General features: G+C 67.7%; 43 protein-coding genes, 1 other RNA gene and 2 pseudogenes. 25 read left to right on the forward strand and 21 right to left on the reverse strand.

The annotated features are described in order from the left end of the window. Window positions 1-103: 103 nt before the first annotated feature. Window positions 104-385, forward strand: a complete 282-nt coding sequence (locus ABD104_RS27170; RefSeq protein WP_343928564.1) for a MarR family winged helix-turn-helix transcriptional regulator — start codon at window positions 104-106, stop codon at window positions 383-385. A 13-nt stretch (window positions 386-398) separates the two neighbouring features. Here the strand turns inward: ABD104_RS27170 and ABD104_RS27175 are convergent, their stop codons facing one another. The 5 genes from ABD104_RS27175 to ABD104_RS27195 form a co-directional block, all read right to left on the reverse strand. Then, window positions 399-1,616, reverse strand: a complete 1,218-nt coding sequence (locus tag ABD104_RS27175; RefSeq protein ID WP_279817784.1) for a BaiN/RdsA family NAD(P)/FAD-dependent oxidoreductase — start codon at window positions 1,614-1,616, stop codon at window positions 399-401. After that, window positions 1,616-3,877, reverse strand: coding sequence for an arginine/lysine/ornithine decarboxylase (locus tag ABD104_RS27180; RefSeq protein WP_124688077.1), 2,262 nt, complete (start codon window positions 3,875-3,877; stop codon window positions 1,616-1,618). The genes ABD104_RS27175 and ABD104_RS27180 overlap by 1 nt, the downstream gene beginning before the upstream one ends. A 323-nt stretch (window positions 3,878-4,200) precedes the next feature. Continuing rightward, window positions 4,201-4,764 (reverse strand): dCTP deaminase, encoded by a 564-nt coding sequence (gene dcd, locus ABD104_RS27185; RefSeq protein WP_124688076.1) that lies wholly within the window; start codon window positions 4,762-4,764, stop codon window positions 4,201-4,203. Window positions 4,765-4,861: 97 nt separating this feature from the next. After that, a complete protein-coding gene (locus ABD104_RS27190; RefSeq protein ID WP_279817781.1) occupies window positions 4,862-5,869 on the reverse strand; it encodes a Bug family tripartite tricarboxylate transporter substrate binding protein in 1,008 nt (335 codons plus the stop codon). A gap of 39 nt (window positions 5,870-5,908) precedes the next feature. After that, window positions 5,909-7,399 carry a chlorohydrolase family protein gene (locus ABD104_RS27195; protein ID WP_279817779.1) on the reverse strand — a complete coding sequence of 497 codons (1,491 nt, stop codon included), beginning with the start codon at window positions 7,397-7,399 and terminating at the stop codon, window positions 5,909-5,911. A 348-nt stretch (window positions 7,400-7,747) separates the two neighbouring features. On the opposite strand from ABD104_RS27195, the gene ABD104_RS27200 reads away from it, so the two are divergent. Next, on the forward strand, window positions 7,748-8,656 hold the full coding sequence (locus tag ABD104_RS27200) for a LysR family transcriptional regulator (protein ID WP_279817777.1): 909 nt from the start codon (window positions 7,748-7,750) through the stop codon (window positions 8,654-8,656). Between the two features lie 9 nt (window positions 8,657-8,665). On the opposite strand, the gene ABD104_RS27205 is transcribed toward ABD104_RS27200, so the two are convergent. After that, window positions 8,666-9,334: a TetR/AcrR family transcriptional regulator gene (locus tag ABD104_RS27205; protein ID WP_087837221.1), complete on the reverse strand. Its 669-nt coding sequence runs from the start codon at window positions 9,332-9,334 to the stop codon at window positions 8,666-8,668. Window positions 9,335-9,486: 152 nt separating this feature from the next. On the opposite strand from ABD104_RS27205, the gene ABD104_RS27210 reads away from it, so the two are divergent. Genes ABD104_RS27210 through fahA form a run of 3 tightly spaced genes read left to right on the forward strand, consistent with a single transcriptional unit; the run spans window position 9,487 to window position 12,315 of the window. Further along, on the forward strand, window positions 9,487-10,059 hold the full coding sequence (locus ABD104_RS27210) for a cupin domain-containing protein (protein WP_087837222.1): 573 nt from the start codon (window positions 9,487-9,489) through the stop codon (window positions 10,057-10,059). Between the two features lie 25 nt (window positions 10,060-10,084). Then, complete coding sequence (locus tag ABD104_RS27215; RefSeq protein WP_087837223.1) at window positions 10,085-11,038, forward strand: Bug family tripartite tricarboxylate transporter substrate binding protein; 954 nt, start codon at window positions 10,085-10,087, stop codon at window positions 11,036-11,038. Between the two features lie 8 nt (window positions 11,039-11,046). After that, complete coding sequence (fahA, locus tag ABD104_RS27220; RefSeq protein ID WP_343928565.1) at window positions 11,047-12,315, forward strand: fumarylacetoacetase; 1,269 nt, start codon at window positions 11,047-11,049, stop codon at window positions 12,313-12,315. Between the two features lie 36 nt (window positions 12,316-12,351). On the opposite strand, the gene ABD104_RS27225 is transcribed toward fahA, so the two are convergent. Both ABD104_RS27225 and ABD104_RS27230 read right to left on the reverse strand, forming a co-directional pair. Then, entirely contained in the window at window positions 12,352-16,455 is a 4,104-nt protein-coding gene (locus tag ABD104_RS27225; protein ID WP_343928566.1) for a translocation/assembly module TamB domain-containing protein, read from the reverse strand. After that, complete coding sequence (locus ABD104_RS27230; protein WP_338617774.1) at window positions 16,452-18,293, reverse strand: autotransporter assembly complex protein TamA; 1,842 nt, start codon at window positions 18,291-18,293, stop codon at window positions 16,452-16,454. Before ABD104_RS27230 ends, ABD104_RS27225 begins: the two co-directional genes overlap by 4 nt. 395 nt (window positions 18,294-18,688) lie before the next feature. On the opposite strand from ABD104_RS27230, the gene ABD104_RS27235 reads away from it, so the two are divergent. Both ABD104_RS27235 and ABD104_RS27240 read left to right on the forward strand, forming a co-directional pair. Further along, window positions 18,689-20,002 carry a hemolysin family protein gene (locus ABD104_RS27235; protein ID WP_087837227.1) on the forward strand — a complete coding sequence of 438 codons (1,314 nt, stop codon included), beginning with the start codon at window positions 18,689-18,691 and terminating at the stop codon, window positions 20,000-20,002. Between the two features lie 121 nt (window positions 20,003-20,123). After that, a complete protein-coding gene (locus tag ABD104_RS27240; protein WP_087837228.1) occupies window positions 20,124-20,438 on the forward strand; it encodes a hypothetical protein in 315 nt (104 codons plus the stop codon). Window positions 20,439-20,484: 46 nt separating this feature from the next. On the opposite strand, the gene ABD104_RS27245 is transcribed toward ABD104_RS27240, so the two are convergent. The 3 genes from ABD104_RS27245 to ABD104_RS27255 form a co-directional block, all read right to left on the reverse strand. Continuing rightward, entirely contained in the window at window positions 20,485-21,519 is a 1,035-nt protein-coding gene (locus ABD104_RS27245; RefSeq protein ID WP_279817766.1) for an alpha/beta hydrolase, read from the reverse strand. Window positions 21,520-21,741: 222 nt separating this feature from the next. Continuing rightward, on the reverse strand, window positions 21,742-22,722 hold the full coding sequence (locus ABD104_RS27250; RefSeq protein WP_087837230.1) for a Bug family tripartite tricarboxylate transporter substrate binding protein: 981 nt from the start codon (window positions 22,720-22,722) through the stop codon (window positions 21,742-21,744). 94 nt (window positions 22,723-22,816) lie between these two features. Next, the gene (locus ABD104_RS27255; protein WP_087837293.1) at window positions 22,817-23,896 is read right to left on the reverse strand and encodes a 4-oxalomesaconate tautomerase; all 1,080 of its coding nucleotides are present in this window, start codon (window positions 23,894-23,896) and stop codon (window positions 22,817-22,819) included. Between the two features lie 60 nt (window positions 23,897-23,956). Here ABD104_RS27255 and ABD104_RS27260 point away from each other — a divergent pair, with 60 nt between their 5' ends. Beyond that, window positions 23,957-24,865 (forward strand): LysR family transcriptional regulator, encoded by a 909-nt coding sequence (locus ABD104_RS27260; protein ID WP_087837231.1) that lies wholly within the window; start codon window positions 23,957-23,959, stop codon window positions 24,863-24,865. Between the two features lie 11 nt (window positions 24,866-24,876). Here the strand turns inward: ABD104_RS27260 and ABD104_RS27265 are convergent, their stop codons facing one another. Next, entirely contained in the window at window positions 24,877-25,209 is a 333-nt protein-coding gene (locus ABD104_RS27265; protein ID WP_279817764.1) for a thioredoxin family protein, read from the reverse strand. Window positions 25,210-25,343: 134 nt separating this feature from the next. Between ABD104_RS27265 and metG the strand changes: the two genes are divergently transcribed. Then, a complete protein-coding gene (metG, locus tag ABD104_RS27270; protein WP_279817763.1) occupies window positions 25,344-27,407 on the forward strand; it encodes a methionine--tRNA ligase in 2,064 nt (687 codons plus the stop codon). 48 nt (window positions 27,408-27,455) lie between these two features. Here the strand turns inward: metG and ABD104_RS27275 are convergent, their stop codons facing one another. Further along, on the reverse strand, window positions 27,456-27,710 hold the full coding sequence (locus ABD104_RS27275; RefSeq protein WP_343928567.1) for a DUF6356 family protein: 255 nt from the start codon (window positions 27,708-27,710) through the stop codon (window positions 27,456-27,458). 277 nt (window positions 27,711-27,987) lie between these two features. Here ABD104_RS27275 and ABD104_RS27280 point away from each other — a divergent pair, with 277 nt between their 5' ends. The 8 genes from ABD104_RS27280 (at window position 27,988) to ABD104_RS27315 (ending at window position 32,849) form a co-directional block, all read left to right on the forward strand. Then, window positions 27,988-28,179, forward strand: a complete 192-nt coding sequence (locus ABD104_RS27280) for a DUF3460 family protein (RefSeq protein WP_087837235.1) — start codon at window positions 27,988-27,990, stop codon at window positions 28,177-28,179. Between the two features lie 11 nt (window positions 28,180-28,190). After that, the gene (locus ABD104_RS27285) at window positions 28,191-29,072 is read left to right on the forward strand and encodes a segregation and condensation protein A (RefSeq protein ID WP_087837236.1); all 882 of its coding nucleotides are present in this window, start codon (window positions 28,191-28,193) and stop codon (window positions 29,070-29,072) included. Between the two features lie 67 nt (window positions 29,073-29,139). Beyond that, window positions 29,140-29,982 (forward strand): pantoate--beta-alanine ligase, encoded by an 843-nt coding sequence (gene panC, locus ABD104_RS27290; protein WP_338617765.1) that lies wholly within the window; start codon window positions 29,140-29,142, stop codon window positions 29,980-29,982. Window positions 29,983-30,106: 124 nt separating this feature from the next. Further along, complete coding sequence (locus ABD104_RS27295; RefSeq protein WP_087837238.1) at window positions 30,107-30,409, forward strand: hypothetical protein; 303 nt, start codon at window positions 30,107-30,109, stop codon at window positions 30,407-30,409. Then, the gene (locus ABD104_RS27300; RefSeq protein WP_087837239.1) at window positions 30,396-30,698 is read left to right on the forward strand and encodes a cell division protein ZapA; all 303 of its coding nucleotides are present in this window, start codon (window positions 30,396-30,398) and stop codon (window positions 30,696-30,698) included. The genes ABD104_RS27295 and ABD104_RS27300 overlap by 14 nt, the downstream gene beginning before the upstream one ends. 52 nt (window positions 30,699-30,750) lie before the next feature. Continuing rightward, window positions 30,751-30,931: non-coding RNA, 6S RNA (gene ssrS, locus ABD104_RS27305), on the forward strand. A 286-nt stretch (window positions 30,932-31,217) separates the two neighbouring features. Continuing rightward, complete coding sequence (locus ABD104_RS27310) at window positions 31,218-32,039, forward strand: sulfite exporter TauE/SafE family protein (RefSeq protein ID WP_087837240.1); 822 nt, start codon at window positions 31,218-31,220, stop codon at window positions 32,037-32,039. A gap of 69 nt (window positions 32,040-32,108) precedes the next feature. After that, complete coding sequence (locus tag ABD104_RS27315; RefSeq protein ID WP_243724367.1) at window positions 32,109-32,849, forward strand: SIMPL domain-containing protein; 741 nt, start codon at window positions 32,109-32,111, stop codon at window positions 32,847-32,849. Window positions 32,850-32,871: 22 nt separating this feature from the next. On the opposite strand, the gene lgt is transcribed toward ABD104_RS27315, so the two are convergent. Further along, window positions 32,872-33,657 (reverse strand): prolipoprotein diacylglyceryl transferase, encoded by a 786-nt coding sequence (gene lgt / locus ABD104_RS27320; RefSeq protein WP_087837241.1) that lies wholly within the window; start codon window positions 33,655-33,657, stop codon window positions 32,872-32,874. A gap of 206 nt (window positions 33,658-33,863) precedes the next feature. On the opposite strand from lgt, the gene ABD104_RS27325 reads away from it, so the two are divergent. Beyond that, window positions 33,864-34,190, forward strand: a complete 327-nt coding sequence (locus ABD104_RS27325; protein ID WP_087837242.1) for a c-type cytochrome — start codon at window positions 33,864-33,866, stop codon at window positions 34,188-34,190. A gap of 22 nt (window positions 34,191-34,212) precedes the next feature. On the opposite strand, the gene ABD104_RS27330 is transcribed toward ABD104_RS27325, so the two are convergent. Genes ABD104_RS27330 through ABD104_RS27340 form a run of 3 tightly spaced genes read right to left on the reverse strand, consistent with a single transcriptional unit; the run spans window position 34,213 to window position 36,674 of the window. Continuing rightward, entirely contained in the window at window positions 34,213-35,193 is a 981-nt protein-coding gene (locus tag ABD104_RS27330) for a Bug family tripartite tricarboxylate transporter substrate binding protein (RefSeq protein ID WP_279817755.1), read from the reverse strand. Window positions 35,194-35,220: 27 nt separating this feature from the next. Beyond that, window positions 35,221-35,808, reverse strand: coding sequence for a VOC family protein (locus ABD104_RS27335; protein ID WP_132978951.1), 588 nt, complete (start codon window positions 35,806-35,808; stop codon window positions 35,221-35,223). Continuing rightward, entirely contained in the window at window positions 35,805-36,674 is an 870-nt protein-coding gene (locus tag ABD104_RS27340) for an alpha/beta fold hydrolase (protein ID WP_279817753.1), read from the reverse strand. Before ABD104_RS27340 ends, ABD104_RS27335 begins: the two co-directional genes overlap by 4 nt. Window positions 36,675-36,756: 82 nt before the next feature. Here ABD104_RS27340 and ABD104_RS27345 point away from each other — a divergent pair, with 82 nt between their 5' ends. The 3 genes from ABD104_RS27345 to ABD104_RS27355 all read left to right on the forward strand — a co-directional run bounded on the left by ABD104_RS27345 (window position 36,757) and on the right by ABD104_RS27355 (window position 39,336). Next, window positions 36,757-37,683, forward strand: coding sequence for a LysR family transcriptional regulator (locus ABD104_RS27345; RefSeq protein WP_132978953.1), 927 nt, complete (start codon window positions 36,757-36,759; stop codon window positions 37,681-37,683). A gap of 100 nt (window positions 37,684-37,783) precedes the next feature. Then, window positions 37,784-38,329: a peptide-methionine (S)-S-oxide reductase MsrA gene (gene msrA, locus ABD104_RS27350; RefSeq protein ID WP_087837244.1), complete on the forward strand. Its 546-nt coding sequence runs from the start codon at window positions 37,784-37,786 to the stop codon at window positions 38,327-38,329. Window positions 38,330-38,340: 11 nt separating this feature from the next. Further along, on the forward strand, window positions 38,341-39,336 hold the full coding sequence (locus tag ABD104_RS27355) for a Bug family tripartite tricarboxylate transporter substrate binding protein (protein WP_087837245.1): 996 nt from the start codon (window positions 38,341-38,343) through the stop codon (window positions 39,334-39,336). Window positions 39,337-39,471: 135 nt separating this feature from the next. Here the strand turns inward: ABD104_RS27355 and ABD104_RS27360 are convergent. After that, a pseudogene (locus ABD104_RS27360) lies at window positions 39,472-39,624 on the reverse strand (response regulator transcription factor); the annotation flags it as partial. Window positions 39,625-39,938: 314 nt separating this feature from the next. Here ABD104_RS27360 and ABD104_RS27365 point away from each other — a divergent pair. The 3 genes from ABD104_RS27365 to ABD104_RS27375 all read left to right on the forward strand — a co-directional run bounded on the left by ABD104_RS27365 (window position 39,939) and on the right by ABD104_RS27375 (window position 43,077). Beyond that, window positions 39,939-40,403 (forward strand): tripartite tricarboxylate transporter TctB family protein, encoded by a 465-nt coding sequence (locus tag ABD104_RS27365; protein ID WP_132978955.1) that lies wholly within the window; start codon window positions 39,939-39,941, stop codon window positions 40,401-40,403. A gap of 12 nt (window positions 40,404-40,415) precedes the next feature. Beyond that, complete coding sequence (locus ABD104_RS27370; RefSeq protein WP_087837248.1) at window positions 40,416-41,918, forward strand: tripartite tricarboxylate transporter permease; 1,503 nt, start codon at window positions 40,416-40,418, stop codon at window positions 41,916-41,918. Window positions 41,919-42,174: 256 nt separating this feature from the next. Then, complete coding sequence (locus ABD104_RS27375; RefSeq protein WP_343928568.1) at window positions 42,175-43,077, forward strand: NAD(P)-dependent oxidoreductase; 903 nt, start codon at window positions 42,175-42,177, stop codon at window positions 43,075-43,077. A 47-nt stretch (window positions 43,078-43,124) separates the two neighbouring features. Here ABD104_RS27375 and mobB read toward each other — a convergent pair whose 3' ends face one another. Genes mobB through mobA form a run of 3 tightly spaced genes read right to left on the reverse strand, consistent with a single transcriptional unit; the run spans window position 43,125 to window position 45,539 of the window. Further along, window positions 43,125-43,655, reverse strand: coding sequence for a molybdopterin-guanine dinucleotide biosynthesis protein B (gene mobB / locus ABD104_RS27380; protein ID WP_087837250.1), 531 nt, complete (start codon window positions 43,653-43,655; stop codon window positions 43,125-43,127). Further along, window positions 43,655-44,947 carry a molybdopterin molybdotransferase MoeA gene (gene moeA, locus ABD104_RS27385; protein ID WP_087837251.1) on the reverse strand — a complete coding sequence of 431 codons (1,293 nt, stop codon included), beginning with the start codon at window positions 44,945-44,947 and terminating at the stop codon, window positions 43,655-43,657. The genes mobB and moeA overlap by 1 nt, the downstream gene beginning before the upstream one ends. 4 nt (window positions 44,948-44,951) lie before the next feature. Further along, on the reverse strand, window positions 44,952-45,539 hold the full coding sequence (gene mobA, locus ABD104_RS27390; protein ID WP_279817744.1) for a molybdenum cofactor guanylyltransferase MobA: 588 nt from the start codon (window positions 45,537-45,539) through the stop codon (window positions 44,952-44,954). Window positions 45,540-45,653: 114 nt separating this feature from the next. Between mobA and ABD104_RS27395 the strand changes: the two are divergent. Further along, window positions 45,654-46,073: pseudogene (locus ABD104_RS27395) on the forward strand (iron-sulfur cluster assembly protein); the annotation flags it as partial. Between the last annotated feature and the right edge of the window lie 97 nt (window positions 46,074-46,170).

Genomic DNA, 46,170 nt, shown 5'->3' on the forward strand with positions numbered 1-46,170 from the left:
GGCTTGCTCATGTTCCTCAATCAGGGCTTGCAAAACGGCACGAGCCATGAACAGGGGGTAGCGGCGGGAGTCTATATAATCGTCAGGGATGCGACACATAGGCATGGACAGGGCCACGGTTGGCCAAGTGATCCGCCGATTGGAAAATCGAGGCCTGGTAGAGCGGTCGACCGCGCCGGGCGATGCACGGCGCAAGGTCGTAGTCCTGACGGCCGACGGACGCAAACTGGTCAAGGACGCGAACAAGGCTGCGCTCCATGTGTCGGATCGCATGCTGGAGCCGCTCGCTCCCCTCGAGCGTCAACAGTTGACAGCGCTGCTGTCGAAAATGGTCGCGGCTCTAAACGCGCAGGCGCCCACGCCGATCGAGCCGCCGGAGGCGTAGCGCCCGCTGGCAATCAGACCGACTGGCCGCAGGCCGCGCCGGACGCCCAGGCCCACTGGAAGTTGTAGCCTCCCAGCCATCCCGTCACGTCCACCACTTCGCCGATGAAATGCAGGCCGGGGACGGCCTTGGCTTCCATGGTTTGCTGGTCCAGGCCACGGGTATCGACGCCGCCGCGCATGACCTCGGCCTTCCTGTACCCCTCGGTACCCGACGGCGTCAGGGTCCAGCGCTTCATGCCCTCGGCCACCTGGCGCAGCGCCTTGTCGGGCAGGTCTGCGATACGCTGCTCGCCCAGGCCGGGATGGGCCGCGGCCAGCCACTGTTCGGCCAGCCGGCGCGGCACCATGCCGGCCAGCACGTTGGCCAGGTGCTGGCGGCCGCCGGCCTTGGCGGCCAACAGGTCCGCCATCAGGTCCACGCCCGGTGCGAGATCGATCACGATGGGCTCGCCCGGCTGCCAATAGCTCGATATCTGCAGCACCGCCGGACCGGACAGGCCCCGGTGGGTGAACAGCAGGTCCTCGCGGAACGAGGCCGCGCCCCGGCCCGAACCGGTGCGGATGTCGACCTCCAGCGCGACGCCGGCCAGGGGCACGAAGGGCTGCCATGACGCGGCGTCGAAGGTCAGCGGCACCAGCGCCGGCCGGGGCTCGGCGATCTTCAGGCCAAACTGCCGCGCGATGCGCAGGCCGAAGTCCGAGGCGCCGATCTGCGCGACGGGCAGCCCGCCGGTCGCGACGACCACGCGTGCGGCGCGGATGGCGCCGGACGAGGTACGAAGCATGAAACCCGCCTCGCCCTGCTCCACCGATTCGACCGTGCAGGGCATGCGCCACGCCACGCCGCCCGCGTCGCACTCGGCGCGCAGCATGCGGATGATGTCCTCGCTGGATTCGTCGCAGAATAGCTGGCCCCGGTGCTTCTCGTGCCAGGCGATGCGGTGGCGCGCCATCAGCGCCAGGAAATCGCCCGGCGTGTAGCGCGACAGCGCCGAGCGGCAGAAGTGGGGATTGCCAGAAATGAAATTGGCGGGTCCGGCATCGCGGTTGGTGAAATTGCACCGCCCGCCGCCGGAGATGCGGATCTTCTCGGCCAGCCGCCGGGCGTGGTCGATCAGCACCACGCGCCGGCCGCGCTGCCCGGCCACCGCCGCGCACATCATGCCGGCTGCGCCCGCGCCGATCACCGCCACGTCGAAGGCCGCGCCGCGCGGCCCGTCCGCCGCCATCAGGCGTCCTTGACGCAATCCACGTAGAAGCGCATGTCGCCGTTGGGCAGCACTTCCTCCACCAGCCCATGGATGTCGGTGTCGAAGCCCGGGAACTGGGCGTTGAACTTGCGGGCGAACTGCAGGTACTTGACGATGGTGCTGTTGAAGCGTTCACCCGGGATCAGCAGCGGAATGCCCGGCGGGTACGGCGTCAGCAGCACGCTGGTCACGCGCCCTTCCAGCGCATCGATGTCGACCCGCTCGATCTCGCGGTGCGCCATCTTGGCGAAGGCCTCGGACGGCTTCATGGCCGGGACCATGTCGCTCAGGTACATCTCGGTGGTCAGGCGCGCCACGTCGTGGGCCCGGTACATCTCGTGGATGCGGGTGCACAGGTCGCGCAGCCCCACCTGCTCGTACTGCGGGTAGTCGTGGCAGAACTCGGGCAGGATGCGCCACATGGGCTGGTTCCTGTCGTAGTCGTCCTTGAACTGCTGCAACGCAGTCAGCAGCGTGTTCCAGCGGCCCTTGGTAATGCCGATGGTGAACATGATGAAGAACGAGTACAGGCCGGCCTTCTCGACGATCACGCCGTGTTCGGCCAGGAACTTGGTGACGATGGACGCGGGAATGCCGGTCTGGCCGAAGGTGCCCGACACGTCCAGGCCCGGCGTGACGATGGTCGCCTTGATCGGATCCAGCATGTTGAAGCCGGGCGCCAGGGCGCCGAACCCGTGCCAGTTGGCATCGGTTTCCAGCAGCCAGTCATCGCGCTCGCCGATGCCGTCGGCCACCAGGTTGTCCGGACCCCAGACCTTGAACCACCAGTCGCTGGCGCCGAACTCGGCTTCCACCTTGCGCATGGCGCGGCGGAAGTCCAGCGCCTCGAGGATGCTTTCCTCGACCAGCGCCGTGCCGCCCGGCGGCTCCATCATCGCCGCCGCCACGTCGCAGGACGCGATGATCGCGTACTGCGGCGAGGTCGACGTGTGCATCAGGTAGGCCTCGTTGAATACGTAGCGGTCCAGCTTGCGGGTCTCGGACTCCTGCACGATGATCTGCGAGGCCTGCGAGATGCCGGCCAGCAGCTTGTGCGTGGAGTGGGTCGCGTACACCACCGCCTCGGTGCTGCGCGGACGGTCCTTGCCGATGGCGTGCATGTTCCGGTAGAAGTCGTGGAACGCCGCGTGCGGCAGCCAGGCCTCGTCGAAATGCAGGGTGTCGATGCTGCTGCCCAGCAGCTCCTTGATCATCTCGACGTTGTAGACCACGCCATCGTAGGTGCTCTGCGTGATGGTCAGGATGCGGGGCTTGCGGCCGGCGTTGTCCTTGGCGAAGGGATTGGCGTCGATCTTCTTCTGGATGTTCTCGGGACGGAACTCCTCCAGCGGAATCGGCCCGATGATGCCCAGGTGGTTGCGCGTGGGCCGCAGGAACACCGGCACGGCGCCCGTCATGATGATGGCGTGCAGGATGGACTTGTGGCAATTGCGGTCCACCACCACCACGTCGCCGGGCGCCACGTTGGCATGCCAGACGATCTTGTTGGACGTGGACGTGCCGTTGGTCACGAAGAAACAGTGATCGGCGTTGAAGATGCGCGCCGCGTTGCGCTCGGAGGCCGCGACGGGGCCGGTGTGGTCCAGCAGTTGCCCCAGTTCGTCCACCGCGTTGCAGACGTCGGCGCGCAGCATGTTCTCGCCGAAGAACTGGTGGAACATCTGCCCCACCGGGCTCTTCAGGAACGCCACGCCGCCCGAGTGGCCGGGACAGTGCCAGGAATACGAACCATCCTGCGCGTACTTGACCAGCTCACGGAAGAACGGCGGCGGCAGCGATTCCAGGTAGCTCTTGGCTTCACGGATGATGTGGCGGGCCACGAACTCCGGCGTGTCCTCGAACATGTGGATGAAGCCGTGCAGCTCGCGCAGGATGTCGTTCGGGATGTGCCGCGAGGTGCGGGTCTCGCCGTACAGGTAGATGGGGATCTCGGCATTGCGGAAGCGCAGTTCACCGATGAAGGCTCGCAGCTTGCTGACGGCATTGGCCACGTCCTCGGGCATGCCCTCGCCGAATTCCTCATCGTCGATCGACAGGATGAACGCGCTGGCGCGGCTCTGCTGCTGAGCGAAGGACGACAGGTCGCCGTAGCTGGTCACGCCCAGCACCTCCATGCCCTCGGCCTCGATGGCCGCGGCCAGCGCGCGCACGCCCAGACCGGATGCATTCTCGGAACGAAAATCTTCGTCGATGATGACGATGGGGAAACGGAATTTCATTGAGGTTGAAGCCCCCCCCCTACGCGCTGACGCGCGCCCCCCAGGGGGCGGCACTGGCGGACTGGCGGACCAGATCCGCTGTGCCCTGGCAGGGCACGTGGCGGCAGGGAAATCGGTTGAAAAACGGCCGGCCGCGAGCAAGTTACCTCGCACAGCGCCTCCGGGCGTAAAAAAACAAACAACTAGCGTAAAACAATTCAGTGTCGGTTTGAGGACCACCCCACGCAATCCACTGCCCCCAGACCACGACACGGGGGATCCGGCTCCGCCGGTCCCCCGCCGTCGGCCCCCTGGGGGGCGCGCGTCAGCGCGTAGGGGGGGGCCTATGTCCTAGGCAGCGTCACGCCCTGCTGGCCCTGGTACTTGCCGCCGCGGTCCCGGTACGAGGTCTCGCAGATTTCGTCGCTTTCCAGGAACAGCATCTGGGCGCAGCCCTCGCCGGCGTAGATCTTCGCGGGCAGCGGCGTGGTGTTCGAGAACTCCAGCGTCACGTGGCCCTCCCATTCGGGTTCCAGGGGCGTGACGTTGACGATGATCCCGCAGCGCGCGTAGGTGCTCTTGCCCAGGCAAATGGTCAAGACGCTGCGCGGAATGCGGAAGTATTCGACCGTGCGCGCCAGCGCGAAGGAGTTGGGCGGGATGATGCAGACCTCGCCCTTGAAGTCCACGAAGGACTTCTCGTCGAAGGCCTTGGGATCGACGATGGTCGAATTGATGTTGGTGAAGATCTTGAATTCGTCGGCGCAGCGCACGTCGTAGCCGTAGCTGCTCGTGCCGTAGCTGACGATGCGCTGGCCGTCGTGCGCCCGGACCTGGCCGGGCTCGAATGGCTCGATCATGCCTTCGGCCGCCACACGGCGGATCCAGCGGTCGCTTTTGATGCTCATGGACGGGGTCTCGTCAGGGGACGTCTACGTAAAGGGGGAATTGTAGCTGGACTGGGGATACCCCCAATACCCCCCACCGTCCCCTCCCCCTTTCGGCTCAGTCCAGCCGGATGTCGAGCGCCTTGATCACCTTGCCGTACCTGCGGGAATCCTCAGCGATGGCCCTGGAAAGATCGTCCGGCGTGCCCCCCAGCCCCACCGTGCCCTGGCGCGCCAACAGTTCCTGGGCCTGGGGCGACCGCATCGCCCGGGTAACCGCCAGGGCGATTTTCTCCCGTAGCGCCAGGGGCGTGGCAGCCGGCGCCATCAGCCCCGACCACGAAATCGCGTCGCCGAAAGAAAGGCCGGTGGTTTCCTTCAGCGTCGGCATCTCGGGCACCAGCGGCGAGCGTTGCTCGGCGACCACACCCAGCGCCTTGACCCGCCCGCCGCGGATGAACGGCAGCGCCGCCGGCAATTGCGCGATCATCATGTCGATCTGGCCGCCCGCCACGTCCGCCAGCGCCGCCGACACGCTGTTGTAGGGCACATGCAGCAGGCTGACGCCCGCGCGCCCGGCGAAGATCTCGGCGGCCAGGTGCGCCTGGCTGCCTATGCCCGGCGACGAATAGCTCAGGCGCCCGGCCTTGGCCTTGGCGATCAGCGCCCTGGCATCCGCCACGCCCAGCGTGTTCGACACCACCAGCACGTTGGGCACCGCCCCCACCTGGGCGACGGGCGCCAGGTCGCGGGCGATGTCGAACGGGCGCTTGCGGTAGAGGTGCGGGTTGACCGCCAGGTCCGACACCGGCACGGACACCAGCGTATAGCCATCGGGCGCGGCCTTCACCACGGCCGAGATGCCTATGGTCCCCACTCCGCCGGGCTTGTTCTCGACGATGACGGGCTGGCCCCAATCCTGCGCGAGGCGTTCCGCCAGGACGCGCGCCAGCAGGTCGGCCGCGCCGCCCGCGCCGTAGGGCACGACGATGCGGACCGGGCGCTCGGGGTAGGCATCGGCGGCATGGTCCTGGGCGAATGCCGGCGCGGCCAGGCCGGCCGCCACCGCGCAGACGGCCGCCCGCAGGAAGTTCGCCCGGGCAAGGGAAAAGCGTGAGATCTTCATGGACATATCCTTGGAAACGATCGGATCCGGCGCGCCGGGCTATTCGCAATCGGGGCAAAACGAAGGCGGGCACATCATGCGGGCGGTACGCCGCAGCGGGTCCCAGTCCTGGACCTGGCCCCACACCCCTTCCGCGAACGCCTGGGCCTCGGCCCGCAGGCCGCCCAGGTCGACGTCGGGGATGCGGCCGTCGCGCATGCGGATCTCCCCGCCGGTGACGACCAGGTCCACGTCGTCGCCCACGCCGCACTCGACCAGACTGCATATCGGGTCCCAGATCGGCCCGTAGCGCAGCACGTCCTTGCGCCCCAGGTTGATGGCGACGATATCCGCGCGGGCGCCGGGCGCCAGCCGGCCCAGGTCCTCGCGGTCCAGCGAGCGGGCGCCGCCCAGCGTGGCCGCCTCGAACACCTGTTCCGCGCTGGCCGCCGTCAGGTCATGGCTCATGACCTTGCCGTGATAGGAAGCCGTGCGCATGTTCATGATCATGTCGCGCGGATAGGTATCGCTGCCTATCGTCATGTTCACCCCGGCCTCGCGGTACGACTTCCACGAATCCAGCACGCGGGCCCGGCGCACGATGTTGATCGGGCAGTGGGACACCGAGACCTGGCTCTTCCCCATGCGCTCGAGATCGCGGCCGCCCGAATAGTTCAGGCGCGGACTGTCGGAGATGAAATTGGCGTGTCCGATGTTCAGCGCGGGGGTCAGCATCTGCACGCTGTCCAGCAGCTCGATGGGCGTCTTGCGATGTTCGCGCACGGTCTCGTAGAACTCGATGACGTTGTAGCCGGCGTGCGTCGCCATCGGCACGCCCAGGTCGCGCGCCGCCGCCACGGTCCGGCGCAGGATGTCGATGCTGCAGTTCTCGACCTCGCGCGGCACCAGGATCCCGTGGACCAGGTCGCTCGGATCGCGCTCGACCCGCTCGATGAACGCCACCGCGTCGTTGAACAGGTGCAGGCCGCCGTCGGGATAGGGCACGCGCGTCAGGTTGCCATCGTCGTCCGAGGCCCAGCGCCCGCTGTCATAGCCCGGCCCCAGGTAGCCCCGCACCCCCAGCGCCTCGCACTGCCTCCACAACGCCTCCTGGACGATCACGTGCCCGCCCAGTTCGACGAAAGTCGTCACGCCGTTGCGCAGCAGTTCGCTGACCGTGAACGCCGCATGCAGGGCGATGCCGGGATCCACCTGCGCCTCTTCCTTGGTCAGGTAATTGGGATAGCCCTGTATGCGCGTGCCCGACCGGGCGATCGTGACGTCCATGTAGGGCTGGCCGAAGAGGTCCGCCCGGCCGTGGTCGGTCAGCAGTTTGTGCAGCGCGCGGTGACCCGAGTGCACGTGCGTGTCGATGAAGCCCGGCGACAACAGGCAGCCCGGCGCCTCGATGACGCGGTCCGCCTCGCCCCGGTAATCGTCCCCCGCGTAGACGATACGGTCCCCGTCGTAGACCACGCAGGCCTGCCGGTAGAGCACATGCCCGCCGTTCTCGTATCCCACCACCCAGTCGCCGTTGATCCTGGTTTTCATGCTGGTCTTTTTCCTCCGCGTTCTGCCAATATTGATCCTGCGATGCACTGCCGATGCCAGGTTCTCAGCATGCTGAGCAATTGCCGGGACTGTCAACGCGGTGGACCGGCCGCCGGAAGCCAGGAACGCGGCTCGCCCATGCCGTGCAGCGAGAACGGGCGTCACGCAAAAATGCGCGAGATCGATGAAGAACGTGTGTGATGAAGGCAGAAGCGGGATCGAGGGCGCGCGACCCCATAGCGAGGATCTGGCCGGGCCGTGCCTTCCGGCCAAGAATGGCTATCTCGATTCCGTTGTGGAATATTTGATTATGACGGCCGGCCGCCGGCCCCGATGAAGCCCCGATCCATGGACATCAAGCACGTCGACCTGCATCTCCTGATGATCTTCGATGCGGTGCTGGCCGAAGGCAACGTGACCCGCGCCGCCGACCGCATCGACATCAGCCAGTCCGCCGTCAGCAAGGGGCTGGCGCAGTTGCGGGAGATCTTCCACGACCCGCTGTTCCTGCGGAACGGGCGCGGCGTCGTGCCCACCCACAAGGCCATGGAGATGGCCACCGGCGTGCGCCACGCCATCCTCGCCCTGAACGGACTGGCCTCGCCGTCCGAGCCCTTCGCGCCGCATGCCGCGCGCATGCACTTCAACATCGCGGCCACGGACTACGTCACCTTTACCCTGCTGCCCGCGCTCATGCGGCGCCTGGCCTCGGAGGCCCCTTCGGTGTCGGTGGCCATCCACCCCATCGAGCCCCTGATGCCCGAGGAATTGCTGCTGCTGGGCAAGGTGGACCTGGTACTGTCGCCGGTGGCCACCGCCACCTATCCCATCTACCGGCAGGAATTGTTCAGGGACGACTATGTCTGCCTGCACCGTATCGGCCACCCGCTGGATGGCCAGACGCTCGGCCCCCGCCAGTTCGCCTCGGCGCGGCACGTCGCCATGCCGCGCCAGAACGGCGCGCGCGAGCGCGTGCTGCAGGATGCGATGCAACAGCACGGCATCTCGCGCGACGTCGCCGCCCAGGTTCCCCACATGCTCGCCATCGCCCCCACGCTGGCCTGCACCGACCTGATCGCCACCGTCACCCGCCGCATCGCCCTGGCCTTCTGCGGTCTCTATCCGCTGCGCATGGCGCCCCATCCGCTGCCGCTGGGCGAGTTCGTCGTCTCGCAGCTCTGGCACGAACGGACCCATCCCAGCCAGTCCCAGCGCTGGCTGCGGGAATTGATCTTCGAGGTCTGCCGGGAGTTGTGATGTAAGGCGCTAGCCGGCGGCGGGCGCCGCCAGCCCCGCTGCCAGGAAATCCAGCAGGCGCGACAGGGTCAGGTCGACGCTGGCGGCGGACACCGGCGTGGCGCGCACGTCCGGCATCAGCCGGGCGACGCGGCCGTTGTCGGCGCGGATGTACATCATGCTGCCGAACACGCATTGCAGCCGCAGGTAGAGCTCATCCCGCGTCAAGTGGGGACAGGCGCGGGCCAGGATGTCGACGAACAGCCGGCCGACGTCGTCGTGGACGCCGAACACGATGTTCTTGACCGCCGGATCGGGCTCGACCGAGCAGATGGCCGACAGCCGGTTGAAGCGGGCGCCTTCCTCGGTCTGCCCCACGCGCATGCCCGGTCCGATGAAGGCCTCGAGCACGGCGCGCACCTCGGGCCGCGCCTGCGGGTCGGCGGGCACGCAGGCCTGCAGCAGCGCGTGCCGCTCGTCGTTCATCCGGCCCACGCGCGCCTCGAAGATCGCCCGCAGCAATCCTTCCTTGGTCCGGAAGTAGTAGTGCACGGCGGCCATGTTGACGCCGGCGGTGGCGGTGATCGTGCGCAGCGATACGCCGTTGTAGCCGTGCTCGGCGAACAGCCGCTCGGCCACGTCGACGATGCGGTCGCGGGTAGAGGCGGATTCGGCGGGATCGGCGGCGGGGCTGGGCATGGAGTCGTCCGGAAAGCGATAGGGAGCCTATGTTACCCGCAAAGCCTGGATTTTTGTTTCAGTCGATTGATTGAATCATTCGTTTGACCGAATGGCTGGGAATTCCTATGATGGACCCTGACGCGCCATCCGGCGCCCGCATGAGGAACCCCATGAACGGAAAGATCCGCCGTGTCGTGACCGGCCATGACGAGCAGGGCCGCGCCGTCGTGCTGGAGGACGGCTATGCGCCCAACGTCCGCCACGATGCCAGCCGCCCCGGCTACTACCTGACCCAGCTGTGGCTGACGCCCACGGCCCCCGCGCCCATCGACAATGGCGCCGACCCCACCCTGGGGCCGGTGTCGCTGGCCCCGCCGAAACTGGGCACGGTCGTGCGCATCATCGAATTCCCGCCCGCCGGCCTGGAACTGCGCGACGTGGATGCCGATGCCGCCAAACAGGCGTTCTCGATGTTCGGCGGCCAGCATGCGCTGACCGCCCAGGGCGGCGGCAAGCAGCGCCACCCCTTCATGCATCGCACCGAAACCATCGATTACGCCATCGTGCTGTCGGGCGAGATCACCATGCTGCTGGATGAATCCGAGGTCACGCTCGGCGCCGGCGAAGTCCTGATCCAGCGCGGCACCAATCACGCCTGGACCAACCGCACGAACGAGCCGGCCCGCGTGCTGTTCGTCCTGGTCGACGGCAAGTTCGATCCGGCCCTGCCCGTGCAGCAGTAACCCCCACTCCAAGAGGAGACCAAGCATGTCTTTCAAGAAGATCCTGTTCGTTCCGCTCCTGGCCGCCATGTGCGCCACGGCCACCGCCCAGACCTACCCGTCGCGCCCGGTCGAGCTGATCGTTCCGTACTCGGCGGGCGGCAGCGTGGACGTCATGGCGCGCGCCTTCGGCCGCGAACTGTCCGAGATCCTGTCGACGCAGATCGTCGTCAACAACCGCGACGGCGCGGGCGGCACCATAGGCGTGGCCGCCGTGGCCTCCGCGCGTCCCGACGGCTACACGGTGCTGTTCTCGCCCTCGTCGCCGCTGACCCAGGCCCCCTTCCTGATGGGCCGCCTGCCCTACCAGCCCGACAGCATCACGCCGATCTGCCAGATCTTCGAGAACCCGTTCGTCATCGCCGTGCGCAAGGACTCGCCCATCCACAGCGTCAAGGAACTGCTGGACCAGGCGCGCCAGCAGCCGGGCAAGCTGTCCTACGGCCACGCCGGTCCCGGATCGGTACCGCACCTGGCCACGGCCAACCTGGCCAAGTCCTCGGGCGTGAACTTCAACGAGATCGCCTTCCGCGGCGATGCCCAGGTCATCCCGCAACTGCTGGGCGGCCACATCGACTTCGGCGCCCTGGGCGTCTCGTCGGTGGTGGGCAAGGACCTGCGCATCCTGGCGGTGTACGGCGACAAGCGCCTGGCCGGCCTGCCCGAGGTACCCGCCATCACGGAGTTCGGCATCAAGCACGCGGTCATCGCCCGCAACGGCCTGTACGTCAGCCGCGGCGTGCCGCAGGCCGCGCGCGACAAGCTCCAGCAAGCCTGCCACGCCGCCACGCAGAAGAGCGAATTCCAGAAGGCGGCCGGCCAGCTCTACCAGCAGGTCAACTACCTGGACAGCGCCACCTTCGCCAGCCGGCTGGCCAGCGACAACGACACCAACCGTGCGCTGATCCAGTCGCTCGGCCTGCTGAACACCGGCAACTGAGCACGGCCATGTACGAGATCATCGATGCGTCGCTGCGCGCCTTCATCGACGTCGAGCCCGACAGCGACTTCCCCATCCAGAACCTGCCCTACGGCATCTTCTCCACGCCGGACGGCGGGCTCCGGGCCGGTACCGCGCTGGGCTCCTGGGTGGTGGACCTGCACGCGCTCGAGCGCGCGGGACTGCTGCCCACGCCCTCGGGACCGGCGCTGTTCGGCCAGGGCAGCCTGAATGCCTTCGCCGCCGCCGGCCGGCCCGTGTGGAACGCGGTCCGGGCACGCCTGGCGGCGCTGCTGTCCGGCACCGACTCGCGCCTGCGCGACGACGCCGGATTGCGCTCCCGCGCGCTGCTGCCCATGCAGGCGTGCACGCTGCACCTGCCGTTCGAGATCGCGTCCTACACCGACTTCTATTCGTCGGAGGACCACGCCACCAACGTGGGCAAGCTGTTCCGGGATCCGGCCAATGCGCTCACTCCCAACTGGAAGCACCTGCCCATCGGCTACAACGGCCGCGCCAGTTCGGTGGTGCTGTCCGGCCACGACGTGCACCGCCCCATGGGGCAACTGCCCGTCGCCGGCGGCACGCCCGAGTGGGGGCCCTGCCGCCAGTTGGACTTCGAACTGGAAACGGCCTTCTTCGTGGGGCCGGGCACGGCCCTGGGCAGCCGGCTGGATCCCGATGCCGCGATCGCGCGCATTTTCGGGATGGTGCTGATGAACGACTGGAGCGCCCGCGACGTCCAGCGCTGGGAATACGTTCCCCTCGGCCCCTTCCAGGCCAAGGCGTTCGCCACATCGATCTCGCCGTGGGTGGTCACGCTGGACGCCCTGCAGCCCTTCCGGGTGGACGCCCCGCAACAGGATCCGGTGCCGCTGCCCTATCTGCGAGAAACCGATCGCCACGCCTACGACATCGAACTGTCGGTGGAACTCGGCACGCCGGACGGCGCATCCGCGACCATCACCCGCAGCAACTTCCGGCACCTGTACTGGACCATGGCGCAGCAACTCGCGCACCACACCAGCAGCGGCTGCAACCTGCGCACCGGCGACCTGATGGGCTCGGGCACCATCAGCGGGCCGAGCCCCGAGGCGCGAGGCTGCCTGCTGGAGCTGACCGAGAACGGCAGGCAACCCCTGGCCCTTGCAAACGGCAGCACGCGCGGCTTCCTGCAGGACGGCGACGAAGTCGTCATTCGCGGCCATGCCCGCCGAGGCGCGCTGCGCGTGGGTTTCGGCAGCGTACGGGGGCGGGTGCTGCCGGCCATTCCCTGAACGCGCGGGGGGCCGGCAACGCCCCCCGAGTCTGCGTCAGTCGTCGAACAGCACGAAATACAGCAGGTCCAGGCCGTTCAAGGTGCCGCCCTTGGCCACCGCCGACAGGCGATTGCTCAGGCGGTAGCTGAGCTTGACCACACCGTCGCGGCCCGACAGCGCCTGTTCGAAACTGGCGTAGAGCCGGTCGGACAGGCGCTTGCCCACCACCAGGAACTGGTTGTTCGACAGGGCGTAGGCCGACGAGGTACTGTCCCCCGCCACCGTGCGGTCCGGCAGCAGGCCGCGGCTGCTGCCCACGTTGCCCGACCGCACGCCGATCTCGTCCAGCCCGAGCTGGCGCGAGATCGGTTCGCTGCCCTGCGGCCCCAGCAGCGACGTCGCCGCGCTCAGCAACAACGTGGCATCGGCGCCGCCTCCGCCTTCGTCGGGGCCCCGGCCCAGCAGCAACCACGAGAGTTTTTCCACGTCGCTCACCTCGGGCGTGGAGACCAGCGCGATGCGGGGGCGGCGCGCCGTGCCGCTGATCCGCACGCCCGCCTCCACGCGCGGGCCGACACGCACCGCCACGACATCCAGCAGGGGATCGTCCAGCGGCCCCTGGAAGGTCAGCACGCCGCGGCGCACCGTCAGCGTCTGGCCATAGGCATCGAAGCGGCCGCCGCGCGTGCGGACCGTGCCGCTGGACGACAAGGCGCCGACCATGCCGACGATGCGCAGGTCGCCGGTGATGCCGGTATCCAGGCCGTAGCCTCGCAGGTAGAAGCGGTCGCCCAGCTTGGCGCCGACGTCGATGGCGATGCCCAGCGTCTTCTTCTGCCGCTCCTCGCCGGTACGGCGCACGTACACGTCGTCCGACAGCTTGGCCGGAGCCTGGGTGCCCATGTCGACCCAGCCGGTGTCGGCTTCGAACAGGCCCGCGATACGCATGCGGTCCGGGATGATGTCCATGTCCACCCGCCCCGAGCCGGCCACGAAGCGATCGGCGCGCTGGATCGCGGGGAAGCGTTCGGCCTTGAGAGTCGCGTGGCCCGAGGCCTGAGACATCCGCCAATCGGCGCTGATTTCCATCCAGCCGCCCTGGCTCTCGTTCTTGATCCACTGCTGCACCCGCGAATCGCGCGGGTTGACCCGGATCACGCTGGGAAAACGCAAGGATTCCAGCACGATGCGGTCATCCTCCAGCGTGGCCTTCAGCGTGCCGTCCAACAGCCTGAGCCCGTCGTCCAGCCGTACGATCCGGATGCCTTCCCCCTGGAGGCCGCCGGAGGCATGCCATTGGCCGCCCGACTGGGCGACGCGCGCCGAACCGGCCACCTTGCCGCCCACCTCGACGCTGTCGCCGATGAACAGGCTGACCCAGCTCAGGTCCTTCAGGTCCACCTGGGCATCGAGCTGGGCCGGACGGTCACGGTCCAGGCCGATCGCGCCGCCACGGGCGATGACGCCGGCCTCGCCGTCCACCCGCACGCTGCCCACGCGGTCGCCCTCGACCAGGGTTTGCAGGACGATGCGGCTGTGGCCCGCGTTGCCATCCGGCGTCGCCCTGAGGCTGGCATCCAGCGTGCGCAGGCCCAGCGCCATGGGCGGCGTGCCGGGCACCCACAGGTCACCGCTGCGGCGGCGGATGTTCGCCGTCCCTTGCAGCGAACCGGCGAAACGCATGTCCCAGTCGGCATCCAGCACGATGACGCGCTCGCGCGGAATGGGCTTGCCGCCCAGTGCCTCGAGCAGGATCTCCGGCGCCCAGGCCAGTCCCTCGGCGCGGCCGCGCGACTCCCAGCGGCCGCCACCGCCGCGTGCCCCCTCGTTGACCAGCTTGCCGGTCTGCCCGCCCGGCAGGCGCAAGGCGATGCCAGCGGGCCCCACTTCCCATTGCCATTGCGGTGCCGCCGCGGACGGCACGTAACTCAGTTCCACCGGCGCCTCGAGCGACATGCCCAGCGGCGCGCGGGACAGGTCGAACTGCCCTACCTTGCCGCGCCAGCCGGGCGGCGCGCCCCGGCCCGGACCCACGCCCCAGCCGCCGTCGAAACGGATCGCCAGCGTGGCCGGCGCCGACCGGTCGGCCGGCACGAACTCGGCATCCACCGTCCCTTCATGGCGCGCCATCGTGCCTTGCAGACGCAGGGTGGCCTGGCTCATGGTGGCCTGCGGCGCGCTGGACACGGCCACGTTGTCGATGCGCAGGTCGATGTCGGCCGGCGCGGCCGCGAACCCGCCCTGCGGACGCTTGCCGTTGACCGGCGATCCGCCCAGGCTCGTGCGCCCCTGCACCTTGCCCACGCGCACGCCGCCGGGCAACTGCAGGTCGCCCGCGTCCAGCGTCATGTCCAGCACCGGCGCATCCAGCGTTTCACCCAGCGAGCCGCGCGCGGACAGGCGGCCGTTCAGCAGCGATGACAAGGTCTGCAGGCGTGGCGCGTCCAGGTCGAAATCCAGCTTGTCGCCCGGGCGCCCGAACGCGCCCTTGGCCGTCAGCCGGTTGCTGCCGGCGTTCAGCGCCGCGTCGGCGCGCGTGACGCGCATGCCGGCAAAAGCCAGTTCGCCGTGCCCGCCCAGGGGCTGCCCGTTCCAGCGGCTGCCCTCCTCGATGCGCAGTTGTGCCGTCCCGCCCAGTTCGGGCAGCAAGGCCCCTTTCACCTCGGCTCGCGCCGAGACCTGGGCCGGCGGCAGGGCCTCGCTGCGCACCCAGTGGCTGGGGTCGAAACGGTCCAGCCGCAGCTCGGCGGCGAAGCGCCGGGGCTCGGCCAGTTGCAGTTCGCCCTTGCCGTTCGCGCGCGCCTCGCCGGCGGTCAGCGCGAACTGCGGAATGCGCACGACCTCGTCGCGCACGCCGGCCTCGAGCTTGAGCGCCAGCGGCACCTTGCGCGACCGGTCCGACAGGTCCGCGGTCAGCGACTGGACCGCCGCGTCGGCGGAAAACGCCAGCGTGCCCGCCAGCCTGGTCGGCAGCGCCGCGCCGTGCAGCCGCGACGCATCGATGCCGCTGGCCTGCAGCCGGCCCCGCACGCGTCCGGCGTCGCCGGCCGCGGCGTCGCGGCGCCAGTCCATCTGGCCCGACAGGCTCCCGCCCCCCGCGAACTCGATCACGAGCGAGGCAACGTCCAGCGCGTCGAAGGTCTCGACCGGCGCGCTCAGTTGTCCCGATATCGCGGACACCGGCACGCCGTCCTTGTCCAGCGGGCGCGGGGTGGAATTGGTCAGCGCGAACGGGCCTTGAAGCAGCGGCCGGCCGCTGCCGTCGGCCACCGCCAGGTCGGCGGTCAGGCCGAGGTTGGCGGATGGCGCGCCGGGCATCCAGGCGGCGGGATCGATGCCGTGCAATTGCAGCTTGAGGCCGCGCAGCGGGAATCCTTCCAGCAGCGCCGCCTGCCCCTCCGCATTCACGTCCACGCCCGCGCCGTCGCCCCTCACGGCGAAGGCCAGGCGTTCCAGCGATCCAGTGGCCGAGGCGCCCAGGTCGAACGCGTGCGCCGCCTGATGGCCGCCGGCATGCAGCGCCAGCTTCACCGGGAACGGCGCATCCGCGCCCACGCTGGCCTCGCCCCGCAGCGTCGCCTCGGCCTGCGGCGCCGCCACGTGCAGGTTGGCCAGCAGCACCCGGTGCTCGGCGCCCGACGACGTCGCGCGCAGGTCGATGCCGTCGAAACTGGCGGGCAGCCGTTCGCCATCCATCTCGATGTCCAGCGTGCCGAGCCCCAGCTTGTCCACGTCGATGGCAAGCGGCAGCCGCAGCGAGGTCAGCGGCGTGGCGGGCTCGTCGGACGGCCGCAGGTTCAGCCTGGCCCGCCGCGCCGACAATTCGGAAACGTGCAGCCGCGCCCCGCGCAGCGCGCGCCAGCGGACATCCAGGCGCAGCCTCTCCAGGTCGGCATCCAACGTCGGCAGCCGCAGCTCCAGCGCATCGATGTCCAGTCCGCCCAGCAGGGACCCGCGCACGCCCTCCAGGCGGACGGATCCGCCCGCCAGTTGCACGCCTGTGCGCACGGCCCAGGCCGCGCCGCTGGCCGAGGACGCGATCCATGCGCCCGCGCCGGCCACCGCGGCCACGCCCAGCGCGAAGACGCCCGCCACGGCCCAGGGCCAGCGGCGGCGACGCGGAGCGGGCTTGGGGGAAGGAGTGACGGGCCCGTTCAAAATGCGATCCCCAGGGAAAAGTGCAGGCGGATGTTCTTGTCGCGCAGCGCGTAGGCCAGGTCCACGCTCAGCGGCCCCGCCGGCGTGCGGACCCGCAGGCCCGCGCCCACGCCGGTCGCCAGCTTCATGTCCGAGAAGCGCGAGGCGACGTTGCCGGTATCGACGAAGATCGCCCCGCCCAGCCGGTCGTCGAAGTAACGCGTGGCCTCCACGCTGGCGACGAACAGCACGGCATCGCCCAGCACCGCGTTGCCCACCTGGCGCCCCAGGCCCAGGTAGCGATACCCGCGCACCGAACGCGCGCCGCCGGTGCGGAACGAGAAATCGTCCGGCACGCGGTTGATGTCCTGCGCCCACAGGCGCCCGACCTCGCCGCGCACCGTGATGACGTCGCGCTTGGTGGGCGACCACCAGAACTGGCCGCGCGCGGTCAGCCGGTTGAAATGATTGCTGGCGTCGAGCGCGGTGCCCGCGCCGGCGCCCAGCGCGAACAGCGTGCCTTCGCGCGGGTCGTACTTGTCGTTGACGTCGCGGCGGATGATCTCGGCGGTGGCCGTGGCCGTGTTGGTGGTGAAGGAGTTGTAGCCGTCGATGTCGGTCATTTCGTGCGCGACCCGCGCGCCGTAGCGGGTCTCGTACTCGACGCGGCTCTGGAAACCGGCGGGATAGGTCTTGGCGCGGATGGCGCCCACCGCCAGCCGCCGCACGTGCAGGCCCTGCACGTCCGAGTCCTGCGCCAGCACGCCGAAGCTGTCGCGGAACCCGTTCTCGTTGGGCGCGAGATGGATGTCGGCATAGCCGAGCTTGCGCAGGCGGTCCAGCCGCAGCCCGGTCTCGAGCTCCACCGGCTGGCCCAGGACCACGTTCTGCCGGTAGATGGTCTCGATGCGCGGTCCCGCCTCGTCGTCCACGCCCAGCGCGACACTCATGCGGCGGGGACGCGATTCGACCACGTCCGCCAGCACCGGCAGCGTCAGGTGGCTGGGCCCCTGGTAGGCCCGCTCGGTGCGTGTCTGGTCCGGCTCCAGCCCCTTGGGCATCAGGGCCGGATCCTCTTCATGGTTGGGCGCGATGCCCTGGCGGTCGATGTCGAGCTTGGCGCCCGAGAAGAACGGCGAAGACTGGAGCGTCTGCTGCCAGTCCACCATGCGGTCGCGGTCGTAGGGCTCGCCCGGGCGGATGCGGACATAGCGCTCGACCGTGCCCTGGGGCACGCGTTTCAGGCCCCGGACCTCGACGCCCGACAAGCGCACCGCAGGGCCGCTGTCGAGCTTGACGTGCAGCGCCGCCCGGGCACGGTCGGCGTCCACGTCCGCCGCCGTATCGACCAGGCGGGCCACCGGGAAATCGCGCTCGGACGCCGCGTCCAGCAGGTTGCGCTTGGCGGTTTCCCATTCGTCGTTGCGGAACGGGCTGCCTTCCTTCAGTTCCCAGTCCTGGCGCAGCTTGGCGACGCGCTCCTCGAACTCCGGACCGGATATGGCGCCCAGGAAAGAGATGTCCACGGTTTCGATGAGGGTGCGCTCGCCCGGGACGATGGTGATGTCCCAGGTGGGACCCGCCACGTCGGTGCCGGCCTCGAGCTGGACCTCGGGCGAGAAATAGCCTTCGGTGGCCAGGGCGTCCAGCGTGGCCTCGCGGGCGCGGCGGCGCAGGCGTATGCCCTCGCCGCCGTCCTGGTCGTCGGCCATGTCCGCCATGCTGTCCACGGCGTGCGTGACGGCTTGCAGGGCGCTGGCAGGCAGCCCGCCCGGATCGATGGTGATCTCGGGCCGCGCCGCGAACGCGGGCTGGGCCAGCAAGGCGCACAGGACGGCGGGCGCGAAAGGCAGGCGCATCACGTCCGCGGAGCAGGCAATACGTTTCCGTTCGCGACTGCGGCGCCAGCCCCGTCGGCGCCCAGGAGAGGATCGATCATGCCGGGTACGGCCGCGCAGGCCCGTTCGACTGACAAACTCATGACGCTTCCGCTGTATTGATTTTCAACCGCAAGCATAGCGGATCATGCGCGTGTTCCGTGATCGCGCGCGGAGTATTGTTTCCATCTGTTTACGGCCGCTCCGGCGCCCGTAAGTAGCATTGCCCATTTGGAATACGGCCATCCTCGGCTAGACTACGGGGTCTTCATAACAGTAGGTGGGGGAAATTCGGTCAAATAAGACCGGTTTCGATGGCGTTACAAGCGTTTTCCAAACAAAAGGGGAATGCCCGCCTGACCGACCCGCCTGAAAAAATGGAAATTGGCTTACTTCTGATTTTGTTCATCGCCAACGGCATTTTCGCCATGAGCGAGATCGCCGTTGTCACCGCCCGCAAATCCCGCCTGCAACAGCGCGCCGACGAAGGCGACGCCAAGGCCCGCGCCGCGCTCGAACTGGCCGAACACCCCACGCGCTTCCTTTCCACTGTCCAGATCGGCATCACCTCGATCGGCATCCTGACCGGCATCGTGGGCGAGGGCGCCCTGGCCAAGCCGCTGGCCGAGGCCATCCGCGACCACTTCCCGGCACTGGCGGACGCGGCCAGCGCGATCGCGCTGACCCTGGTGGTCATCGTCATCACCCTGATGTCCATCATCATCGGCGAGCTGGTCCCCAAGCGGCTGGGCCAGATGCACGCGGAGACCATCGCGGGCCTGATCGCCGCGCCCATGCGCCTGCTGTCGTGGGTCGCCACGCCCTTCGTCAAGCTGCTGTCGCTGGCCACGGACACGGTGCTCAAGCTCATGGGCGTCAGGGAAAACAACGACCAGCTCGTCACCGAAGAAGAAATCCAGGTACTGATGGCCCAGGGCGCCACGGCGGGCATCTTCGAACAGGCCGAGCAGCAAATGGTGCGCAACGTCTTCCGGCTGGACGAACGGCGCCTGTCCTCGCTCATGGTGCCGCGCTCGGACATCGTCTACCTGGACGTCAACGCACCGCTCGAGGTCTCGCGGGCGAAGATCGAAAGCTCGCACTACTCCCGCTTCCCCGTCGTGCGCGAAGACCTGTCGGACGTGATCGGCTTCGTGCGCGCCAAGGACCTGCTGGCCCAGCTCATGGCCGGCGAGCCGCTCGATCTTGCCAGCCGGCTGAGCCCGGTGCTGTACGTACCCGAAACGTTGACCGGCACCGAGCTCGTCCAGAATTTCCGCGACTCGCACACCCAGACGGCGCTGGTCGTGGATGAATATGGCGACGTACAAGGCCTGGTGACCTTGCGCGACGTGCTCGAAGCCATCGTCGGCGAATTCCATACCTCCACCGCGCCCGAGGAATCCTCGGCCGTGCAGCGCGAGGACGGCTCGTGGCTGCTCGACGGCCTGCTCGACGTGCACGAGATGGAGGATATGCTGGGTTTACAGCATCTACCCGAAGGCGATTCGGGCACTTACCATACGCTGTCCGGCATGCTGATGCTGCTGCTGGGCCGCATCCCGCACACCGGCGAGCAGGTCGACTGGGCGGGCTGGAACTTCGAAGTGGTCGATATGGATGGCAAACGCATCGACAAGGTCATCGCCACCCGCATCGAACCGGTCGAAACCCCGGAAGAACCCTATTGAACCTGGCCGCGGACGTCCCCACCTGCAAGGTGAGCCCGAAAAACCGGGAACTTTTCCAAGCCCGCCGCCGCCCAAACGCTTTCACCGCCCGCTCCGGGCGCTCCCGCCCGACGCACCACCTATGACTGACACCATCGCCAAATTGCTACGCACCGCCTTCGTGGCGGGCATCGCCCTGGTCGGCATGATCATGGCGGCCATCCTCCTCGCCTCGACCGCCGTCGCCCTGGCCATCGTCTATGTCGTGGCCAAGCTGCGCGGCAAGCCGTTCGTCGCCAATACCTACTGGAAGCGCTCCCAGACCCGCTGGGGCTTCGGCGGCGGCAACGCCGAGGGCGCCACCGCGGCGGCGGCCCCCGCCCGCTCCACGAGCGGCTACGCCAACCGCATGAAGCGCAGCGACATCGTCGACGTCGAGGTAAGAGAGCTGTCCTGAAAGGCAAGCCCTCCCCCATGCGGCCTTCGGCCGCTCCCTCGCCAACCTACCGATACAACCCGCGTTTGGCCAGCCACTCGTTGATCAGCGCGGACACTTCCAGGTTGTTCTTGTCCATCATCACCATGTGGGAATTGCCCTTGATACCCACCTTGGGCAGATCGACCTCGTCCACCTGGCCGCCGGCCTCCCTGACGGCCTGGGCGAAGCGCGCGCCCTTGGCGCGGATCGCCGGCCAGCGCGAGTCCTGTTCGATGTAGTCGCCGTACACCATCAGGGCGGGCACCGACTTCAACGCCGCGATCTTTTCCTTGTCCTCGTCGCCAACCTCGGCCGGCTCGACCGCCACCACGGCGCGGATCTTGTCCGGGCGTGCCTGCGCGGCCTGGAAACCGAACTTGCCGGCCTGGCTGTGCACCAGCAGCACGCACGGGCATACCTTGTCCACCAGTTGCAGATAGGCCTTCAGCGTGGGCTCGTCCGTGGTGATCCACCGGGGCACGAACTGCCGTGAAAACTGCCAGATCTGGTCGGCGGGAAACTGGTTCCCGGGCAGCAGCTTGCGCTTCGCCGGATCATCGCTCCACGACCCCGCCCCGCCGATGCGGAAGCGCTCGTAGGCATTGGCCGCGGTGACCAGCACCGGATCGCCCTGCCACACCGGCTTGGCCGTGGCCGGCCATCCCGAACGGCCACGCTCGACCGCGTCCGAGTTGTAGACCGCCCATCCCTTGCGCAGGAAATCGTTCAGCCACCCGGGCCGGCCATCGGGCGTCGTCTCGTACGTCACCCCCGTCAAACCGCCGCCATGCCACATCAAGAGCGGCACCGCGCCCTTGCGGGGCTCGGGGATGAAGTACTGCACGTACATCTGCCCGACCATGTAGGTGCCGTTGGGATCGATCTTCAGCGGCACGCCGTTGGCGGTGAACTTCACCTCCTTCACCGGCTCGCCCGACACCACGAAAGGCTCGCCGCCGATATGGAACGACCCCATGTCGCGCAACACGATAGGCTGCGCCACCGCAGCCCCCGCCCAAGCCGACGCCGCCACCGCGACCGCCGCAACTGTCCTCTTCATATCTCCTCCTGATAAAGAAAAAGGCGGTGCAAGCACCGCCCTCCAAACCACTCTGCCCCCTCCAGGGCACAGCGGATCCGGCTCCGCCGGTCCGCCAGTGCCGCCCCCTGGGGACCCGGCGCCGGGCCGCCCCAAGGCGGGTCCCGGCCCCCTTGGGGGGGCTGCCGCGTAGCGGCTGGGGGCCCACCATCCTGGGCGCGCGAAGCGCGTAGGGGGGGACCCTTACTCAGTGGTGATCTTCGCCGCTTCCACCACCTTCTTCCAGCGAGCCACTTCGGACTTCACGAATTCACCCAGCTCCTGCGGCGTGCTGCTCTTCGTGTCGGCGCCCTGCTCCTTGAACTTGGCGATGACTTCGGGGTCATGCAGCGCGGCGTTGAGCTCCTTGTTCAGGCGCTCGACGATGGCGTCGTCGGTGCCGGCCGGCGCGAACAGCGCATACCACTGGGGCACGCTGACGCCCTTGACGCCCAGCTCTTCCAGCGTCGGCACGTCCTTCAGGACGTCGGAACGCTTGTCGCCGGCCAGGGCCAGGGCCTTGATCCGGCCCGAGGCCAGGTGAGGATAGGCGCTGAACAGGCTGGGGAACATGACCTGCGTCGTGCCGGCCAGCGTGTCGGTCATCGCCGGCGCCGAGCCCTTGTACGGCACGTGCAGCATGTTGGCGCCCGTCACCATCTTGAACAGCTCGGCCGTGACGTGCGGCGCGGTGCCGGCGCCCGCCGAGGCGTAGCTCAGGCCCTTGGGATCCTTCTTGGATTTCTCGATCAGGTCCTTGACCGAGGTGATGCCGGAGGACGAGGACACGACCAGCAGCGTGGGCGAGCTGGCCAGCAGGCCGATGGGCTTGAAGTCCTTGACCGGGTCGTAGCGCAGCTTCTGCAGCGCGGGGTTGATGCCGTGCGTGGCGATGTAGCCGAACAGGATGGTGTAGCCATCCGCCGGGGCGCGCGCCACGTACTCGCTGCCGATGGCGCCCTGCGCGCCGGCCTTGTTGACGACCACGACGCTTTGCTTGAGGCTGTCGCCCATCTTCTGGGCGATGACGCGCGCGAACGCGTCGTTGCCGCCGCCGGGAGCGGTGGGAACGACGATGGTGATCGGGCGCTCGGGCCAGGCGGCCTGGACGCTGGCGGCGCCCAGGGACAGGGTGAAGGCAGTGGCAAAGGCGGCGATCGCCGGCACTCGGAACGAGGCTTGCATGAATGAGTCTCCGTGTGATTCTTCGGAACTACCGAAGCGTAAGCGGCTTCCGCCAGGCGCTCGACGATGGCGCTCGGAGGCGGATGACGCGGTCCTAAAAAAAGCGTGCAGGAATGTAAAGCTGCCCTTCCATGATTTTCCGGGCGGTGCGAATCAGGCCTGCACCGCACACTTCGATCGAAGGCGCGGTGCCGCGCAATTCGACATCGACCTCGATGCGCCCCGAGGGGTGCGCCACGGCGATGCGATGCATGCCGGCCGCGCGCGGCGCGCCCAGCTCGAACGCCACCGTGCCCGGCGTCACGAAGGCGGTTGCCACACCGATGGCGCCGGTCACCGCATGCGAGCGGTGGCACTTGTGCGGCGTGAAATACCGCGACACCACCGTATCCGCATCCGCCGACGCGCTGACCAGTACGGGCTTGGGAATGACGCTGTCGGTGACGTCGCCCAGGCCCATGCGCCGGCCGGCCTCCAGGCGCAGGGACTCCAGCCGTGCCAGCATGGCCGTGTTGGCATCCAGCTCGGCCGCCGTCTCGTCGCCCTTCACGCCCAGTTGCGATGCGCGCACGATCATCAGCGGCATGGCCGCATCGATGCAGGTGACGGGCACGCCGTCGATGACGTCCTGCGTGTTGCCCGTGGGAAACACCTTGCCCGTGACCGAGCCCCAGGCATCGAGGAAGTTCAGCCGGATCGGCGCGCCGGTGCCCGGCACGCCGTCGATGCGGGCATCGCCCTCGTATTCGGTCTTGCCGCCCGGCGTCTGCACCACGGCATCGATGGTCGAATTCGTGTTGACATTGTAGATCCGCACGCGGGTCTCGCCGTCGCTGGCGGCGACCATGCCCTGGTCGATCGCGAAGGGCGCGACGCCGGACAGCATGTTGCCGCAGTTGGGGCGGGTGTCCACCAGGGCGCGGTCGACCGACACCTGGGCGAACAGGTAGTCGACGTCGCAACCGGGACGCGTCGAGGGCGACACGATGGCGACCTTGCTGGTCAGCGTATTGGCCCCGCCCAGCCCGTCGACCTGCAGTTCGTGCGGCGACCCCATGGCCGCCAGCAGCACCTGGTCGCGCTTGGCGACGTCCTGCGGCAGCCATTCGGCGCGAAAATAGGGACCGCGGGACGTACCGCCCCGCATCAGTACACAAGGTATGGCTTTTTGCATGACGAAATAATGCACCTGGCTTGTGCATTAGTAAATTGCATTTTTTATATAATTTGATGCATGGCACGCATCAGTTTTGACCTCCAGGAATTGCAGGCTTTCGTCGCGGTCGCGGAACGCTCCAGCTTCCGCGCGGCCGCGGACGACCTCCATCTGTCGCAGCCCGCGCTCAGCCGGCGCATCGAGAAGCTCGAGGCCATCCTGGGCGCGCGCCTGCTCGACCGCACCACACGGCACGTTTCGCTCACCAATGTGGGGCGCGTGTTCCTGGAACGCTCGCGCGCCGCGCTGGACGAGCTGGAAAGCGCCATGCTGGGCGTGAGCGACCTCGCGGCGCAGCTCAGCGGCCTGGTCACGGTGGCCTGCGTGCCGTCGGTGGCCTACTACTTCCTGCCCTCGGTGCTGCGCGACTTCACCGCCAAGCACCCGCGCATCCGGGTCCGCGTCATCGACGAAGGCGCCAACACCGTCCTGAACGCCGTCATCTCGGGCCGGGCCGACTTCGGCGTGAACTTCATCGGCACCCAGGAGGCCGAGGTCGATTTCAAGGCCATCTTCAAGGAAAACTTCGTCTTGGCGGCGCGCAAGGACCATCCCCTGGCCCGGCGCAAGTCGGTCACCTGGGAGGACCTGACCCGGGAACGCGTCATGACCGTGGACAAGGGCAGCGGCAACCGGCTGCTGATCGAAGCCGCACTGGCCAAGAGCGGCAAGCGGTCGCAAACCGCCATCGAAGTCAGCCATATCCTGACCCTGCTGGGCATGGTGGAAGCCGGCCTGGGTGTCGCGGCCGTCCCGCAACTGGCCCTGCCCCTGACCACGCACGCGACCCTGGTCGGCATTCCGCTGTCGCAGCCGCGCGTCAGCCGCACGCTGGGGCTGATCTCCAAGCACGGGCGGCCGCTTTCCCCGGCCGCCAACCTGCTCTACGACATGCTTCGCAACGCCGGCCGCGCGGCGCGCGCCTGACCGCGCCCGCCTCAGGCCGGCGGATCGATCAGGGCCAGCGCCTCGCGTATCTGCCCCGCCTGGCCGGGGCGTACCAGGCGCGCCACTTCGCGCCCGCGATCCAGGAACACGAGCGTGGGCCACAGCTTCACCCCGAACGAGCGCCCCAGCGGCCGGCCCTTGCCGTCCTCGATCTTCAGGTGCCGCACCTTGGCGTGTCCCTCGAAGGCGGCCTCGATCAGCGGCTGGGCCGCCAGGCAATGCCCGCACCAGGGCGCGCCGAACTCCAGCACCGTGGGCTCGCCCAGGGCGTCGATCTCGTCCCGGGCGGGTTCCCGGGCCGCATAAACGGTGTTCATGGACATGGATGCCTCCTGTACGCCCAGTATGGCAAAAACGGCGGCCAAGCGGCGCGCGCAAGCGCCGTGCCCGGCCATCGGCCGCCCCAGCGGCTAAAATCCCTTATTCGATACTTTCATCGCCCCCTCGTTTCCGCCCCATGTCGCGCACACTCTTCGTCACCACCGCCCTGCCCTACGCCAACGGATCCTTCCACATCGGCCACATCATGGAATACATCCAGGCCGACATCTGGGTCCGCAACATGCGCATGCAAGGCCATACGGTCCACTTCGTGTGCGCCGACGACGCCCATGGCGCGCCCATCATGCTGAAGGCGGAAAGCGAAGGCATCACGCCGCGCGAACTCGTCGCCCGCATCGCCGCCGAACGCCCCAGGTACCTCCAGGGCTTCCACATCGCATTCGACCACTGGCACTCCACCGACACCGACGAGAACACCGAGCTGTCGCGCCAGATCTATCTGAAACTGCGCGATGCCGGCCTGATCGAGACCCGCACCATCGAGCAGTTCTACGACCCCGTCAAGGGCATGTTCCTGGCCGACCGGTACATCAAGGGCGAATGCCCCAAGTGCGGCGCCAAGGACCAGTACGGCGATTCCTGCGAGGTCTGCGGGGCCGTCTACGCCCCCACCGACCTGCGCAATCCGTATTCCACCCTGACCGGCGCCACGCCCGTCCTCAAGACGTCGGACCACTTCTTCTTCAAGCTGTCCGACCCGCGCTGCTACGCCTTCCTGCAGGAATGGACCGGCAGCGTCAACGGCAACGGCACGCCGCGCCTGCAGCCCGAGGTCTACGCCAAGACCCGCGAATGGCTGGGCGAGGAAGGCAAGCTGGCTGACTGGGACATCTCGCGCGACGCGCCCTACTTCGGCATCGAGATCCCCGATGCGCCGGGCAAGTATTTCTATGTCTGGCTCGACGCGCCGGTGGGCTACCTGGCCTCGCTGAAAGCCTATTGCAAGAAGACCGGCCTGGACTTCGACGCCCTGCTCGATCCGCAGTCCGATACCGAGCAGTACCACTTCATCGGCAAGGACATCGTCTATTTCCACGCCCTGTTCTGGCCCGCGATGCTGCATTTCGCCCAGCGCAAGACGCCCGACGGCCTGCACGTCCACGGCTTCATCACCGTCAGCGGCGAGAAGATGTCCAAGAGCCGCGGCACCGGCATCTCGCCGCTGCGCTACCTCGACCTGGGCATGAACCCCGAGTGGCTGCGCTACTACATCGCCGCCAAGCTCAACGCCCACGTCGAGGACATGGACTTCAACCCCGAGGACTTCGTCGCGCGCGTCAACAGCGACCTGGTCGGCAAGTACGTCAACATCGCCAGCCGCGCCTCGAACTTCCTGATCAAGCATTTCGACGGCCAGCTCTGCTATGAAGGCGGGACGCCCATCGAACTCGAGAACGAGCTCAACGCCGCGGCGACGCTCGTGCGCAACGCCTTCGAGGCGCGCGAGTTCGGCAAGGCCATCCGCGAGATCATGGCCACCGCCGACCGCATCAACCAGGCCTTCGACGCGGCCCAGCCCTGGGTGCTGGCCAAGCAGCTGGACGACGCGGACAAGAAGCGCGAACTGCACGAGATCTGCTCGCGCACCATGATCGGCTTCAAGGCGCTGTCGGTCATGCTGGCGCCGGTCCTGCCCGAGCTGACGCGGCGGGTGGCGCACGAGCTGTTCGGCCTGGGGCGCGATTTCGAATGGCGCGACGTGGTCGTGCCGCCGCAGCGCATCGCGCCCTACAAGCACCTTGCGCAGCGGGTCGACCCGAAGCTGCTCGACGCGCTGCTGGAAGCGCCCGCCGCGCCGGCGCCCGCGGCGCCCACGCCCGGCGGCGAGGAGATCGCACCCGTCATCACCATCGACGACTTCGCCAAGATCGACCTGCGCATCGCCAGGATCGTCAATTGCGAATACGTGGAAGGCTCGGACAAGCTGCTGCGGCTGACGCTGGATGCCGGCGAAGGCCGCACCCGCAACGTATTCTCCGGCATCAAGTCGTCCTACAAACCGGAAGACCTGGTCGGCAAGCTCACCGTGCTGGTGGCCAACCTCGCGCCGCGCAAGATGAAGTTCGGGGTATCCGAGGGCATGGTGCTGGCCGCGAGCCACGCCGATGAAAAGACGCAGCCCGGCATCTATGTGCTGGAGCCCGTGGCGGGCGCCCAGCCCGGCATGCGCGTACGGTAGGCGGCGCGGCGGGCCGTGCCTTCGCCCGGGGGGCGGCGCCCGCCGGGCCTAGCGCGCCCGGGCTTGCGGCGTCTGCCCGGCCGGCACGTGGCCGGCCTTGACGCGGTTCACCACCATCTTGTCGTTCAGGTTCTTGATGATGGACGAACCGGTGCGCACGCACAGGAACGGGAACAGGCCGTGGATCAGGGCCGCCAGGCCGCCCATCAACATGCGGAACGCGAACCCCCACGACGCGGCGAGATGTTCGAAGTACGTCTCACCCACGGAAGCGGGATGCGAAGTGAACGACCATTTGCTCATGGGAATGTCGGAAAGTAGGGAAACCGGGGGGATACTTTATCAATGGAGCCCCGCAAAATTACTGCAAATTTACGTCCAAGCCAGGCCGGAAGATAAAAATCATTCCCCAAATCCGCAAAAATAAAGAAAAATCACCCCACCACCCCGGACAAACCGCCCCGGACGCCCGCCGGCCGGCGCCACGGCCCGGCGTGCAGTAAACTCCCGGGTGCACAGCAGACGTCCCGACCGACGGCCCACGCGCCGGCGGCACGGCATGCCAGAACAAAGGTTAGTCATGGCCAAGAGTTACGAATCCGACATCACCCGATTCCTGCAGGACCTGAAGCAGCAGCGCCCCAACCTCGAAAGCGAGCAGAAGCAGGGCCGCGCCCGCCTGTGGGACAAGACCATCGATCCGGAACTCGTCGAAGGTTTCAAGGCCGGCACGGTGCCGCAGAAGCCCTATGTCTATCAGACTGAAGACTGATCACCTCCCGCATGGGCTCTTCCCCGCCCCCCAACGACGGGCTGGCAGCATTGGCTGAACCCGCGGTCGACAGCACGCCCGACGTCGTCGACGGCGTTGCCATCGCCCGGCTCTACGGCGAGCCGCTGTTCGCGCTGCCGCAAGACCTGTACATCCCTCCCGATGCGCTCGAGGTTTTCCTCGAGACCTTCGAGGGCCCCCTCGACCTGCTGCTCTACCTGATCCGCAAGCAGAACTTCAACGTACTGGACATTCCCATGGCGGAAGTCACGCGCCAGTACCTGTCGTACGTCGACCAGATCCGCAAGCACAACCTGGAACTGGCCGCCGAGTATCTGCTCATGGCGGCGCTGCTGATCGAGATCAAGTCGCGCATGCTGTTGCCCGTGCGCAAGGCCGACACCGACGAGGAAGTCGAGGACCCGCGCGCCGAACTCGTCCGGCGCCTGCTCGAGTACGAACAGATGAAGCTGGCCGCGCAGAAGCTGGACCAGTTGCCGCAGCTGGGACGCGACTTCGTGCGAGCCCAGGTGCTGCTGGAACAGACCACCGTGCGCCGCCTGCCCGACGTCAACGTCGAGGAACTGCGCGACGCGTGGGCCGACATCGTCAAGCGCGCCAAGCTCAATGCGCACCACCACATCTCGCGCGAGGAACTGTCCGTGCGCGATCACATGAGCCAGATCCTGCGCAGGTTGCAGAACGTGCGCTACATGGAGTTCACCGAACTCTTCATGGAACGCGTGCAGGACGGCGCCGGCGTGCCGGTGATCGTCGTGCACTTCATCGCCATGCTGGAACTGGCACGCGAGTCGCTGCTCGAGATCACCCAGGCCGAGCCGTACGCGCCGATCTACGTGCGCCTCGCCTTCACTTCCGTCCATACCCACTGAGGCCCCGGCGCGCGGCCCGGCCGCCCGCCTCCCCGGCCTCCAAGCCCACCTTACCGAATCCAACGCCATGAAGGTCGTCCACACCATCGAAGAATTGCGCGATCAACTGCGCGGCCAGCTCCGGGTCTCGTTCGTTCCCACGATGGGCAACCTGCACGAGGGCCATCTGGCCTTGATGAAGACGGCCCGCCAGCATGGCGACCCGGTCGTCGCCAGCATCTTCGTCAATCGCCTGCAATTCGGGCCCAACGAGGACTTCGACCGCTATCCGCGCACGCTGCCCGCCGACATCGAGAAGCTCGAGCGCGACCGCAACGTCTACGTGCTGTTCGCGCCCGACGAGCGCGAGATGTACCCCGAGCCGCAGAACTTCCGCGTCCAGCCGCCCGACGACCTGGGCGGCATCCTGGAAGGCGAGTTCCGTCCCGGCTTCTTCGCCGGCGTATCCACCGTCGTGCTCAAGCTGCTGTCCTGTGTGCAGCCGCGCGTGGCCGTGTTCGGCAAGAAGGACTACCAGCAGCTGATGGTGGTGCGGGCCATGTGCCGGCAGTTCCAGTTGCCGATCGAGATCGTGCCGCAGGAAACGATACGCGCGGACGACGGCCTGGCCCTGTCCTCGCGCAACGGCTACCTGAGCGCGGACCAGCGCGCCGAAGCGCCGCAGCTGTACGCGACGCTGCGCCGCGTGCAGGCCGGCCTGCGCGGCGGCAACCACGACGTCGCCGCGCTCGAGCGCGACGCCGCCGCCACGCTGGGCGGGCGCGGCTGGAAGGTGGACTACATTTCGGTGCGGCGCCAGCGCGACCTGCTGCCGCCCAGCCGCGAAGAGGTCGAAGGCGGCGAGCCGCTGGTCGCGCTGGCCGCGGCCAAGCTCGGCACGACCCGGCTGATCGACAACCTGGAGCTGTAGGCGGGCGCGCCATCCGGCCTCGGTTGCGAGGCTTGCAAGCAATTGATACAGCGCTGCGCGGCCGGGTCCCCGGCTGCGCGCCGTTCGCTACAATTCCCGGCACTGGATGGTTTACGATACGCCCATGATCGAAGATCTCGACCTTCTCGCCAGCCGCATACGCCAGCTCACCGAGCTGACGCAAAGCCTGCGCGACGAAAACGCGGCGCTGGGCAAGAGCCTCGCCCAGCGCGATTCGCACATCCGCGTGCTGCGCGATACGCTGGCTGCCGCGCAGTCGCGGGTCGAGGGCGTATTGGCGCGCCTGCCCGGCGGCGAGGAACCCGCCGAGGAAGTCGAGGGCGAGGCCGATGCGCCGGACAACGCTTCCTCTCCTGGATCAGAAAGCGCCGACCCGGGCGCTCGGAGTCTATATGGAACGTCTTGACGTCACCATCCTCGGCAAGGACTACCCGCTGGCTTGCGAACCTTCCGAAAAGGAAGCGCTGCTGACCGCGGCCACCATGGTCGATCGCGCCATGCAGCGCATCAAGGCCGGAGGCAAGGTCGCGGGCACCGAGCGCATCGCGGTGATGGCGGCACTGCAACTGGCCGCCGAGCTGATGAATGCGAATTCTCCCGACTCGCGACTTGCAGTCGGCGACTACAAGCGTAAAATCGAGGACATGCATCGCATGGTCGATGCAGCCCTGGGGGCCCAAGAAAAGTTGTTTTAAGTTTTGATGTTTGTGCGGTACTTTTCGGTGCGGCACAAACGCGTATGATCAGTCTTCCCTGCCGTGCTCGTGTTTGGCCTTATATTTCTTGGACCCATGCTTATGGCATGAGGTTGTGGAAATTGCCCGCGGGTGTGATCGTCTCTCCGTCAGACGAACCCGAAGCGCGGCTGACCGCGACCACCTTGAACCCCGGTTCAAGATGCCGGCCTAGCGACACAGGCGGGGATCCTATCCGACCCGGAGCATATACGTTATGCTCCGGGTTCTTTTTTGCCCCCCCTACGCGCTTACGCGCGCCCCCCAGGGGGCGATGCGGGTGGACCGGCGGAGCCGGATCCACCGCATCCTGGGGTACCAACAGGCTGGCGGGGGGCGGCGTTCGTCAATGCCGACTTGATTGGTTTCGACCAAGCATTGCCGAGGTAGTTTTTTTCGGTGCTAGAACTAGAACGAAGGGTGCGTCTTGGGGAGAAGAGACGCGTCCACCGATTTACCAACTATCGTCAAGACTTCAACATGGATCCATTGTTTATCGTTGCCTTGCTCGTACTCGGGGCCTGCACCGGCTTTGCCGCGGGGCTGCTCGGCATAGGCGGGGGCATGATCATGGTGCCTTTCCTGACCATGCTGTTCACCTGGCAGCGCCTGCCGCCCGAACTGGTGGTGCATGCGGCGATCGCGACGTCGATGGCGTCCATCCTTTTCACGTCGGTTTCCAGCGTGCGCGCGCACCACAAGCGGGGCGCGGTGCGGTGGGACATCGTGGCGCGGTTCGCGCCTGGGCTGGTGATCGGCGGGCTGCTCGCGGGCGGGGCGGTGTTCTCGGCGCTCAAGACCGGATGGCTGGCGCTGGTGTTCGCGCTGTTCGTCGGATATTCGGCCATCCAGATGCTGCTGGACAAGAAGCCCAAGCCGACCCGCCAGATGCCGGGCACGCTGGGCACGTCCGCCGCGGGAACCGGCATCGGTTTCCTGTCCGGACTGGTCGGCGCCGGCGGCGGCTTTGTGTCCGTCCCTTTCATGACCTGGTGCAACGTCCCGTTGCACAACGCCGTCGCCACCTCGGCGGCGCTGGGTTTTCCCATCGCGCTGGCCAATACCGCGGGTTACATCTGGTCAGGCATGCAGCATCCCAGCGGGCAACCCGGCATGCTCGGGTATGTCTATTGGCCGGGGCTGATCGTGTTGATCGTTTCGAGCGTGCTACTGGCACCGGTGGGTGCCCATACCGCGCACAAGCTGCCGGTGCGTTCGCTCAAGCGCATCTTCGCCTACCTCCTGATGCTGCTGGCGGCCTATATGCTATACAAGGCTGTCACCGCGCTGACGGGGGCCTGACAGGCGCCGCGGTCCGGGTCGCGGTGCGCGTGGTCAGCCCTTCCATCAATCAGAACAAGGACTCACACCATGGCTTACCGCCCCACCCTCGCTCCCACCATGCGCCGCGCCCTGTGCGGCGCGGCACTGGCCGCCTCGGCCGCGATGTCGTCCATCGCCGTCGCCCAGGCCGCGCCGGACACCGCCAAGCCCGATCGGCCGACGCTGTCGCTGTCGGCCGCCGCCACCTCGGAAGTGGCGCAGGACAAGGTGACCATCACGCTCGCCAACGAGATCGAGGGCAACGACCAGGCCAAGCTGTCGCAGCAACTCAACCAGTTGCTCGAGACCACGCTGGCCGAAGCCAAGCGCAACACCGCGGTCACCGCGCGCAGCGGCAACTACAACGTCTGGGCCAACACCGATCGCAACGGGCGCATCACCACCTGGCGCGGACGCGCGGAACTGATCCTGGAATCCAAGGACTTCGGCGCCGCCTCCAAGCTGGCCGGTGAACTGAGCCGCCAGATGGCGGTGTCGAACGTGTCGTTCTCGCTGTCGCGCGAGGCGCGCGAGGCCGAAGAGCAGCGCCTGCTGGCCGAAGCGGCCAAGGCCTTCACCACGCGAGCGACCCAGGCCGCCAAGGCATTCGGCTTCTCCGGCTATGCGGTCAAGCAACTCGACCTGAGCGGCAGCGGCACGGTCACGCCCATGCCGCGCGCCTATGCGATGGCGGCTCCCGCCATGGAAGCCAAGGCGGCCGACCTGCCCCTGGAAGGCGGCAAGTCGTCGGTGTCGGTCTCGGTGCGCGGCACGGTCTACCTGCAATAGGCCGTGCCTGCCGGCCGGCGGCTCAGGCCGTCGCCGGCCGGCGCGCCCAGACGAACAGGGCCAGTCCCACCAGCACCATGGGCAGCGACAGCCACTGCCCCATGCTCAACCCCCCCGCCAGGATGCCCAGGAAGCTGTCCGGCTCCCGGGTGTACTCCACCATGAAGCGGAAGAACCCGTAGCCCATCAGGAACACGCCGCTGACCTGGCCCACCGGCCGGGGCTTGCTGGCGAACAGCCAGACCAGCGCGAACAGGGCCAGGCCTTCCAGGCCGACCTCATACAGCTGCGAAGGATGGCGGGCCACGCCGTCGCCGGCCTGCGGAAACACCATGCCCCAGGGCACCGTCGTGGGCCGGCCCCACAACTCGCCGTTGATGAAATTGCCCAGGCGCCCGGCCGCCAGCCCCAGCGGCACCAGCGTCGCGACGAAATCGCCTACCTGCAGGAAACGGAAACCGCGCCGGCGCGCGAACAGCGCCATGACCAGCAGCACGCCCAGCAAGCCGCCATGGAACGACATGCCGCCATGCCAGACCGCGAGAATCTCCAGCGGATGCGCCAGGTAGTAGCCCGGCTTGTAGAACAGGACATAGCCCAGGCGCCCGCCCAGCACGACACCCAGCACGCTGTAGAACAGGAGATCGTCCAGATCGCGCGTCGTAAGCGCCGTCTTGCCGTGGCGGATGCGCCAGCGGCCCAGCGTCCAGGCCAGGAGGAACGCGACCAGGTACATGAGGCCATACCAACGCACCGCCAGGGGTCCGATCTCGAACGCGATGGGAGAAAACTGCGGGTGAACCAACATGTTTGCGCGCGCCTTTCAAGGAAAGGCCGGACGTCTGCCCGGCCACGATGTCTGTCGAACAGTGGCGATCATAACGCCCCTTGTCCCGAGGCCCTGTGACAGATCGACGCAGGCGGCGTCCGAGCCGGTGTACACCCGCTTCGCTTGTATATACTCTGCCCCGTCGAGAAATACGCGCATCGCGCAGCATCCAACGGAGAATCTTCATGTCCATTCGTTCCCTCAGCCTGGGCGCACTGGTGGCCTTGGCCGCCCTGCACACGACCGCCGGAGCGCAGACCACCGGACTCGATCTCGCCAAGGCCAAGAACTGCATGGCCTGTCACAGCGTCGACGCCAAGCTCGTCGGCCCCTCCTATCAAAGCGTGGCGCAACGCTATGCCACGGACTCCGAAGCGGCCGACAAGCTGGTCGCCTCCATCCGCAAGGGCAGCTTCCGCAAGTGGGGCGCCATTCCCATGCCCGCGCAGAACGCCGTCAATGACGACGAGGCGCGCAAGCTGGCTCAGTGGATCCTGACGCTGAAGAACTGACGTTCCCCCGGACTGGCGCGCGTCAGTCCAGCTTCAATCCCAACTCGCGCACCAGCCCGGCATAGCGCCGTGTGTCCGAGGCCAAGACCGCGGCCATGGCCTCGGGCCCCTGGGCCCTGGCCGCCAGGCCGATGGCGGCCAGCTTGTCGTGCACCGCGGCGATCCGGCCCGCCGCCAGCAGGGCCGTCGACAGATCCCGCACCGCCGAGGCCGGAACACCCTGTCTGACGCTCGCGCCTATCCAGGTCTCGCCCACCGCCGACGAATAACCCAGTTCCGCGAAGGTCGGCACCTCGGGCAGGAGTGCCGACCTTTCCGCGCTCGTCACCGCCAGTATCCGCACCTTGCCGGCCTTGTGTGCCGGCGCCAGGTTGACGATGGGATCGAACACCGCCGGAATGTGGCCGGCCATGAGATCCTGTGCCATGGGCGCGCCGCCCTTGTAAGGCACGAAGGTCACCGGGCACCTCTCGCTCCGGCTGAACCCGAATGCCATCAGGTGGCCCTCGCTGCCGACGGCCGCCATACCGCACAAGGACTGCTCGGGCCGCGCCCGGGCCCAGGCGATGAACTCCTGCACCGATCTGACCGGGACGTCGGGATGCACCGCCAGCACCCACGGAAACGTGGCGACGATGCCGACCGGCGCGAAATCCCTGGCGGGCTCGAACGACAGGCTGCGATACAGGGCCGTCGATATGCAATACACATTCAGCGGGGCCAACATGACGGTCGAAGCATCCGGCCGGCTCTGCGCCAGCGCCGTCGCCGCGATGTTGCCGGCGGCCCCCGCGCGGTTCTCGACGACGAAGGTCCCCACGCCGCGCATGGCCTCGGCGTAGACCCGGGCGGTCACGTCTATCGCTCCACCGGGCGGGAAGCCCACCAGCAGACGGACGACATGCTGGGCCAGGGATGTCCGCCAGGGCGTGCCCGCGGCAGCCGCGGCGACCGTCGCGGCAGCAAGCAGCCGCCGCCTTGCGTTGTTGGAATAGCGGTGCATGGTCTCCTCCTTACTGGTCGTCGGGCGCTAGGATGCGTCCGCGTGTTCCCGCAGGGGCATCTGGCCGAGCCAGAATTCGACCCGGGCCGGATCCGCGAACAAGGTGCCCAGTTCGGCGCGGGCCTCGTCCTCGGACTGCAGGACCGAATCGACCACGCCGTCCTGCCGCGGCCCGCGGCTGGTCGCGAACTCCAGGCGAATGCCGTTGGGGTCGTAGAAATAAGCGGACCAGAAACGTCCCCCGAGGGCCACCGGTCCGATGACGTCGACTCCCGCGCCGCGCACATGGGCCAGCAGCGCATCGAACCGCTCGGGTTCGACGTGGAAGGCGACGTGCTGCATCCCGCCGGGCAGGTCGCGGTTCTGGCGCGCCAGCCCGGTCGGATACTCGAAGAACGCCAGCAACTGGTCGTGCCCCATGTCGAAGAAGTAGTGGCGCAGGTTGTCGTACGGAGGCTGGCCCCGATCCTGTTCGAAGGGCACGCGCCGTACGTGCACGAGGCGCATCTGCAGCACGCGGGTATAGAAATCCATGGTGGTGGGCAGGTCGTCGGTGACGAACGCCAGGTGGTCGATTCCGCGCATGGGCGCGGAGCTGCGAGCGGAGGAATTCATAGGGACTCCTGGGACAGAAAGGTCTGGATGGCCTCGAGCACCCCGTCGGGGTTCTCGCCGGCGATGTGGTGCCCGCCCTCGATTTCGCGAGTGCGTATGCGCGGATTGCAGGCCTGGACCGCCGGCAGGGTCTCGGCCGCGAACAGGTCCGACCGGGTTCCCCGCAAGACCAGCGTCGGCACGGAGACGTCGCCCAGCGCGCGCCACAGGTCCACACCGTGCCGCGGCTTCTCGCCGGTTTCCAACTGACGGCGGAACTGATCCCGGAAATGGGGATCGCGCTTGAGCGCATAACCCCCCGGCACCTCGCGCAGATAGGCTTCGAAACGCGGGCGCAACCGGCTGGCGGCGGGCGTGTCGGGATCGGTGCCGAAGTGGCGCATGGCGGCATCCACCGACGGGAAGCTGTCCGGCGTGCCGGCCACGGTCATTGCTACGCGCCGGCTTCCCGCGGGCGCGTTCTCGGGCGACCAGTCGACCAGAACCAGCGCGGCCACGCGCTCGGGCCGACGGGCCGCCAGGCAGGTCGCGCTGCGTCCGCCCATCGAGTGGGCGACCAGGACGGCCCGCGGCCAGCCGAGGTGATCGAGCAGGTTCTCGACGTCCTGAGCCATGGCCGGGATGGAATAGTCCTTCTGCGGACTGAAGGACGAGTCGCCGAAGCCGCGCATGTCCATGGCGCAGCCGGCGCGATCGCTGCCGCACAGCCGCGCGCCGAAATCGACCCAGTCGTACGAGAAGTACGACAGGCCGTGGATGAACACGACGGGCGTGGCCTGGGCGGGTCGCGGCCCGGGGCCGAAAAGACGGTATGCCAGTTGGACGTCCCCGGAAGGACAGCGGGCCTGGAGATGGGGGGCGAGCATGGGACGAGACTCCGGAAAAATTCGCCACGCCATGATCTAGAATGGCGCTCATGCTGTCGATGTCACGCCGATCATTCTCTTCATGAACTTTGTGCATATCCACCAACTGGAATTGACGCAGTTGCAACTGCTTGATGCGCTGCGCACGGGTGGCAGCGTCTCGAAAGCCGCCGATGCGCTGGGCCTGACCCAATCGGCGGCCAGCCACTCTCTGGCGCGGCTACGCAGGACCCTGGGCGATCCGCTGTTCGTACGGACGCCGGGCGGCATGGTGCCCACGCCGCGGGGTGCCCGCATCGCGGACGCCGCCCGCTCCGCGCTGGCCACGCTTGGCGAGGCCCTGCGCGATACCGGCAGCTTCGACCCGGCCACGGCCGAGCGGATATTCCGCGTCTATATGAATGAAGTGGGGCAGATGGTCATGCTGCCCAGGCTGCTCGACCACTTGCGCCGGCACGCCCCAGGCATCGCGCTGAAGATCGGCACGCTGCCCGACCACCAGCCCGGGGCCCTGCTTGAGAGCGGCGAGGTCGACCTGGCCGTCGGCCATATCACGGCCCTGAGCGCGGGCTTCCACCAGCGGTTGCTGTTCCATGAACACTATGTGTGCGCCGTTTCCCCCGACCATCCGCGCTTCGCCGCCGGCATGACGGAAGCCGGCTTCCGCGAAGCCCGCCACGCAGTGACAGGCACCGGCGCGATGGCCCATCGTGTCGTCGAGGAGGCGCTGCGCCGGCACGGCATCGTGCGCCGCATCGGGCTGGAGGCCCCCGAATTCATCGCCCTTCCCTTCATCATCCCGTCGTCCGACCTGGTCGTCACGATGCCCAGCGGCCTGGCCGACCAGTTGGCCGGCGCCATGCCGCTGCGCATCCTGCCGCCTCCCGTGCCGCTGCCCTCGTACGAGATCCGGATGTTCTGGCACGAACGCGCGCATCACGACGCCGCCAACGTCTGGCTGAGACAGCTGTTCGCAGAGCTGTTCCGGCAACCTCGCGCCGCGTCCTGAACGCCGGAATCGACATCCATGGCACCCTGTCGGCCCACAGGGAACGCATACACTATCGTCATGGGCGCCCCTGGCGCCGGCTCTCTCGAAGAGGACGATCATGCCCGCACAAGTCGACAAAGCCGTGTTCGGCGGTGGCTGCTTCTGGTGTATCGAAGCGGTGTTCCAGCAGATCGAGGGCGTGCTGCGCGCCGATTCCGGCTATGCCGGGGGGCACGTGGACAACCCCACGTACGAGCAGGTCTGCGACGGCGATACCGGCCACATCGAGGTGGTCACCGTCACCTACGATCCGGCTGCCATCACCTATCACGAACTGCTGGAAATCTTCTTCGCCTCGCACGACCCGACCACCGTGGACCGCCAGGGCAACGACGTCGGACCGCAGTATCGCTCGGCCATCTTCTGGCAGACCCCGGCGCAGGAAGCGGCGGCGCGCGAGGTGATCGCCGACCTCGAGGCGCGGCAGGTATTCGGCTCGCCCATCGTGACCCGGCTGCTGCCCCCGGCCACGGTCTGGCCGGCGGAGGACTATCACCGCGACTACTTCCTGCGCAATCCCGGCCAGGGCTATTGCGCCTTCGTGGTGGCGCCCAAGGTGGCCAAGATGCGCAAGAATTTCGCCCACAAGCTCAAGCAATCCTGAAGGAACCCCTCATGAACCGACGCCGGGCCTTGCTCGCCGGCGGCGCCATGGTCGCGGCGGCCTGCCTGTCCGCGCCGGCCGCCGCGCAGGACGCCGCCTATCCCACGCGCCCCATCCGCTTCGTGGTCCCGTATCCGCCCGGCGGCCCGCTGGACATCATGGCGCGCGCGCTGGCGGAAAAGATCCGCCCCACGCTGGGCCAGCCCGTGGTCGTCGAGAACAGGCCGGGCGCCGGCGGCAACATCGGCGCCGATCTCGTCGCCAAGTCGGCGCCCGACGGCTACACGCTGGTGATGGGGGCGGTCGCCACGCATGCGATCAACCCGGCGCTCTTCCCCTCGATTCCCTACGATCCGGTCAAGGACTTCGCCCCCATCGTGCTCGTGGCCTCGGTGCCCAACGTGCTGGTGATGAACCCCGCCACGGCCGCCAGGCTGGGCATCCAGACCGTGCAGGACCTGATCGGCTACGCCCGGCGCAACCCGGGCAGGCTCAACATGGGCTCGGGCGGCAACGGCAGCGCGGGGCACCTGGCGGGGGAATTGCTGAAGACCCGTGCCGGCGTATTCGCCGCGCACATCCCCTATGCCGGCGCCACGCCGGCGCAGGTGGCGCTGATGAGCGGACAGACGGACTTCATGTTCGACAATCTCGCGGCCGCCTCGCCGCTCATCGCCGCCGGCAAGCTCAAGGCCCTGGCGGTCACCACGGCGGCCCGGTCGCGCCTGCTGCCCGAGGTGCCGACCATGATGCAGGCCGGCGTGCCGGACTTCGACCTGGGAACGTGGTTCGGGATCTTCGCGCCGGCGCACACGCCGGAGGCCGTGGTGCAAAAACTCCATAATGAATACGCGCGGGCGCTCGGCGGCGCCGACATGCGCCGGCGCCTGGCCGACATGGGCTCGGACGCCGAACCCGGCACGCCAGCGTCGCTGGCCGCGCTGGTGCAGTCCGACCTGCGCAAGTACGCCGAGATCGTCAGGATCTCGGGCGCCAAGCTGAACTGAGCAGGGGGCCGGATGCAGGTCCGGCCCCTCTGCTCAATCAGCGCGGTGGTCCCAGCGGTCGGTTCCGCCCTCGGCCACCCGCAGCCCCTGCATCTCGGCCACCACGGCCATCCTGTCCGTGTGCATGCGCCAGACCAGCTCGACGGCGTTGCGCACGCCCAGCTTGGCCAGCACCCGCGCGCGGTGGACCTCGACCGTCCGGATGGATATGCCCAGCCGGTCGGCGATCACCTTGTTGGCACGTCCCTCGACCAGCAGGTCCATGACTTCGCGTTCCCGCGGCGTCAGAGACTTGCCGCGTTCCTGGCCATCGTCCCACCCGTGCATCGCCTTCATCGTGCTTCCCCTTCATTGGATAACCTTGCCGTGGGAAGGGCTTCGCGCCCCCCAGGGGAAGTCTGCACGACACGTCGGATGCGAAAAAGCTGTCAAGGCTGACAGGAGTCTGAACATCCTATGGATCAATTTGGCACAAAGTTGTGCCGATCCATCATTTTTCGGGAAAACCCCGACTCATTGCGAGCAATTTCGTTATTCACGCCAGCTTCGCGTGAGCTAACATGCCGGCCTTGCAAGTGAAGTCAGATAGGAGCCCACTTCCAATGCGCATTCAGTCAAAACAAAATTTCTGGTCCGGGGTGATGTTCGTCTTCCTCGGGCTATTTTTTGCCGGGTTCGCCGTTGATTACCAGATGGGCACGGCAGCCAAGATGGGGCCGGGCTACTTCCCGTTCTGGCTGGGCGTGATCCTGGCGATCCTCGGTGCGATCATCGGCATCTCCGGCCTGTCGCCCAAGGCCGAGCCCACGGAAATCCCGAAACTCAATCTCAAGACCACGGGCATCATCCTGGGCAACGTGGTCCTGTTCGGCATCCTGCTCCGTCCGCTGGGCGTGTACGTGTCGGCGTTCCTGCTCGTGCTGCTGTCCAGCATGGCCAGCCACGAATTCAAGTGGAAGGTCGCGATCATCAACGGCATCTGCCTGGTGGTCGCCGTCCACCTCATCTTCATTGTGGGCCTGGGTCTGATCTTCCCGCTGTGGCCTTCGTTTCTCGGTTTGAACTAAGGAAAGCCATCCATGGAAGTGTTAGAGCACTTGGCCCTAGGTTTTGAAACGGCGCTCTCGTTTCAGAACATCATCTACGCATTTCTCGGTTGCCTGATCGGCACCTTGGTGGGCGTGCTGCCCGGCTTGGGTCCCGTTCCGACCATCGCGATGCTGCTGCCCATCACCTACGCGCTGCCCCCGGTGGCCGGCCTGATCATGCTGGCCGGCATCTACTACGGCGCCCAGTACGGCGGTTCGACCACCGCCATCCTGGTGAACCTGCCGGGTGAAACCTCCGCAGTGGTGACCTGCCTGGATGGCTACCAGATGGCGCGGAACGGCCGCGCCGGACAGGCGCTGGCCATTGCGGCCATCGGGTCGTTCTTCGCCGGCTGCGTGGGTACGCTGCTGATCGCCGCCTTCGCGCCCCCGCTGGCCGAAGTGGCCTTCCAGTTCGGTCCCGCGGAATACTTCTCGCTGATGTGCCTGGGCTTGGTCGGTGCGGTCGTGCTGGCGTCGGGTTCGCTGATCAAGGCCATCTGCATGATCTTGCTGGGCCTGCTGATCGGCATGGTCGGCACGGACGTGAACTCGGGCGTGGCCCGCTTCTCGTTCGGCATCCCGGAACTGACCGACGGCATCGACTTCGCCGCGGTCGCCATGGGTGTGTTCGGCTTCTCGGAAATCATCAACAACGTCGAGCAGAAGGAAGAGCGCGAAGTCTTCCTGGACAAGATCGGCCACCTGTACCCCACCTGGCCCGACCTCAAGGAAGCCGCGCCCGCCATCATCCGCGGCACGGCCATCGGCTCGGCCCTGGGCATCCTGCCCGGCGGCGGCGCGGTGATGTCCTCGTTCGCCTCGTACACGGTGGAAAAGAAGCTCGCCAAGGATCCCTCCAGCTTCGGCAAGGGCAACATCCGCGGCGTGGCGGGTCCGGAATCGGCCAACAACGCCGGCTCGCAGACCTCCTTCATCCCGCTGCTGACGCTGGGTATCCCGGGTAACGCGATCATGGCCCTGATGGTCGGCGCCATGACCATCCACAACATCCAGCCTGGTCCCCAGGTCATGACCAGCAACCCGGACCTGTTCTGGGGCCTGATCGTGTCGATGTGGATCGGCAACCTGATGCTGGTGATCCTGAACCTGCCGCTGATCGGTATCTGGGTCAAGCTGCTGAAGGTGCCCTATCCCATCCTGTTCCCGGCCATCCTGCTGATCTGCTCGATCGGTGTCTACACGCTGAACTACAACGTGTTCGACATCTGGATGACGGCAGCCTTCGGCCTGATCGGCTACATCTGGTCCAAGCTGAAGTGCGAAGGCGCTCCCCTGCTGCTGGGCTTGGTGCTGGGTCCCATGATGGAAGAGAACTTCCGCCGCGCCCTGCTCCTGTCGCGTGGTGACTTCACGACCTTCGTGACCCGCCCGCTGTCGGCGACCCTGCTGGTCATCGCCGTCATCCTGGTGCTGATCGTGGCCTCGCCCACGATCCGCAAGAAGCGCGAAGAAACCTTCGTCGAAGACTGACGACACACCAGCCGCTCCGGCGGCTGCAAGAAAAAAGGCGCCTCCGGGCGCCTTTTTTCATTGCCGGGCCGCCCCAAGATGAAAAACGCCCCCTTGGGGGGCAGCGCCGCCGCGAAGCGGCAAGCGTGGGGGCCATTTTTCATTGCCGGGCCGCCCCAGGACCGCCCCCTCGGGAGCCGCACCGCCCACCTTCGCCATCCGGCGGAAACAGGCACCCCGGACGCTATACACTTGCCTCTGGCAATGGAGAATCAGCATGGCATCGATTGGCACCAAGACCTACGACAGCACCTCCCCGCTCAACGTCAGCTTCATCGGCCTGGGCGTCATGGGCTTTCCCATGGCCGGCCACCTGACCCAGGCCGGGCATGCGGTCCGGGTCTACAACCGCACCCCGTCCAAGGCCCGCGACTGGGTACAGGAGTTCGGCGGCAGCCACGCGCCGACGCCGCGCGAGGCCGCCCAGGACGCGGACATGGTCTTCGTGTGCGTCGGCAACGACGACGACCTGCGCAGCGTCGTGCTGGGCGCCGATGGCGCCCTGGCGGGCATGAAGCCCGGCTCGCTGCTGGTGGACCACACCACGGCCTCGGCCAAGGTCGCGCGCGAACTGTACGCCACGGCCCAGGACCAGGAAATCGCTTTCATCGACGCTCCCGTCTCGGGCGGCCAGGCCGGCGCGGTCAACGGCGTGCTCACGGTGATGTGCGGCGGCGATGCCGACGCGTTCGAGCGCATGAAGCCCGTGGCGCAGGCCTACTCGCGGGCCGTCACGCTGGTCGGCGAGCCCGGTGCCGGCCAGCTGGCCAAGATGGTCAACCAGATCTGCATCGCCGGATTGGTGCAGGGCCTGTCCGAGGGCATTGCATTCGGACAGAAGGCCGGCCTGGACATGAAACTCGTGCTGGACGTCATATCCAAGGGGGCGGCGCAAAGCTGGCAGATGGAAAACCGCGGCGCGACCATGGTGGACGGCCAGTTCGACTTCGGCTTCGCGGTGGACTGGATGCGCAAGGATCTGGGCCTGGTGCTGGACGAGAGCCGCAGCAATGGCGCACGGCTGCCCGTGACGGCCCTGGTCGACCAGTTCTATGCCGACGTGCAGCAGATGGGCGGCAGCCGCTGGGACACGTCATCCCTGATTAAACGGCTGGGGTAGGCCCTCCTACGCGCTCACGCGCGCCGGCATGGTGAACGGTCGTCTGTTTACGCGCGCAGAGCGGCCAAGGTTCGTTCCATGGGCCAGGCCAGGTCCACGACCAGGTTGGCGATGCCGGGCAGGTCGTCCAGGTCGACGAAGGGCAGCGATGCCTGGCCCGCGGGAGGCACGTCGCTGACGACGGCGCCTATGCTGGCGTCGTCGGGATACAGCCACGGCTTGCCGTTGGCGGCGCGGTGGATCTCGATCTTGACGTGCGGATCGCGCTTGAAGCCCTCGACCAGGATGAAATCGACGGGCGAAAACTTGTTCAGCAGCTCGCCCAGGCGGGGCTCGGCCTGGCCGCGCAGTTCGTGCATCAGCGCCCAGCGGCTGCCCGATGCGACCAGCACTTCCCCGGCACCGGCCTCGCGGTGTCGATGGGAGTCCTTGCCCGGCTTGTCGATGTCGAACGAATGGTGCGCGTGCTTGAGCGTCGACACGCTGTAGCCCTTCTCCCGCAGCGCGGGAATCAGCCTCGTCAGCAATGTGGTTTTGCCGGCTCCGCTCCACCCGGCCAGTCCCAGGACGCGCGTCATCAGATCAGTCCGTCGAAAGGCAGGACGTCGACCAGCTCGCCGGCCGCCACGTTGCCTTGCTCGTGCCCCAGCACGACCAGGCCGTTGGCCTGGCTCATGCTGCGCAGGATGCCCGACCCCTGCGAACCGGTGATGCGCACTTCCCAGCCGCCGTTCGCGGCGGGCGTGACGATGCCTCGCTGGTATTCGGTACGCCCCGGCTTCTTGCGGATGGCCCCCGCGCTGGCCGCGCGCAGCATGGGCAGCGGCTGGGCCGGCGCGCCTGCCATGGCCAGGAGGGCATCGCGCACCAGCGCGTAGAAAGTCACCATCACCGCCACGGGGTTGCCCGGCAGGCCGAACAGGATGGCGCTACGCCCGCCGGTATCGATGCGGCCGATGGCCATGGGGCGCCCCGGCCGCATGGCGATGCGCCAGAACAGCACGTCGCCCAGCCTGGCCATGATGGCCTTGGTGTAGTCGGCCTCGCCCACGCTCACGCCGCCCGACGTGATGACCACGTCGGCCTGCGCGGCCGCGTCGCGGAACGCGGACTCGAGCGCCTGCGGATCGTCGCGCACCACGCCCATGTCGAGCACGTCGACGCCCAGCCGCTGGAGCATGCCCCACAGCGTGTAGCGATTGCTGTCGTACACGCAGCCCGGATCGAGCGGCTCGCCGATCGAGCGCAGTTCGTTGCCGGTGGAGAAGAACGCCACGCGCAGGCGGCGCCAGACCGGCACCTCGGCCCGGCCGAGCGAGGCCAGCATGCCGAGGTCCGCCGGACGCAGCACGCGGCCGGCGGACAGGGCCACGTCGCCGCGGGCCAGGTCCTCTCCCGCCAGCCGGCGGTTCTCGCCGGCCTTGACCGCGCCCGCGGGCACGACGATACGGTCGCCATCCTGGCGGACGAATTCCTGCGGGATCACGGTATCGAGCCCGTCGGGCATGGTGGCGCCGGTCATGATCCGCACGCACTGCCCGGACGCCACGCTGCCCGTGTAGGCATTGCCGGCCAGGCCGCTGCCCACGACCTGCAAGGCCGTATCGCCGCCGGCGGCCAGGTCGGAACCGTAGAACGCGTAGCCATCCATGGCCGAGTTGTCGTGGGCCGGCACGTCGATGTCGGACACGATGTCGCGCGCCAGCACGCGCCCCATCGCCGAGCGCAACGCCAGCATCTCCACGCCCTCCACGCGCGGCACCAGCCGGGCGATGAATTCGCGGGCCTGCTCGACCGGCAGCGCATTCGGGTCGTAGCCGCTGACACAGGACGAGATTTCTTCTAGCGAGGGGGCGGGCTTGTCGTTCATGGCATCAGAGCTGCTGCAATTCGGCGATCGTGTTGGCGCCCGCGAAAGCCGCGGGGTCGTCGAAGAGGACCTCGACACAGCGATGGGTGGCGGTCCACTTGTCGATCTTGCGTCCCCCCGCGGCGGTGAAGGCCACGAGACTGTCCAGCAGCTCCGCCCGCAGCAGGCAGAACACCGGCTGGGTCCGCACGGCGCCGTCCTGGCGGGTGGCCACCATGGCGATCTCGGCGCCGGCCGCCTCCAGTTCGCCGGCCAGACGGGCGACGAGATCTTCGGGAAACTTCGGCGTATCGCAAGGCACCGTGACCAGGTAGGCGGTCTCGCAGTGCTCGAGCCCGGTCAGGAACCCGGCCAGCGGCCCCGCGTAGTCGGGCAGCGCGTCGGGCCACACCGGCACGCCCATGGATTCGTAGGCAGCCAGGTTGCGGTTGGCGTTGACCAGGACCTGCCCCACCTGGGGCCCCAGCCTGAGCAGCGCATGCATGGCCATCGGAATGCCCTGGTAGTTCTGCAGGCCCTTGTCGACACCGCCCATGCGGCTGCCGCGCCCGCCCGCCAGGATCAGGCCGGTAATGGAGTCCTTGTCGATCATGCGGCTGAGTATAGACGAGGCGCCTGCGGATTTCGCCGCCCGCGGGCTGGTGGTCTAATATCCCTCATCGGCCTGCGATACGCAGCCTCCCACTCACGAGTCCGCCCCCTTCCCATGGCCACATCCGATTCCCTGCTCCAGGCCCTGCAAACCGTCGTCGATCCCAATACCGGCAAGGATTTCGTCTCGACGCGAGCCATCAAGAACATCGAGATCAACGGCGGCGACGTCTCCTTCGACGTCCTGCTCGGCTATCCCGCCAAGAGCCAGATCCCCGCCCTGCGCAGCGCGCTGATCGCGGCGGCCCGCACCGTGCCCGGCATCTCCAACGTCAGCGCCAACGTGCGCAGCGAGATCATCGCCCACGCGGTCCAGCGCGGCGTGCCGCTGCTGCAGGGCGTCAAGAACATCGTCGCCGTCGCCTCGGGCAAGGGCGGCGTGGGCAAGAGCACCACGGCCGTCAACCTGGCTCTGGCCCTGGCGGCCGAAGGCGCGCGCGTCGGCCTGCTCGACGCCGACATCTACGGCCCCAGCTGTCGAGTCCCGGACGATCATAAGGCCGCCGATGGAACAAATGAGGGTGTGAATCATACCACCCACTCATAGCCTGCATAGGCGTCTTGCTCTGCAG

Source organism: Pigmentiphaga daeguensis, from assembly GCF_039523035.1.
Lineage (GTDB): Bacteria > Pseudomonadota > Gammaproteobacteria > Burkholderiales > Burkholderiaceae_B > Pigmentiphaga > Pigmentiphaga daeguensis.

Excerpts from the sequence above, each read along its gene's own strand:
- moeA (WP_087837251.1), bottom strand. The coding sequence starts at position 44,947 with ATGAACGACAAGCCCGCCCCCTCGCTAGAAGAAATCTCGTCCTGTGTC.
- ABD104_RS27260 (WP_087837231.1), top strand. The coding sequence starts at position 23,957 with ATGGCACGCATCAGTTTTGACCTCCAGGAATTGCAGGCTTTCGTCGCG.
- ABD104_RS27210 (WP_087837222.1), top strand. The coding sequence starts at position 9,487 with ATGAACGGAAAGATCCGCCGTGTCGTGACCGGCCATGACGAGCAGGGC.
- ABD104_RS27180 (WP_124688077.1), bottom strand. The coding sequence starts at position 3,877 with ATGAAATTCCGTTTCCCCATCGTCATCATCGACGAAGATTTTCGTTCC.
- ABD104_RS27330 (WP_279817755.1), bottom strand. The coding sequence starts at position 35,193 with ATGCACCGCTATTCCAACAACGCAAGGCGGCGGCTGCTTGCTGCCGCG.
- ABD104_RS27365 (WP_132978955.1), top strand. The coding sequence starts at position 39,939 with ATGCGCATTCAGTCAAAACAAAATTTCTGGTCCGGGGTGATGTTCGTC.
- mobB (WP_087837250.1), bottom strand. The coding sequence starts at position 43,655 with ATGACGCGCGTCCTGGGACTGGCCGGGTGGAGCGGAGCCGGCAAAACC.
- ABD104_RS27285 (WP_087837236.1), top strand. The coding sequence starts at position 28,191 with ATGGGCTCTTCCCCGCCCCCCAACGACGGGCTGGCAGCATTGGCTGAA.
- ABD104_RS27295 (WP_087837238.1), top strand. The coding sequence starts at position 30,107 with ATGATCGAAGATCTCGACCTTCTCGCCAGCCGCATACGCCAGCTCACC.
- metG (WP_279817763.1), top strand. The coding sequence starts at position 25,344 with ATGTCGCGCACACTCTTCGTCACCACCGCCCTGCCCTACGCCAACGGA.
- ABD104_RS27255 (WP_087837293.1), bottom strand. The coding sequence starts at position 23,896 with ATGCAAAAAGCCATACCTTGTGTACTGATGCGGGGCGGTACGTCCCGC.
- ABD104_RS27195 (WP_279817779.1), bottom strand. The coding sequence starts at position 7,399 with ATGAAAACCAGGATCAACGGCGACTGGGTGGTGGGATACGAGAACGGC.
- ABD104_RS27300 (WP_087837239.1), top strand. The coding sequence starts at position 30,396 with ATGGAACGTCTTGACGTCACCATCCTCGGCAAGGACTACCCGCTGGCT.
- fahA (WP_343928565.1), top strand. The coding sequence starts at position 11,047 with ATGTACGAGATCATCGATGCGTCGCTGCGCGCCTTCATCGACGTCGAG.
- msrA (WP_087837244.1), top strand. The coding sequence starts at position 37,784 with ATGCCCGCACAAGTCGACAAAGCCGTGTTCGGCGGTGGCTGCTTCTGG.
- ABD104_RS27205 (WP_087837221.1), bottom strand. The coding sequence starts at position 9,334 with ATGCCCAGCCCCGCCGCCGATCCCGCCGAATCCGCCTCTACCCGCGAC.
- ABD104_RS27170 (WP_343928564.1), top strand. The coding sequence starts at position 104 with ATGGACAGGGCCACGGTTGGCCAAGTGATCCGCCGATTGGAAAATCGA.
- ABD104_RS27355 (WP_087837245.1), top strand. The coding sequence starts at position 38,341 with ATGAACCGACGCCGGGCCTTGCTCGCCGGCGGCGCCATGGTCGCGGCG.
- ABD104_RS27340 (WP_279817753.1), bottom strand. The coding sequence starts at position 36,674 with ATGCTCGCCCCCCATCTCCAGGCCCGCTGTCCTTCCGGGGACGTCCAA.
- ABD104_RS27315 (WP_243724367.1), top strand. The coding sequence starts at position 32,109 with ATGGCTTACCGCCCCACCCTCGCTCCCACCATGCGCCGCGCCCTGTGC.
- ABD104_RS27190 (WP_279817781.1), bottom strand. The coding sequence starts at position 5,869 with ATGAAGATCTCACGCTTTTCCCTTGCCCGGGCGAACTTCCTGCGGGCG.
- ABD104_RS27265 (WP_279817764.1), bottom strand. The coding sequence starts at position 25,209 with ATGTCCATGAACACCGTTTATGCGGCCCGGGAACCCGCCCGGGACGAG.
- ABD104_RS27240 (WP_087837228.1), top strand. The coding sequence starts at position 20,124 with ATGACTGACACCATCGCCAAATTGCTACGCACCGCCTTCGTGGCGGGC.
- ABD104_RS27175 (WP_279817784.1), bottom strand. The coding sequence starts at position 1,616 with ATGGCGGCGGACGGGCCGCGCGGCGCGGCCTTCGACGTGGCGGTGATC.
- panC (WP_338617765.1), top strand. The coding sequence starts at position 29,140 with ATGAAGGTCGTCCACACCATCGAAGAATTGCGCGATCAACTGCGCGGC.
- ABD104_RS27275 (WP_343928567.1), bottom strand. The coding sequence starts at position 27,710 with ATGAGCAAATGGTCGTTCACTTCGCATCCCGCTTCCGTGGGTGAGACG.
- ABD104_RS27310 (WP_087837240.1), top strand. The coding sequence starts at position 31,218 with ATGGATCCATTGTTTATCGTTGCCTTGCTCGTACTCGGGGCCTGCACC.
- ABD104_RS27250 (WP_087837230.1), bottom strand. The coding sequence starts at position 22,722 with ATGCAAGCCTCGTTCCGAGTGCCGGCGATCGCCGCCTTTGCCACTGCC.
- ABD104_RS27375 (WP_343928568.1), top strand. The coding sequence starts at position 42,175 with ATGGCATCGATTGGCACCAAGACCTACGACAGCACCTCCCCGCTCAAC.
- ABD104_RS27230 (WP_338617774.1), bottom strand. The coding sequence starts at position 18,293 with ATGCGCCTGCCTTTCGCGCCCGCCGTCCTGTGCGCCTTGCTGGCCCAG.
- ABD104_RS27235 (WP_087837227.1), top strand. The coding sequence starts at position 18,689 with ATGGAAATTGGCTTACTTCTGATTTTGTTCATCGCCAACGGCATTTTC.
- dcd (WP_124688076.1), bottom strand. The coding sequence starts at position 4,764 with ATGAGCATCAAAAGCGACCGCTGGATCCGCCGTGTGGCGGCCGAAGGC.
- ABD104_RS27335 (WP_132978951.1), bottom strand. The coding sequence starts at position 35,808 with ATGAATTCCTCCGCTCGCAGCTCCGCGCCCATGCGCGGAATCGACCAC.
- ABD104_RS27325 (WP_087837242.1), top strand. The coding sequence starts at position 33,864 with ATGTCCATTCGTTCCCTCAGCCTGGGCGCACTGGTGGCCTTGGCCGCC.
- ABD104_RS27345 (WP_132978953.1), top strand. The coding sequence starts at position 36,757 with ATGAACTTTGTGCATATCCACCAACTGGAATTGACGCAGTTGCAACTG.
- ABD104_RS27200 (WP_279817777.1), top strand. The coding sequence starts at position 7,748 with ATGGACATCAAGCACGTCGACCTGCATCTCCTGATGATCTTCGATGCG.
- ABD104_RS27215 (WP_087837223.1), top strand. The coding sequence starts at position 10,085 with ATGTCTTTCAAGAAGATCCTGTTCGTTCCGCTCCTGGCCGCCATGTGC.
- ABD104_RS27370 (WP_087837248.1), top strand. The coding sequence starts at position 40,416 with ATGGAAGTGTTAGAGCACTTGGCCCTAGGTTTTGAAACGGCGCTCTCG.
- lgt (WP_087837241.1), bottom strand. The coding sequence starts at position 33,657 with ATGTTGGTTCACCCGCAGTTTTCTCCCATCGCGTTCGAGATCGGACCC.
- ABD104_RS27280 (WP_087837235.1), top strand. The coding sequence starts at position 27,988 with ATGGCCAAGAGTTACGAATCCGACATCACCCGATTCCTGCAGGACCTG.
- ABD104_RS27245 (WP_279817766.1), bottom strand. The coding sequence starts at position 21,519 with ATGAAGAGGACAGTTGCGGCGGTCGCGGTGGCGGCGTCGGCTTGGGCG.
- mobA (WP_279817744.1), bottom strand. The coding sequence starts at position 45,539 with ATGATCGACAAGGACTCCATTACCGGCCTGATCCTGGCGGGCGGGCGC.